At 61.7% G+C, this 57671-nt stretch carries 52 protein-coding genes and 4 pseudogenes (2 of these 56 cut by a window edge); 25 read left to right on the top strand and 31 right to left on the bottom strand.

Going from position 1 to position 57671, the window contains the following annotated elements; translation table 11 throughout:
* The 6 genes from U1707_RS17560 to U1707_RS17535 all read right to left on the bottom strand — a co-directional run.
* Positions 1-1624 carry the 5' portion of a polysaccharide deacetylase family protein gene (locus U1707_RS17560; RefSeq protein WP_332801345.1) on the bottom strand. 146 nt of this gene lie to the left of the window's left edge, so only the first 1624 of its 1770 coding nucleotides appear in the window; it begins with the start codon at positions 1622-1624; its stop codon lies off the left edge, out of view.
* A gap of 40 nt (positions 1625-1664) precedes the next feature.
* Positions 1665-3110: a glycosyltransferase gene (locus tag U1707_RS17555; RefSeq protein ID WP_332801366.1), complete on the bottom strand. Its 1446-nt coding sequence runs from the start codon at positions 3108-3110 to the stop codon at positions 1665-1667.
* Positions 3107-4090 (bottom strand): HEAT repeat domain-containing protein, encoded by a 984-nt coding sequence (locus tag U1707_RS17550; RefSeq protein WP_332801344.1) that lies wholly within the window; start codon positions 4088-4090, stop codon positions 3107-3109. Before U1707_RS17550 ends, U1707_RS17555 begins: the two co-directional genes overlap by 4 nt.
* A 7-nt stretch (positions 4091-4097) precedes the next feature.
* Entirely contained in the window at positions 4098-5264 is a 1167-nt protein-coding gene (locus tag U1707_RS17545; RefSeq protein ID WP_332801343.1) for a YaiO family outer membrane beta-barrel protein, read from the bottom strand.
* A complete protein-coding gene (locus tag U1707_RS17540) occupies positions 5242-5637 on the bottom strand; it encodes a response regulator transcription factor (RefSeq protein WP_332801342.1) in 396 nt (131 codons plus the stop codon). Before U1707_RS17540 ends, U1707_RS17545 begins: the two co-directional genes overlap by 23 nt.
* 95 nt (positions 5638-5732) lie before the next feature.
* Entirely contained in the window at positions 5733-8858 is a 3126-nt protein-coding gene (locus U1707_RS17535) for a PAS domain S-box protein (RefSeq protein WP_332801341.1), read from the bottom strand.
* A 263-nt stretch (positions 8859-9121) separates the two neighbouring features.
* On the opposite strand from U1707_RS17535, the gene U1707_RS19065 reads away from it, so the two are divergent.
* Positions 9122-9325: a tryptophan 7-halogenase gene (locus U1707_RS19065; protein ID WP_443025724.1), complete on the top strand. Its 204-nt coding sequence runs from the start codon at positions 9122-9124 to the stop codon at positions 9323-9325.
* Here the strand turns inward: U1707_RS19065 and U1707_RS17525 are convergent.
* Positions 9322-12218: pseudogene (locus U1707_RS17525) on the bottom strand (Tn3 family transposase). The gene U1707_RS19065 and the pseudogene U1707_RS17525 sit on opposite strands and share 4 nt — an antisense overlap.
* 94 nt (positions 12219-12312) lie before the next feature.
* On the opposite strand from U1707_RS17525, the gene U1707_RS17520 reads away from it, so the two are divergent.
* From U1707_RS17520 to U1707_RS17510, 3 genes are all read left to right on the top strand, one after another.
* The gene (locus U1707_RS17520) at positions 12313-12942 is read left to right on the top strand and encodes a recombinase family protein (RefSeq protein ID WP_332801339.1); all 630 of its coding nucleotides are present in this window, start codon (positions 12313-12315) and stop codon (positions 12940-12942) included.
* A gap of 160 nt (positions 12943-13102) precedes the next feature.
* Positions 13103-13540 carry a hypothetical protein gene (locus U1707_RS17515; RefSeq protein WP_332801338.1) on the top strand — a complete coding sequence of 146 codons (438 nt, stop codon included), beginning with the start codon at positions 13103-13105 and terminating at the stop codon, positions 13538-13540.
* Positions 13516-14061, top strand: a complete 546-nt coding sequence (locus tag U1707_RS17510; protein ID WP_332801337.1) for a hypothetical protein — start codon at positions 13516-13518, stop codon at positions 14059-14061. Before U1707_RS17515 ends, U1707_RS17510 begins: the two co-directional genes overlap by 25 nt.
* A gap of 273 nt (positions 14062-14334) precedes the next feature.
* Here the strand turns inward: U1707_RS17510 and U1707_RS17505 are convergent, their stop codons facing one another.
* Both U1707_RS17505 and U1707_RS17500 read right to left on the bottom strand, forming a co-directional pair.
* Complete coding sequence (locus U1707_RS17505) at positions 14335-14784, bottom strand: hypothetical protein (protein WP_332801336.1); 450 nt, start codon at positions 14782-14784, stop codon at positions 14335-14337.
* An 862-nt stretch (positions 14785-15646) separates the two neighbouring features.
* The gene (locus U1707_RS17500) at positions 15647-15850 is read right to left on the bottom strand and encodes a hypothetical protein (RefSeq protein WP_332801335.1); all 204 of its coding nucleotides are present in this window, start codon (positions 15848-15850) and stop codon (positions 15647-15649) included.
* Between the two features lie 65 nt (positions 15851-15915).
* On the opposite strand from U1707_RS17500, the gene U1707_RS17495 reads away from it, so the two are divergent.
* Together U1707_RS17495 and U1707_RS17490 are read left to right on the top strand one after the other, a co-directional pair.
* The gene (locus U1707_RS17495; RefSeq protein ID WP_332801334.1) at positions 15916-16173 is read left to right on the top strand and encodes a hypothetical protein; all 258 of its coding nucleotides are present in this window, start codon (positions 15916-15918) and stop codon (positions 16171-16173) included.
* A gap of 146 nt (positions 16174-16319) precedes the next feature.
* The gene (locus tag U1707_RS17490; RefSeq protein ID WP_332801333.1) at positions 16320-16526 is read left to right on the top strand and encodes a hypothetical protein; all 207 of its coding nucleotides are present in this window, start codon (positions 16320-16322) and stop codon (positions 16524-16526) included.
* Between the two features lie 187 nt (positions 16527-16713).
* On the opposite strand, the gene U1707_RS17485 is transcribed toward U1707_RS17490, so the two are convergent.
* On the bottom strand, positions 16714-16992 hold the full coding sequence (locus U1707_RS17485; RefSeq protein WP_332801332.1) for a hypothetical protein: 279 nt from the start codon (positions 16990-16992) through the stop codon (positions 16714-16716).
* 1004 nt (positions 16993-17996) lie between these two features.
* On the opposite strand from U1707_RS17485, the gene dinB reads away from it, so the two are divergent.
* Complete coding sequence (dinB, locus tag U1707_RS17480) at positions 17997-19091, top strand: DNA polymerase IV (protein WP_332801365.1); 1095 nt, start codon at positions 17997-17999, stop codon at positions 19089-19091.
* Entirely contained in the window at positions 19088-19687 is a 600-nt protein-coding gene (locus tag U1707_RS17475) for an alpha-ketoglutarate-dependent dioxygenase AlkB (RefSeq protein ID WP_332801331.1), read from the top strand. Before dinB ends, U1707_RS17475 begins: the two co-directional genes overlap by 4 nt.
* A gap of 180 nt (positions 19688-19867) precedes the next feature.
* On the opposite strand, the gene U1707_RS17470 is transcribed toward U1707_RS17475, so the two are convergent.
* The gene (locus tag U1707_RS17470; RefSeq protein ID WP_332801330.1) at positions 19868-20353 is read right to left on the bottom strand and encodes a hypothetical protein; all 486 of its coding nucleotides are present in this window, start codon (positions 20351-20353) and stop codon (positions 19868-19870) included.
* A complete protein-coding gene (locus U1707_RS17465) occupies positions 20262-20531 on the bottom strand; it encodes a type II toxin-antitoxin system Phd/YefM family antitoxin (RefSeq protein WP_332801329.1) in 270 nt (89 codons plus the stop codon). The genes U1707_RS17470 and U1707_RS17465 overlap by 92 nt, the downstream gene beginning before the upstream one ends.
* A 428-nt stretch (positions 20532-20959) precedes the next feature.
* Between U1707_RS17465 and U1707_RS17460 the strand changes: the two genes are divergently transcribed.
* Together U1707_RS17460 and U1707_RS17455 are read left to right on the top strand one after the other, a co-directional pair.
* Positions 20960-22015: a site-specific integrase gene (locus U1707_RS17460; protein WP_332801328.1), complete on the top strand. Its 1056-nt coding sequence runs from the start codon at positions 20960-20962 to the stop codon at positions 22013-22015.
* A 321-nt stretch (positions 22016-22336) separates the two neighbouring features.
* Positions 22337-22513 (top strand): annotated as a pseudogene (locus U1707_RS17455) (transposase); the annotation flags it as partial.
* Between the two features lie 700 nt (positions 22514-23213).
* Here the strand turns inward: U1707_RS17455 and U1707_RS17450 are convergent.
* Genes U1707_RS17450 through U1707_RS17435 form a run of 4 tightly spaced genes read right to left on the bottom strand, consistent with a single transcriptional unit; the run spans position 23214 to position 28552 of the window.
* The gene (locus U1707_RS17450) at positions 23214-24974 is read right to left on the bottom strand and encodes a M14 family metallopeptidase (protein ID WP_332801327.1); all 1761 of its coding nucleotides are present in this window, start codon (positions 24972-24974) and stop codon (positions 23214-23216) included.
* Between the two features lie 55 nt (positions 24975-25029).
* Complete coding sequence (locus tag U1707_RS17445) at positions 25030-26394, bottom strand: ABC transporter permease (RefSeq protein ID WP_332801326.1); 1365 nt, start codon at positions 26392-26394, stop codon at positions 25030-25032.
* Positions 26391-27809: an ABC transporter permease gene (locus U1707_RS17440; protein ID WP_332801325.1), complete on the bottom strand. Its 1419-nt coding sequence runs from the start codon at positions 27807-27809 to the stop codon at positions 26391-26393. The genes U1707_RS17445 and U1707_RS17440 overlap by 4 nt, the downstream gene beginning before the upstream one ends.
* Positions 27806-28552 (bottom strand): ABC transporter ATP-binding protein, encoded by a 747-nt coding sequence (locus U1707_RS17435; RefSeq protein WP_332801324.1) that lies wholly within the window; start codon positions 28550-28552, stop codon positions 27806-27808. Before U1707_RS17435 ends, U1707_RS17440 begins: the two co-directional genes overlap by 4 nt.
* A 77-nt stretch (positions 28553-28629) precedes the next feature.
* On the opposite strand from U1707_RS17435, the gene U1707_RS17430 reads away from it, so the two are divergent.
* Positions 28630-30777, top strand: a complete 2148-nt coding sequence (locus tag U1707_RS17430) for a TonB-dependent siderophore receptor (RefSeq protein WP_332801323.1) — start codon at positions 28630-28632, stop codon at positions 30775-30777.
* A 48-nt stretch (positions 30778-30825) separates the two neighbouring features.
* A complete protein-coding gene (locus U1707_RS17425; protein WP_332801322.1) occupies positions 30826-31521 on the top strand; it encodes a class I SAM-dependent methyltransferase in 696 nt (231 codons plus the stop codon).
* Between the two features lie 40 nt (positions 31522-31561).
* Here the strand turns inward: U1707_RS17425 and U1707_RS17420 are convergent, their stop codons facing one another.
* From U1707_RS17420 to U1707_RS17380, 9 genes are all read right to left on the bottom strand, one after another.
* Entirely contained in the window at positions 31562-32116 is a 555-nt protein-coding gene (locus U1707_RS17420; RefSeq protein WP_332801321.1) for a M23 family metallopeptidase, read from the bottom strand.
* A 286-nt stretch (positions 32117-32402) separates the two neighbouring features.
* Positions 32403-33536 (bottom strand): PepSY-associated transmembrane domain-containing protein, encoded by a 1134-nt coding sequence (locus tag U1707_RS17415; protein ID WP_332801320.1) that lies wholly within the window; start codon positions 33534-33536, stop codon positions 32403-32405.
* Positions 33537-33860: 324 nt separating this feature from the next.
* Entirely contained in the window at positions 33861-34238 is a 378-nt protein-coding gene (locus U1707_RS17410; RefSeq protein ID WP_332801319.1) for a TonB-dependent receptor domain-containing protein, read from the bottom strand.
* The gene (locus U1707_RS17405; RefSeq protein ID WP_332801318.1) at positions 34228-35583 is read right to left on the bottom strand and encodes a TonB-dependent receptor; all 1356 of its coding nucleotides are present in this window, start codon (positions 35581-35583) and stop codon (positions 34228-34230) included. The genes U1707_RS17410 and U1707_RS17405 overlap by 11 nt, the downstream gene beginning before the upstream one ends.
* Positions 35577-35954 (bottom strand): TonB-dependent receptor plug domain-containing protein, encoded by a 378-nt coding sequence (locus U1707_RS17400; RefSeq protein WP_332801317.1) that lies wholly within the window; start codon positions 35952-35954, stop codon positions 35577-35579. Before U1707_RS17400 ends, U1707_RS17405 begins: the two co-directional genes overlap by 7 nt.
* Positions 35955-36176: 222 nt before the next feature.
* Positions 36177-36950 carry a HoxN/HupN/NixA family nickel/cobalt transporter gene (locus U1707_RS17395; protein ID WP_332801316.1) on the bottom strand — a complete coding sequence of 258 codons (774 nt, stop codon included), beginning with the start codon at positions 36948-36950 and terminating at the stop codon, positions 36177-36179.
* Positions 36947-37129 (bottom strand): DUF1289 domain-containing protein, encoded by a 183-nt coding sequence (locus U1707_RS17390; protein ID WP_332801315.1) that lies wholly within the window; start codon positions 37127-37129, stop codon positions 36947-36949. Before U1707_RS17390 ends, U1707_RS17395 begins: the two co-directional genes overlap by 4 nt.
* A gap of 11 nt (positions 37130-37140) precedes the next feature.
* Entirely contained in the window at positions 37141-38172 is a 1032-nt protein-coding gene (locus U1707_RS17385; RefSeq protein WP_332801314.1) for a WD40 repeat domain-containing protein, read from the bottom strand.
* A complete protein-coding gene (locus tag U1707_RS17380) occupies positions 38172-39146 on the bottom strand; it encodes a CobW family GTP-binding protein (RefSeq protein ID WP_332801313.1) in 975 nt (324 codons plus the stop codon). Before U1707_RS17380 ends, U1707_RS17385 begins: the two co-directional genes overlap by 1 nt.
* Before the next feature lie 127 nt (positions 39147-39273).
* Between U1707_RS17380 and U1707_RS17375 the strand changes: the two genes are divergently transcribed.
* Both U1707_RS17375 and U1707_RS17370 read left to right on the top strand, forming a co-directional pair.
* Positions 39274-39741, top strand: a complete 468-nt coding sequence (locus U1707_RS17375; RefSeq protein WP_332801312.1) for a Fur family transcriptional regulator — start codon at positions 39274-39276, stop codon at positions 39739-39741.
* Between the two features lie 240 nt (positions 39742-39981).
* Positions 39982-42186: a TonB-dependent receptor gene (locus U1707_RS17370; protein WP_332801311.1), complete on the top strand. Its 2205-nt coding sequence runs from the start codon at positions 39982-39984 to the stop codon at positions 42184-42186.
* Positions 42187-42685: 499 nt separating this feature from the next.
* Here U1707_RS17370 and U1707_RS17365 read toward each other — a convergent pair whose 3' ends face one another.
* Positions 42686-43057, bottom strand: coding sequence for a MerC domain-containing protein (locus U1707_RS17365; RefSeq protein WP_332801310.1), 372 nt, complete (start codon positions 43055-43057; stop codon positions 42686-42688).
* Positions 43058-43374: 317 nt separating this feature from the next.
* Here U1707_RS17365 and U1707_RS17360 point away from each other — a divergent pair, with 317 nt between their 5' ends.
* The 5 genes and pseudogenes from U1707_RS17360 to U1707_RS17340 all read left to right on the top strand — a co-directional run.
* Positions 43375-44082: a ZIP family metal transporter gene (locus tag U1707_RS17360; protein WP_332801309.1), complete on the top strand. Its 708-nt coding sequence runs from the start codon at positions 43375-43377 to the stop codon at positions 44080-44082.
* A gap of 51 nt (positions 44083-44133) precedes the next feature.
* On the top strand, positions 44134-44859 hold the full coding sequence (locus tag U1707_RS17355) for a cation diffusion facilitator family transporter (protein WP_332801308.1): 726 nt from the start codon (positions 44134-44136) through the stop codon (positions 44857-44859).
* Positions 44860-44939: 80 nt separating this feature from the next.
* A complete protein-coding gene (locus tag U1707_RS17350; RefSeq protein WP_192099774.1) occupies positions 44940-45245 on the top strand; it encodes an ArsR/SmtB family transcription factor in 306 nt (101 codons plus the stop codon).
* A complete protein-coding gene (locus U1707_RS17345) occupies positions 45246-45419 on the top strand; it encodes a metallothionein (protein ID WP_332801307.1) in 174 nt (57 codons plus the stop codon). It abuts the gene before it with no gap.
* A gap of 69 nt (positions 45420-45488) precedes the next feature.
* Positions 45489-45668, top strand: a pseudogene (locus U1707_RS17340) (IS3 family transposase); the annotation flags it as partial.
* Between the two features lie 198 nt (positions 45669-45866).
* On the opposite strand, the gene U1707_RS17335 reads toward U1707_RS17340, so the two are convergent.
* Both U1707_RS17335 and U1707_RS17330 read right to left on the bottom strand, forming a co-directional pair.
* Positions 45867-46616 carry a TorF family putative porin gene (locus U1707_RS17335; RefSeq protein WP_443025721.1) on the bottom strand — a complete coding sequence of 250 codons (750 nt, stop codon included), beginning with the start codon at positions 46614-46616 and terminating at the stop codon, positions 45867-45869.
* Positions 46613-47059: a hypothetical protein gene (locus U1707_RS17330; RefSeq protein ID WP_332801305.1), complete on the bottom strand. Its 447-nt coding sequence runs from the start codon at positions 47057-47059 to the stop codon at positions 46613-46615. Before U1707_RS17330 ends, U1707_RS17335 begins: the two co-directional genes overlap by 4 nt.
* 310 nt (positions 47060-47369) lie before the next feature.
* On the opposite strand from U1707_RS17330, the pseudogene U1707_RS17325 reads away from it, so the two are divergent.
* The 3 genes and pseudogenes from U1707_RS17325 to U1707_RS17315 all read left to right on the top strand — a co-directional run.
* Positions 47370-48348, top strand: a pseudogene (locus U1707_RS17325) (transposase); the annotation flags it as partial.
* A 215-nt stretch (positions 48349-48563) separates the two neighbouring features.
* The gene (locus U1707_RS17320) at positions 48564-49583 is read left to right on the top strand and encodes an IS110 family RNA-guided transposase (protein ID WP_332801364.1); all 1020 of its coding nucleotides are present in this window, start codon (positions 48564-48566) and stop codon (positions 49581-49583) included.
* Positions 49584-49951: 368 nt separating this feature from the next.
* Positions 49952-50944 carry a phosphatase PAP2 family protein gene (locus tag U1707_RS17315; RefSeq protein ID WP_332801304.1) on the top strand — a complete coding sequence of 331 codons (993 nt, stop codon included), beginning with the start codon at positions 49952-49954 and terminating at the stop codon, positions 50942-50944.
* Here U1707_RS17315 and U1707_RS17310 read toward each other — a convergent pair.
* Positions 50862-52217, bottom strand: coding sequence for a glycosyltransferase (locus U1707_RS17310; RefSeq protein WP_332801303.1), 1356 nt, complete (start codon positions 52215-52217; stop codon positions 50862-50864). The two genes, U1707_RS17315 and U1707_RS17310, sit on opposite strands and share 83 nt — an antisense overlap.
* Positions 52218-52474: 257 nt before the next feature.
* Complete coding sequence (locus U1707_RS17305; RefSeq protein ID WP_332801302.1) at positions 52475-54433, bottom strand: alpha/beta fold hydrolase; 1959 nt, start codon at positions 54431-54433, stop codon at positions 52475-52477.
* A gap of 580 nt (positions 54434-55013) precedes the next feature.
* Between U1707_RS17305 and U1707_RS17300 the strand changes: the two genes are divergently transcribed.
* Positions 55014-55631 carry a hypothetical protein gene (locus U1707_RS17300; protein ID WP_332801301.1) on the top strand — a complete coding sequence of 206 codons (618 nt, stop codon included), beginning with the start codon at positions 55014-55016 and terminating at the stop codon, positions 55629-55631.
* A gap of 190 nt (positions 55632-55821) precedes the next feature.
* Here U1707_RS17300 and U1707_RS17295 read toward each other — a convergent pair whose 3' ends face one another.
* On the bottom strand, positions 55822-56595 hold the full coding sequence (locus U1707_RS17295; RefSeq protein WP_332801300.1) for a hypothetical protein: 774 nt from the start codon (positions 56593-56595) through the stop codon (positions 55822-55824).
* 262 nt (positions 56596-56857) lie between these two features.
* On the opposite strand from U1707_RS17295, the gene U1707_RS17290 reads away from it, so the two are divergent.
* Together U1707_RS17290 and U1707_RS17285 are read left to right on the top strand one after the other, a co-directional pair.
* The gene (locus U1707_RS17290; protein ID WP_332801299.1) at positions 56858-57226 is read left to right on the top strand and encodes a hypothetical protein; all 369 of its coding nucleotides are present in this window, start codon (positions 56858-56860) and stop codon (positions 57224-57226) included.
* A 285-nt stretch (positions 57227-57511) separates the two neighbouring features.
* Positions 57512-57671 carry the beginning of a hypothetical protein gene (locus U1707_RS17285; RefSeq protein WP_332801298.1) on the top strand. The gene runs 230 nt beyond the window's last position, so 160 of the gene's 390 nt are visible here — the first part of the coding sequence; its start codon is at positions 57512-57514; the stop codon falls past the right edge of the window.

Below are 57671 nucleotides of genomic sequence, written 5' to 3'. Positions count from 1 at the left end.
CGAGATCGCGCGCGCTCCACCAGTCACCGAACACACCCATCGACCCGATCCACAGGCGACCCCGCAGGCGCGCGATCAGCTGCCGTTCGAACTTCAGCTTGTGCCCGGTGACGTCGGGATGAATCAGGATCACCGCCACGCCGCCATGCTGCGCGATCCGGTTGATCACACCGATCGCTGCCTCGAGCCGGTCGCCCAGCTGCGGGCGCTTCTCGTCCTCGATGGTGACGGGAAACTCCCATACCGGCAGAAGCGCCTTGCCCGATCGGCCTTGACTGAGCTGAAACGGCAGATGCGTCTGCGCGCTGTTGGCGGTGAGCGTGGACGAATAGCGATAGCCGGTTACCGCCAGCGCGTCTGGCAGCGCCTCTGGATAAGCGAGATAGCCCGGCCGGAACGATCGCACGCGGCCGCCAACCAGAGTGTCGAGCAGAAATTTCGATACGCGCAGCTCGCCATAGATGGTGCCACCGCGGGCGGCGGTGCGGCTTTGCACGAACGGCCGGTAATCGGGATAGCGTTCGTCCCCCGAACCGAGCGGGAACGCCTTGAAAACGCGCGCATGCGATACGCTGTGGCTGGCGATCTCCATGCCGTTCGCGATTCGCTTAAGCGTCGGCAGGTTGGCCTTGTCCAGGAACACCTCGTCGTTCCAGTCCTTCACGTATTTGGTCTGAATAAAGAACGTCGCCGATGCGCCCTCCTTGCGGATGGCATCGGCGTAGGTTGCCGCATTGCGGACAGATCGCGTGTAATCCACGTCGTGCGTCAGGATCACACTGCCCTGGTGTCCCGCCGGAGCGGTTGCGATAAGATAAGGATCATCCTCGCCAGCGACGTACAGGTCGCGGATCCAGCGGAACATTACGTCGAGGCCGGGTTGGTAGGTGTTGACGAACGCGGGCGAGAACATCTCCGCGCGGCCGTTCATGGCGCGTTGCGCCATTGATCCGGGGTCAACACCCAGAATACACGCGCGTCCGCCCACCCGCCTGCACACAACTGCGGCGCGTCCGTCCTCGAACCGGCCGACGACTTCGGCGGTGGTCGGAACGGGCGCCAGGCTGCCTATCCGCACCTCGGCGCGAGCGCTGCTAAAGCGGGTCACCCGATCTTCCGGCGCACCGGAACCCGTCCAGCGTATCTCAGTGTTCTGCCTGCCGGGCACCTGGCCGCTGATGCCGAACAATTCCTCCAGCCCGCCACCCGCCAGATCGGTTGTAAGCAGCGTGCCCCCGCCGCGAACGTGCCGGGCGAGCGCCTGAAGATCCCCGCGTTGGAGCAACTTGCCCGAAATGCTGGGATAAGCGATCACGACCTGATGGCGCAGCGCCTTGGTCGGGCTGGCGGTGAACACTGCAGGCACGCCCTGCGCCTTTAGCCCGCGCACCAGTCCCATCCAGTCAGCACCGGGATCGGTTACCAGCACGGCCAGCCGGTTGGGTCCGCCCGTAACCGCGTCGAGCCGCAGCGGCGCGGGAGCCGCGATCATGTCGCGCCCCTCGGGGCCGGTGACGCCATCGAAACGGTAGATTGCCGCCGGCCACACACGATACCCGCCGCTCCACAGGCCAAGACCCACGACCAGGGCCGCCAGGGCAACCACCACCAGCAGCTTCTTCATTGTATCGATCCAAGTGCGCGGCATTGTTGCGCGGCCGACATCACGATGCCTGGAACCCAGCCCGCGGCACCGCGGCCCAGCCGGTGCGGCGGCGCAGATGGCGCCACATGCCCATCAGACGGAATGCGCTGTTCATCTGGCGATAGCCCAGATTTTCGATGATGGCGGTCATCGCCAGGATGGCGAGCCCCTTCGCACTGGGGGTGCGCCGTACCTGCAATTCCTCATGGATCAGCGCGCCAAGGCTGAGGAAGATGCCGAACAGCACGCTGAGCGCCAAGAAGCTCAAGGCAACCTGCGGTGCCAGCAGACCCAGAGCGAACAGCGTCGGGATCAGCGCGTAGCCGAGCACCTCGAGTGGCGGGCAGATCACATCCTCAAGAATCATCATCGGCAACGCCACCAGTCCGATCCGACCGTAACGCGGACTGCCGATCATAGCGCGATGACGGATAATCGTCTCCAGCGCACCCTGCTGCCATCGGGCGCGCTGGTTGCGCAAGCCGCCGATCGTCGCCGGCGCCTCGGTCCAGCACACGATCTCGGGCACGAAGGTGATGCGATAGTCCCGCTTCTGCTCGCGGCAATGGCGGTGGAGGCGAGTGATCACCTCCAAATCCTCGCCGACCGTGTCGTGGCGATAGCCTCCGATTTCGACCAGTGTCGAACGCCGGAAGACCCCGAAAGCGCCGGAGATCAGCGTCAGCGTCGACCAGTTTGAGGATGCGATACGCGAGATCAGGAAGGCGCGCAGATATTCGATCGTCTGGAACCGCGGGATCCAACCACGCGGAACGCCCACGGTCAGTACCTGGCCACTACGCACCTGGCATCCGTTGGCGATACGGATCGCGCCGCCCACCGCAACGAGTGCGCCATCGTCGGTCATAAATGGCTCCGCCGCGCGCAGCAGCCCGTCGGGCTCGATCATCGAATCTGCATCGATGACGCAGACCAGAGGAGTCTGCGCATAGCTCAGCCCGCAGTTGATCGCGTCCGCCTTGCGCCCGTTCTCCTTGTCGATGACGTAGAGCCGGCGATTGGTTTGCGACCGGTACATGGCCACGGTGCGGGTGGTATGCAGGACGACGTCCGTGTCGATGGTCGTCACCTCCAGCGCGAACTCGCGATGGAGTACCGCCATGGTGTCGTCCTTGGAGCCGTCGTTGATGATGAACAGCCGGAAGTCCGGGTAATTCAGCGCGAGCAGCGAGCGGACGCTGTCCGCGATCGTCAGCTCCTCGTTATAGGCCGGAGCCAAGATCGTGACCGGGTAGGAATAGTCCACTTGTCGCGTCCAGAGGTCCAGCGACGTCTTCGTCGCGGCAGGGCGCCGCCACAGCGTGAACGAGCTCGTCACGAGCTGAAGCAAGTAGATTCCGTTCTGTAACCCGACCACGATCGTTATCACGATCGTGAGAAGGAGGACGAAGCTTGATCCCAGGCCGCTGAATTGCGCGAGCGCGCCGACGGTTTCGTCATTCATGCCGCACTCGATCCCGTGCCGGAGGCAACGCGCATAGCGGCCAAGGCTTCGCCCGCGCGATATCGCACCCACCATTGTGCATCCTGCAACATCGCCTCCAGCTGCGGCCGCGCCTGCTCCAGCTTCATCCCCCCGGCGCTCGATGCGGCCTGCACCCGCACGGTCCATTCGGGATCGTTCAGCGCCGCCAGCACCGCCGATGCCATGGATGGATGGCCAAGCTTGCGCGCGGAGCGTAGCCCCTCGCACCGCATCTGCGGATCGGGATCGAGGATCGCCTCGCGCAGCGCGGCGAACGCGCCTGGGGCGAACACATCGCCCAACGCATCCGCGATCGCGAGGCGCGCAGGGCCGTGGCCGTGCGTGCGCCACGCCGCAACCATTTCAGCGGGCCGGTACGATGCCAGCGCGCGAAAGATGATGCGGTGCGCGGGCGCACCATAGGCGCCTTTGTCCAGCGCCTCGATCGCGTCCGCGACCGGGGGCAGGGTGCCCAGCCGCACGAGGGCCAACCCCGCCTCGAGGCGGATGGTGGAGTGGGGATCGGTGCGCAGCCGGGTTTGCAAAGCATCCTCCACCCGAGGCGCGGGAAAACTACCGAGCTTGCGCACGGTGGCAATCCTACGCGCCGGGCTGGAGGAATTCAGTCGTTGCAGCTCGCGGTCAATGTCGAGCAGGTCGAGCGTCTGAACCAGGTCGAGCAATCGTTCGCGCTCGCCTCCACGCAACAGCTGAAGCAGATGCTTGGCAACCTCCAGAGCCCCGGGATCGCCGCGCCACGCCTCCAGCGCCGCCACCGCATCCACGTCCCGGCGACCGATCAACGGCAGCACCGCCTTGCGGAACGCGGCGGCACGCTGCGTTTCGAAGCGCACACGCTTTTCGTGCACGCTTCGGCGCGCCACGACGGCCGTCAGCGCGACGAAGAGAAGTATCGAACCCCCGCCAGTGATCGCCAGAAGAAGTTGGGCCAGTGGCATGCCGTGGCTAGAACCCGACTGACAGACCGGCCGTGGCGCTATCGCGTCTATAAGCGCGCTGGCGGGTTTCGCGTTCGATGCCGATGCGTAGGCCGAGCGTATCGCTGACTTGATAGGCACCGCTGATGAACGCGGATTCGATCCGCCGGGTCACCCCGCCCTCGGTTTCGGGATAGCGGGCATAGCCGGCCTGAAGACGCGCCCGCGTCGAGAGCAATTGCGAGATGTCGGCCGCTAATCCCACCTGATACGATCCCGCCTCGTTGATGAAGTTGACCAGGCTCAGCCGGATGGCCGTATGGCGCTGGGCCGACCAGCCGCGCACAGACGTTGTCACCGAACCGCTGTTCACGCGGCCATAATTCGAGAAGCGTGCGTCGACCAGGATGTCCACGCGCGCGGATACGGGAAGAAAACCGCCCGCGCGAAGTCCCCAAGTTTCCCGGAAGTCTGGGTGCACAGTCGTCAGCGCGGCAGCATAGACCGATCCTTCGCCGATCCGGTGGTCGGCCCGAAACTGGAACCGAACGTCACTCGTGTCGAAACGGCGGGAATGCTCGACCTCAAGCGCAACGCTGGTGGGACCCTTGCGACGTGCGATGGTCGCCTGCGTCTCGTACCAGGCGGGCGAAGCCCGCGACAATCGGCTGACGGAATAATCGAGCGCGGTGATCCAGATCGCCTGGCTGCCCGTCTCGCCCCCAGTGGACGCGCCGGCCAAGCCAGCGCGCAGCGCCGCAAGGTCAGGATGATCGGCCGATACCGCGGCGACGCGACCTATGTCTGCGCGCGCGGCGTCCAGCCGACCCTCGCGCAGGTTAAGGCGAGCGCGCGCTACGAACACATCGGCATAGGCCGGCGCCACGCTGGCGGCATGATCGAGTGAGGTGCGGGCGCGGACCAGGTCACCCTGGCGCGATGCGATCAACCCGGACAGCAGCAGCGCATCGGCATCGTTGGGCCGATCGTTGAGCAGTGCGCTCACACTGTTCCGCGCTGCGGTCAGATCGCCAGCGCGATACGCCGTCGTGGCGCAGACATATCGGTCGAGCGAGCAATCGACGAGGCCGGCCGGCCCGGTCTGGATCAGCTGCGCGTCGGACACGATCGGCCAGGCAGCACCCAGCGCGGTTGCGACCGCCGCCGCGATACTACGCAGGCGGATTTGTCGCACGGAGCTGGGCCAGGGCCAGGGCGGTTTCCACGCGGACGAGCAGCTCTTCGGGGATGAACGGCTTGGTGAGGTAATCCGCCGCTCCGCCACGCAGGGCGGCGACGACATCCTCCTGGTTGCGCCGCGCAGTAAGCATGATAACCGGCAGCATCGTGCTCTCGGGATCTGCCTTCAGGATGGTGAGCACCTCCGAACCGGTCAGGACTGGCATCATAGCATCGAGCACGACCAAATCGGGCCGCTCACTCTTCACCGCGTCCAGCGCGACAGCGCCGTTCTCCGCAATAACGACGCGGTGCCCGGCAGCTTCCAGCTTGAACTGGACCAACGCAGCCAGCAGCTCGTCATCGTCCGCAATCAAAATGGTTGGCATGCGCCGTGGCTCCCGTTGACAGTCTGGGATCATAAAGGAACGCTGGTTAAGACTAGTATAAAGTTGCCTCAATGATATCGCTCGCGATGACGGATTTAGGCAGCGCGGAAGAGGTCCTCGGCAAGGCTGCGAGTGCCATCCGCAAGCGCCGGCGCCGCAGCGTTGCACAGCGCCTCCTCCTCCAACTTGCGAGCCGCATCGCCAAGGCGCGCATCGCCGAACATGCCTGCCGATCCCGACAGCTTGTGGCAAATGCCCGCGATAGCTGCGCGGGACTCCGCATGCATCGCATCGTCGGTATCGCGCAACAGTGCCTCCAGTCGCCGTAACTCGGTCGAGAAGCTCTGCTTGAGCGCTTCGTAGCGGCCCCTCAATGCAGTCACTATCGGATCCTCCAGCGCGTCTTCCGGCGGATCCTCCGGCGGGTCTTCTGCTGAACACGCCACCGGGATCGGCAACCGAACGCGCGGGCGGTCGCTGATCAGGCGCGCGATCGTCGCGATCACCGTTTCGGCGTCCATCGGCTTGGACAGATACGCGTCCATGCCCGCCGCGCGGCAGACCTCCGCATCCGAGGCGAACGCGTTCGCGGTCAGCGCGACGATTGGAACCGTGGCACCTGCGCCGCCAAGCGCGCGGATGTGCCGCGTTGCCTCCAGCCCGTCGACCTCCGGCATCTGCATGTCCATCAGGATAAGGTCGTAAGTAGCGCCCGCGGCGGTGAAGGCGGCGATCGCCTCGGCGCCGTTGGATACGATATGCACCTCGTGCCCATGTCGTTTCAGGAGAGCCTCGATCAGCAGCTGATTGATCTCGACGTCCTCCGCCACCAGGATCCGCGCCCGCACGCTCAGTGCGTAGGGCCGCATCATCGACGCCTTGCGCGGCGGCTCGACCCCCAACTCCGCCTCGCGGAGCGGCAGGCTGACCTGCATCCGCGTTCCGGATTCGTCGGACTTCACCAGGCGGATGTCCCCGCCCATCAGCATCGCAAGACGCTGGCTGATCGCCAGGCCCAGGCCAGTGCCGCCGTACCGCCGCGCGATCGAGGCATCGCCCTGCACGAATTCCTCGAAAATTGACGCCTGCCGGTTTGCCGCGATCCCGCTGCCCGTGTCTTCGACGATGATCTGCAGCATGCCGCTGTCCATAGTCGCTCCGAGCCGGATAACCCCGGAATCGGTAAATTTTACCGCGTTGGACAGCAGATTCAGCAAGATCTGGCGAATACGATGGCTATCGCCCATCGCGCAGCCCGGCAAGCCGCCGTCGATCAGCAGGTCGATCGACAAGCCCTTCGCGGCCGCGCTAGCGGCGATGATGCGCACGCTCCCACTGATCATGTGCGGCAGGTCGAACGGCTCGTTCGCGATCTCTATCTGGTTGGCATCAATCTTCGACAGGTCGAGAATGTCGTTGAGCAGCGTCATCATCGTGCGCCCGGACTCGCCGATCAGGCTGGCGTAGCGCCGCTGCTCGGTGTTCAGGTCGCTGGTCAGCAGCAATTCGGTAAAGCCGATCACGCCGTTCATGGGCGTGCGAATCTCGTGGCTCATGTTGGCGAGGAATGATGCCTTAAGGCGCGCGGCCTCCTCTGCCCGGTCGCGTGCAGCCAGCAAATCTTCCTCCAGATGCTTCCGGGCGCTGAAGTCCCGGACGCTCGCGATGAACTCCAGCGGCTCGCCGGTCGCCTCGTCACGGACCACGCTGTAGTTCGCCTCGACCCAGATATAGTGGCCATCCTTATGCCGTTGCCTATAGATAGAATGCGCGGGACCGTTAGACTCAACGGCTTGTTGGTTTCGTTCCTCCACCGCCGCGCGATCGTCCGGGTGAACGCCGAAAAAGGGGGCCTGGTTGATGATCTCCTCAGGAGCGTAACCCAGCAGGGTCCGGCTGCGCGGCGACACATACCGGCGAACGCGATCCATGCCGGTCCGCACGATCATGTCAGCCGAGTGCGTCGTGACCAAGCGTAGTTCGCGTTCTCGCGCGGCGAGCGCCAGCGCCTGTTCGTGGCGCTCTGTGATATCGCGAAGGCTGCCGACGGTTCCGATCAGGCGCCCTTCGTCGTCGGCCTGGCGTCGGATCGTCGCCTCGACCCAGCGCAGGCTGCCATCGGCATGCCGGAACTTAAGCTGCGTCTGGAGCTCGCCCGACGGGCTGACAAGCAGCGCACTCAGCCGGTCGCCGATCGCGTCAGACTCCTCAAACGAGATCAGGCTGGTCGCGCGAACCCCGATACTGCCTGCGACGCGAAGCCCGGTCAGCTCCTCCCACGCGGGGTTGAGGAACGACCAGCGGCCTCGTCGATCGGTGCGGAACACAACGTCGCGAATATTGTCTGTAATCGATGCACGCAGCATCTCGCTGTCGCGCAGTGCGTCGGCCAGCCGCGCGCGTTGCGCGAGTGCTGCGGCGACCGGAAGTGCGGAGACGAAGCTAGTTGCGACGAACAACTGCAGTATCGTCACCTTTGCGCCAATCCCGTCCACAAGAGCAATCGGACCGGTGTGTAGGAACGTCGCCAGCCCGCTCGCCGTGGCCGCTACGATCACCGCGCAGGTGGCACCGATGGCGCCGAGGCGGAATGTGGCTAGCAGCACGAACGGCGCGACTAGGAACAGCAGCGGGAACCGATCCTGCGTGAACACGCCGATGCAGACGAGCACCACGCTTCCTAGCACCCCGGCCGCTTCCATGACGTGGCGCACCGTTATCTGCGGCCGCGCTTTCGACACCTCGGCTAGGATTAGCAGGATCGGGACAACTACGATCTGACCCAACGCATGGCCCTTGGCATAGGTCAGCCACACTCCCCAGTCGGATGTGCTGCGAGCGAGATCAAGCACCGCTGACGCCAACGTGGCTGTGGCCGCGGGCACTAGCACTCCGGCCAGAAGCATGAACAATAGCAACGGCCTGAGTTCGGTTAGATCGGCCTTGGCAGGAACCAGCCGACGCATGCCGAAGACGATCGTGAACGCTTCCAACATGTTGCAGCTCGCCAGCCCCGCGGCGAGCGGCCAGCTATCGCCCGAAGCCAAGTTGGCGCTGACGTTAGCGGCAAAACATGCCACCAGCTTCGCGCCGCGCTGCTCCTCGCTCCGCAGCAATGCCGCGACCAGCAGCGCGTTCGGCAGCCAAAGCGCGGCGATCCGGCCGGTTTCCCGGGTCAGCGCGATGCCGGAAAACGCGAGAGCGAAGAATAGCAATGCCAAGCCAATGGTCGTTACCCAGGGCAGCGCGTCCGAATTGTCTCTCATAATGTCTGGCTACCCCTGACGCTTGCACGGTTTCTAGGCGGGCAACTTTGTAAAATGGTAAACGGCTTGAGGTTTTCCCCGAAATTGACCTGCTCCGGAGAAATCATGCCATTGGTAAATTAGCTCGTCAGCGCAACGGGATGGCGTTCGTACCAGCTGCGGACCTGCTAGGGGTCCAGCAAGAGTTTGTTCGACCAGTTTGGTAACGGGCGGTCGCGCTGAGAAGTCGAAGGCTGGCGGTTAAGCGTGCCTTCGGCCACAGGTTTTATTGCCAGGTCGATACAAATTGTGGCAAGATGATCGCTGGCGACCTCTTCATCGACTGTTCGGGCTTTCGGTCTCTATTGCTCAGCGACGCGCTGGGCGTACGGTACGAGGATTGGACGGGGTCGGTTCCGGCTGAGGGCGGAATGACACCCTAAGCGACGGTGTCTTTGGGCCAGAGGTATTCGCCGGTGAGGAGGATATGTGCCCATCCGAGCGGTGAGACATGGGCGAGAAGGTGATCAGGCGTATCCAGCCCTTCGCGTCGTCGGGCCTCGACGGCATGGCCGAGGTGCACAGTGTTCCAGTAGACGATGATGGCGGTGAGCAGGTTAAGTCCGGCGATGCGGTAGTGCTGACCCTCGGTGGTGCGGTCGCGGATCTCGCCTTGGCGGCTTATGCGCAGGGCATTCTTCAGTGCATGGTGCGCTTCGCCTTTATTGAGGCCGACCTGCGTTCGGCGCTGCATGCCGGCATCGAGAATCCATTCGATGATGAACAGCGTCCGCTCGATCCTACCAACCTCGCGCAGTGCGGCTGCCAGATCGTTCTGGCGCGGATAGGCGGCCAGCTTGCGCAGGATGCGGCTTGGCGCGACCTGCCCCGCGCTCATCGTGGCCGCGCAACGGAACAGGTCGGGCCAGTTGGAGACGATCAGCGCCTCGCGCGCCTTGCCGCCCACCAGCGGCCGCAGTTCGGTCGGCGTGGCGGCGGGATCGAACACATAGAGCCGTTTGGACGGCAGGTCGCGGATGCGCAGCACGAGGCGATAACCGAGCATCGCGCTGATTCCGAACAGATGGTCGGTGAACCCGCCGGTATCGGCGTACTGTTCTTCGATCCGCCGGCCTGCCTCGTTCATGGTCAGCCCATCGAGCAGATAGGGTGCCTAGCTGACGGTCGAGGGGATGGTGCGCGACGCGAACGGCGCGAAGCGGTCGTTGACGTGGGTGTAGGCTTTTATGCCGGGATCGTTGCCGTAGCGGGCGTTGACCGTGTTCATCGCCTCTCCCTGCCGCGCGGCGGGGTAGAACTGGCCATCGGCGGACGCGGTGGTGCCCATGCCCCAGACCCGCGCCATCGGCAGGTCGCCTTGCGCCGCGACCACGGCCGCCAGCGCCTGGTCGATCGCATCGCTCTCGACATACCAGCGCGCGAGGCGGGAGAGTTGCCAGTAGTCGTGGGTATTGCAGGCCTCGCCATCTTGCGCAGACCCAGGTTCAGTCCCTCGGCGAGCAGGACGTTGAGCAGGCCGATCCGGTCGCCGCACGGTACGCGGGTGCGCAGATGGGTGAAGGCGTCTGTAAACCCGAGTGCGGCGTCCACTTCGAGCAGCAGGTCGGTGATGCGGACGGGCGGCAGGCGACGATACAGGTCGAGCACCACTTCCTCGATCCCGTCCGGTGCATCGGCGGTGAGGCGGTCGGTGCACAGCGTGCCGTCCTCGATGCTACCATGCGGGATCGTGCCGTTGCGCGCGGCGCGACCGAGCCGGGCAAGGCCATCGGCAAGCCGCGCCTTGCGGTCGGCCAGCCAGAGATGCGGGTCGGGTGGGACCGCCAGCTTCATGGTGCGCGCGACCGTCATCGGCACGAGGACATGGCGCAGGTCGCCGTAGCGATGCGAGCGGTCGAGCCAGATGTCGCCCGAGCGCAGCGCATCGCGCAGGTGGAACATCACCGCGACTTCGCGGAGGCGGGCATCGTGCCCACCCTTTACCCGCAGCTGAAGCCGCCATTTGGAATGCGGGCGCAGGAAATCGTCGGTCGCCGGCAGTTCGCCCCTCGCGCCGATGGCCGTTACTGCATCGAGCAGGGGCCGGGCGACCGGCGCGGCTTCGAGGTCGAGGCAGCGCAGCATACGCGGCGCATAGCGGCGGAAGCGGTGATAACCCTGATCAACATGGGCCAGCGGATCATCGCCCAGCGTATCGGTCAGCGTCCTGGCCGTCGCGACGAGGCGGTCGAGCCGGTCCCATCCCGCCGCGCGTGCGACCGCATCCTCCAGCGACGCGCCGTCACCATGCGCGTCGAGTAGCGACTGGCCGAGCGCAGTGAACCCGTCCAGCGTCGCGGTGACGGCCCCTCTGGTTTCCGCGGCGCGGGCATCGTGCACCTGCTTCGCCTCGCGCCAGGTGCGGCCGACGATCCGATCGTGCGTCTCGATCACCGCGTCGGCGGTCGCGGTAGCCCATTCGATGACGCAGACTGCGAGAATGGCGCGACGCCGGTCCGCGTTCAGGTCACGCAGGCCATCGGTGAAATAGCGTTCGCCCTGCCGGCGCAACCGGGCGACGCGGTGCGGCGGGACGCCCGTGAGCAGGCCCGCGCCGAGGTTCATCGCGCGCAGGAACTCCAACCGGTCGAGCAGCCGGTTTGCCGCAGCCGAATTGTTGCCCGGCTCGATCCTGCTCAGCCAGATGAAGCGGCTGATCGCGCCCGGCAGCATTTCGGTCATCAGTTGGTCGAGCCGTGTGCAGGCGACGCGATCAAGGCGCATGGCGATGCGCTTCTCGATACCGCGCTCGGCCGCGACCAGTACGTCTGCGCACAGCCGCTCGATGGTGGTGACTGCCGGCAGGATGGTCATGGTGTCGCGGCAGCGGACGATGAAGCGCCGGGCGAGATCGTCGTTGGAGCGTGCCTGTTCGGCCTCGGCGAGCAGCCAGTCGCGGAACGTCCGTGCCGGTGCGCCCTGACCGGGGAACGTCCTGTACCCGTAAATCCGTCGCAGCACCTCCATATGCTGCTGGCGCGTCTGGCGGCGGACGGCATAGCGGACGAGCGTGTCACCGGTGATGCCAAGCTGGGCACCGAGGAAGGCCGATACCGAGAGCGGGATGACCTCGCCCGGTGCCAGCATCCGGCCGGGATAACGGAGCGCGCATAGTTGCAGCGCGAACCCGATCCGGTTCTCTGGCCGGCGTCGCCGGTCGATCTGGATCAGATCGTCGTCGGCCAGGATGGAGTGCCGCAGCAGCGATGCCTCGTCTGACGGCAGGTCGAGCAGCGCCGACCGCTGCCGGGCGCTCAGGATATGGCGTCTCGGCATAGCCAAGTGTCCCAGTTGAACAGAAGTCTGTTTTGGACAACACTGACCCCACGCAAATCAAGGGTTTTCGAGACCCGATTCCAGGAAGGTTCAATTGGGACAACGTGCCGCCATCTACGCCCGCGTCTCGACCGGCGACCAGTCGTGCGAGCGGCAGTTGCGCGACCTAGCCGGTTTCGCCGAGCGTGGCGGCTACGAGGTAGTCGAGGTGTTCCGGGAAACCGCCTCGGGCATGAAGGCCCACCGCTCGGCGCGGGCCGAGGTGATGAAGCTGGCGCAGGCACGCCATATCGACGCGATCCTCGTCACCGAACTCAGCCGCTGGGGGCGCTCGACGCAGGACCTACGTGATACGCTCAACCGCCTGTCGGGTTGGCGCGTGTCGGTAGTTGCGATGAGCGGCATGACGTTCGAGGTCGACACGCCGCACGGACGGATGATGGCGACGATGCTCGCCGGCATCGCGCAATTCGAGCGCGACATGCTCAGTGAGCGCGTCCGCTCCGGCCTCGCCGCTGCACGGGCACGGGGGCGAACACTTGGTCGACAGACCGGCGACCGCCCCAAGTCCGACCGGCTCGCCCCCAAGGTGCTGGCGCTAGTCGCCGAGGGCCGCAGCTATCGCTGGATCGCGCGCGACATCGGGCTCAGCAAGAACACTGTCGCCGCGATTGTAGGACGGGCCAAGGTGGACACCGTTCGCGACATCGGCGTGGTGGCGTAAGGTCGCCCGACACCTGATCGACGCCGCAAAGGCGGGATGCGCCCACAATCCTCTTGCTGCCGCTCCAGAACACGCTCACTCTTACCGCGTGCAAGCGACAGAACTTCCTCATTCGAGCGTGCACCTTCCGCTTTTTCCCGATGGCTGGCAGCTAGTAACGATGGCAGTGCTACCGGACAGATCGCTTGGCCTGCTGGGCACCAATGTCGATCTCGTAGGTGCCTGGGCCCGGGTGCATCGACAAGAAACCGAGCCCTTGGCCGCTGACTCACCCGACCGGCCGCAATCAATAGCGACGCGTGGCATCGCCCGCGTATGGCGGTTGGACGGCACTGCCTTCCACGACGGCCCGACGGTGCCGCTCGAACGCCCCTCGCTCAGGCTCGCCGGTTTTTCCGATGGCCGATGGCTAATTACCGCCACCAACGCGTGCGACGAAGCCAATGGACGCGTATTCGCCCCCGACGGCACGTTGCTGAGCCGCATCGACCTCGGCGATGCCGTCGAATACCTGGACATTGATGCCAATGACCGTGCCTGGGTGGGTTGGTTCGACGAGGCATTTTCGGCAACATGGAGCGCTTCACCGACTCTATAGAGCGAACGGCGGTCGTTGCGGCCTGCTTCACCTCTGATGGCGCGCTTCTGTCGGTCGGGCCAGTGCCGCAAGCTGCTGGGTTCCTCGCTGACGTTTATGCGATGACGGTGGCTGGTGATGGCGCTTGGGTGTGCCCCTACACCGAGTTTCCCCTGCTTCACCTACGCCCAGGCCAGCCGGTTCGGTGGTGGCGCAACGCGCTGACCGGAGTGAATGCGATCGCCACGGATGGCCGCTATGCGCTGCTTGCTGGCGGCTATGGCGACGACGCCACGAGGCTTGCCTTGGTCGCATTGGATGGCGATGGACAGGTTGAAGATACGAGGATGCTCACCTCCTGGCGGTTGCCGCTCGTCAAACGTGTTCCGCTGGAGCACGAGCATCCTTCGCTCGCCGAGCATTTTATCTGGGAACGCCCGATGCTGCTCGCCGGGAAGGGCGACATGCTGCACCTCGTTAACGGTGACAACTGGTATAGCTGGCGAGTTGCAGATGCTGTCGAGGCTCTTGCCCAAACGTAGCAGCCTGACTGACGGATTCCGCCTTTTTGCGAACCTCTCACGAGCCCCCGGCATTGCCATTTAGATTAGGGTGTCATTTCGCCCTCAGCCTGAACCGACCCCAACTATGCCGGCGCAGCGTCAGACATGCTCCCATCGAGCCATTTCAGCGCCGGTACAGAAGCAAAACCGGATTGCAGCGCCCTCCGATCAGTCTCGACGAGAAAGAACGTCAGGTGCGGCGTGCCCAACGAGTTTTCTCACAGTCTGGATGGTGTTTCGGGAATATCTGGGTCAGCTGAATGCCGAGACAGGCAAGCGTCTACGAAGCCAGTCGGCAATTTTTGCTGCTTCGGGAGCATCGACATGAGGAGCTAGATGGATCGTCTCGGCACCGTAGTCGAAGCGGACGGTGCCCCATTGTTGCTTCGTATAAGGCACATACTGGGCTCCGTCAGCGCCGTCTCCGTCCCAACGGGACATATCTATCCGCAGATTGGTGATCATCCCGGTGCTGTACCGCCACGTGCGGGCAACGGGGCCAGCACGTCTCGTGATGGCCAATTCGCCTTGATGGACCCGGATGATGTTGACGCCGACAAGTTGGCCCAGCAGCAGAAGCGTCGTGCCGCCTAACACGAGCAACCAAAGGACAAACCAGACTGGTGTCATCGGGTCCTGAAGGTGATTAATTGCTGCCTTGCCGCCACCCCAGGCCCAGAGGAGTAGCCAGGTACTCAGCAATGCCGACCCGAGCCACGCCCTTTGCGCTGGGAGCCGAAGATGCTCAACGCCTTCTTTCCACTCGATACGATATCTCGGTCGACCGGCTTCCACAACTCTCGCACCTAACCCATGAACTGAGTTCCGTTATGGGTGCCAGCGGTTAATGCCGAATGAGCGGCCTGACGGCTATTTCCGCTGATGGGCTGGTAGCGCCCTATCCGACATTCTCGATTTGGATCGAAGTTCGGGAAAGACAGGTCGGCGGTTTGCTAATTGATCAGGATTCATTACCCGGCCGTAACCGATGGCTCCCTCCCCTAGAGTTACCGGCTCATTCCCACTTCAGCATATCTGATTGCCGCGATCACTCGCTTTGCATTTAACGTAATCCCGCCTTCGCAATGAACGGCAGGCGGCGACATAATGCTGGCTAAAGCCTTAAAGCTCGTTTGTGCTCTAACCACTGCGTCCCGTTTCTCTCGGGCGAACGCGTTGGTTTAAGTAAGCCGCCAAAAAATATGACGGAGACTGCCACATACGTAGCGCATGCGAGCCATAAACTTTTTTGCATCCGACACCCCCGGTCAATATTTACCACGGTGAACGAATGGCGGCTATCGTGTTGCCTTCATGCCGTCGCAGTGTCCGACTGTGGGCGTTCCTGTCGATCCAGCGCCCCGGTCTCAATCTAAGTGTTTAGTCCACGATTAGCTAACCCGTCGCCGAATGCCAGGGGTCGAGTGGTAGTCCGCGCGACGACGAACGAACGTGCCATAGTAGTGCAGCGGGTCGTCGATCGCGGCTATTTCGTAAGAGGCGTTGGCTGTCAGCAGGTCGATGTTCTCGCCAAACGTAGGGGCATCGCAGATCAACTCAATGGTCAATGCGGCGCGAGCGTACTTTGGAAACTGGATGACCGCCTTTCACCCTCAATCACGTAGGACCCGACGTCGTCCGGTCGATCGTTTGGCGTAATGATGCCATCGGCCAGCATGTAAAAGGACGGGCTGCTGAGGTCGAGCGGCTGTTCTTCCTCAAGGTAGAACCATTCCCCTTGAAGGGCCTCTTCGGTGATCGTTGCCATGCTCGCTCCCTCAGCCGGTCGTTCTATGAACTTGCGGACGGAAACGGAAGGCGTAGGTTGCCGCGATGGCTGGCTTTGATGATTCCGTAGATCCCGAACTCGGTGAGGCATGCAACCGTCTTGCCGCTTGGGTTGAGCCTTTGCCCGAGGGGCAAGTGATTGATCAGGCGTCCGGCCTGACCGAGCGCGACCTGGCGATGATCCTGCGCCGGCTGCACGCGACACGCGAATATTCGCCGATCCCGATCTTGCCCATGGATGATGCCAAGGAGCGTTCCAGCAGGCCATCAGTTCCGGTCACGAAGAAAGGGCCGTGGGCATGATCAAATGGGCCGGCACGCCCAACGAGCAGGTCACGGCGGTGCCTGAAGTCGACGTGCTCGCAGCATATCGGCGGACGCGAGCCTGGGGAAGCTAACGCCGATGCGGTGCTCGTCGAGATCGAAAGAGGCAATCTTAACATATGACAGTGGGTAAGATCGTCCATAAGATCGCCGCGGATCAGACGAAAGACGTCGCCGTATTTGAGCATGACCTCGGGCAAGACGTGATCGTCCAAGTCCGCAACGCACGCGGCCAGGTGCTGAAAATGCGCGTTGATGTACTGGCCGATCGGGTGCTGGTGCACTTCAAGGACGGAACGAGCGAGGAATTGACAGTGGTGATCATTGGCTAGCGATCCGGTCATGACGGAACGCGACGTCTGGTTGAAAGCGGCGCAACTTGTTCAAGCGCATGGCCATGCCGCTCCCAGGGCGGTACTCAATTCCCTCGGCGATATCCTGTCCAGTCCCAAAGGCTGCGATGACTGGCATCGTGTTGCCCTTGCTGTCGATATGATCCTATTCGCTAGCCCGCAGTAGTTAGGCGCTGGTTTCCGAGTAGGCTCCTGATCGCCGCAACTGGCGTACAATCCCGTTGAACGATGCGGTTACGCTCTGGCTGCGGCCGATCTCGTTATCCTGCATCGCGGCTTCCCAGAACATCACGAGCGGCCAGCGTTCGGGGCAGTGAGTCCAAAGACAGTGCAAGGCCAAGCGAACAGCCACGGTATCGACGCGACCGGCGCTGGTCTGTTCGAGAGTCGAGCGCAGGATCTGTACCGCCAGATCTACCGTGATTCGCGTTTGCCGGTGCATCATGCTATGGAACGTAACAAGAACGCACTTGCAAGGATTCGATTTGGCTAACCGGTGCCGCCTCTCACTAGCAACGACGACGATGCCCTAATCGAGCATGTCGCCGCTTACATGTGGGAGAGCCGAATGGAGCGGGCGATGATCGCACGCCATGGGTAGATGCCGGTGCGACATTGAAGACGGCGTTTCGCGAGATGGCGGTTGCCGCCCGCCAAGCACTAAATATAACATGAGACGTTGCTGCGTCATCTCTGCCTAGCGGTTTTCTGCATAGCCTTGGACTAGCATGGACTTGATGCGCGTGAAGCTATGATCGCGCCTTCCCGATTATGATCCTTTTCGAGAAAGCGGGCGGCACCTCGCAACGTTGGCCAATTACCTGGCGACGCCAAGGCTGCGGAACGCTGACCGCCAGACCTAGGCCGTCTCGAAGCACCAGCTCCCCGGGACGGCGGGACGTGCGGTCCTTCAGAGGTATACTCAAAGCGTGCCAGTACAAAACTCGATTGGTGCCAGGCATGACGTCACGAGCATAGGGAGGGTGTTTGGGTCTGAGCGGGGGCTCTATTCCCGACAGTAGACGGCATTAAGCACCAAGTGGTCGTCACGATGGGAAACACCGCGTTATCAGAGGCATACCCTGAGTGAGCATGTGGTTTGGAACACAAATCCCGTCTAAACAGGGTAGGTAACCGCGAGATTGAACACCTCATTCGGGAGGTCTGGACCCTGCTTGGACACATTCGGGATGCGGCTGGCCTACCCGCGTGGATCGCTGGGTCAGCCTCTGCCTTCAGAGGGTAATCACGGGATTCGTAGTCGATGACATGAGCGTCGGGACGCTTTGCATGTTTGGCTCAATGGGAGATGGCTTTGGAGTAGCTGAAGATAGTCCATGTTGCGCAAACATCTCCGGTACAGGCCTTTCTCGAGCCACCTCCGCACCGAGGGATGCGAACTACAGAATTGATGTTCCCCATTCGTTCGGTTTGCAGTATTCCCCGGCCATGGTCGTTGATCCTGTCCGAAAGATCATTCACGTCGATATGGATGCCTTCTTCGCGTCCGTTGAGCAGCGGGACAATCCAGCACTCCGAGGCCAGCCGGTTGCGGTCGGCCATGCTGGGGCGCGTGGCGTCGTCGCGGCCGCCAGCTATGAGGCACGCGAATATGGGGTGAAGTCCGCCTTACCGTCGGTAACAGCACAACGTCGCTGTCCGAACCTGTTATTCGTGCCGCCGCGCTTCGAGGTTTACCAGCAGGTGTCTCGACAAATTAACGCGGTATTCGCGCGCTACACGAACTTGATCCAGCCGCTGTCGCTCGATGAGGCTTATCTCGATGTCACCGACAACAAGGCAGGCCTGCCGACGGCCTGGCTCACCGCGAAAGCCATCCGCGCGGACATATTCCGCGAGACTGGGCTGACGGCATCCGCGGGGATTTCATACAACAAGTTCCTCGCCAAGATCGCGTCCGATCACCGCAAGCCGAACGGTCAGTTTGCGGTCACCCCCGACATGGGGGCGGCCTGGGTCGAAACGCTGTCGGTGGCTCGGTTTCACGGCGTCGGTCCTGTCACCGCTGCCAAGATGAAGCGGCTCGGTATCGAGACGGGAGCCGATCTTCGCGCACAGTCTATGGACTTCCTGCGGCGGCATTTCGGCAGTTCTGCCGAATGGTATTACGGTATCGCTCGTGCGCGGGACACGCGTTCCGTCAATCCTAACCGGGTTCGCAAGTCGTCCGGTTCGGAAACGACGTTCGATCGCGATCTGACGGACGAGAGCGAGATCGAAACCGGGGTGCTGCGAATGGCGGACGATGTCTGGAACTGGTGCGAACGGCGCCGAGCGTTCGGCCGGACCGTAACTGTGAAAATTAAATATGCCGATTTTCAGCAGATTACGCGAAGCCGCAGCCAATCGGCCGTCGTGACGGACCACGATCAGTTGCGTCAGGCGGCGATCGATCTTGTGCGCTCGGTCTTTCCCTCGGCCAAGGGCATCAGGCTCGTCGGCGTAACGGTGTCGAACTTTGCGGAGGCGACCGCGGTAGAGGTGGAGCAATTGCCGATCTTCGCCGAGCCCGCAGCGGCATGATGCTCGACCTTTTCGATATGCCGGTACTACCGGGGCTGCGTGCATGTCCCGACTTCCTCGATCGGGACGAGGAGCGGGCACTGATCGCGCGGATCGACGCGACCAATCCAACCCCGTTCAAGTTCCAAGGCTGGACCGGCAAGCGCCTCACCACGTCATTCGGCTGGAGTTACGATTTCGAGGTGGGACGTCCGGTGGCTGCCGAACCGCTTCCCGACTGGCTGCTTTCGATCAGGGACCGCGCGGCAAGTTTTGCCCAGCTGGACTCGACCCTTCTCGTTCAGGCACTGCTGATCCGGTATGATCCTGGTGCAGGCATTGGCTGGCACCGTGATCGACCGGTCTATGAGGATGTCATCGGCATATCGCTCGGCGAGCCAGCAACGATGCGCTTCAGACGCCGGTGCAAAGGAGGCTTCGAGCGGGCTACTGCCCCGCTAGATCCCCGCGCTGCTTACCATTTGAGCGGAGCTGCTCGCTACGAATGGGAACACAGTATCGTCGAGATGGACCGACCCCGGTGGTCGATCACATTCCGCAGTCTGTCTATGATCGGGCAAAGAATCTTGGCCGGGGAACCCATTTCGCGCTCCTAGAACGTAGCCAGCCGCTCCACAGAGATCTGATTAACAAATGTCGTTTGAGGGCAGCGGAAAGTCAACCGCGAATGTCCACAACGGGGTCTGACGTGATGTCCGCAGCCATCGGACGGTAGTGTCGTCGAAAGCACGAATTCCGAGGGCGATGGACGTTTGATTCGATCACTGCCGGCTGCGTCAGTCGCGATCCACTGGACGGCCGATGCCAGCAGCTACGATCGCATCGCGGACGCGTCGAAAGAAGCTGGCGGGTAAATAGCCATAGCTGATCGCCGGCTCGCGCCCCGCAATCGGCCGGATATCATAGCCGGGCCACGCGAAACGGTTCCACTCGGTGATGATAATCCACGATCGGTCACCGGATAGTCCCAGGTCACGCCGCACGGCCTCAGGCACTTCGATCGCCAACTGATCGCGGGTAGGGGCCTTGGTGGTCAGCGGCACGACGTGCACCTGATCGATCCCATCCTTCGGACGGGTCACCAGAACGACGGCGACGGGCCGGTCCTTTATACCTTCGTCACGACCTTTAAGGTACTCGTATTCCCACAGGTAGCTGTAGTTGAGGACTTCACCCGGTTGCGGCAGCGTTAAGCCTTTTTTCGGCGTCTTCGGCGCCGCGGCCGGGTTCGACGCCGCGGATGGCTTCGAGGGTTTCGTCATCAAGATCCTCCACGCGGCCGGCGATCCGTTCACGACGGCGCAGGCGCTCATATTCATCGACGGGGACCATGACGAAGCGCACGCGGCCGTTCCGACTAACGCCGACCGGGCGGATCATCGCCTCGTCGGAATAGCGGCCGAACTGCTTTTGCAATTCGCCCGAGGGTACGATTTCCATGCTCGTCGCCATGAGCGGGTGTTCCTGTGCTGGATGCCTTGCAGGTTGCTACCTGCGCGGCGGGATCTCGATCGCATGCCGGCTGCTGCCTGTACGCGGGGGGACTCGGTCGCGCGTGCGGGCTCAGCCTGCACGCGCGGATCGTGGTAGAAGCACGACCGGCTTAAAGCCGATATTGATGAAATAGGGAAAACAGGGATAACCGTCAAGATACGTGAAGCTGGGGTAGCCGGTGACAGCAGGAGAACCGGAATGACGGCGAAAGTGCGGAGCATCTGGCATATCATTCTAGCGATAAGACTAATTCTCGCTAGAAACATTCTGGCGTGAAAGTGGCCAATCGCGTATCGGTCCGGGGCCACAAATGTGGCAAGTCAGCTGTTTTGATGATCGAGCGAACCGACGTGTCACACGACGCTGAGATTGACATGAGCCTGGCTGGCGACCTCGTCATAGCCGATCAGGTCAGCACGCTCGCCGCATACCTACCCGATCTGGCACCGGACGATCGCGAACGCGTCGACGGCTATGTTGCACGCGCATCGGCGGAAGCGACGTTGCGTGCCTACCAATCCGACTGGCGGCTCTTTTGCGCTTGGTGTGAGGAGAGCGGCTATTGCTCGTTGCCCGCGACGCCGGCGATCGTCGCCGCATTCCTGACCCTACTGGCCGAGCGCGGGTTCGCACCAATAGCGCCGCATCGGGCGCGGGGAGGGCGCGAGGCGTTGGCCAAGCCGCTCAGACGTTCGACGATCGGTCGACGGCTGTCGGCAATAGTCTTTGCGCACCGTGCAGCGGGGTTCGATCCGCCGACGCAACAGTTAGACGGCGCGCGGTTGGAAAAAGTCATGCGGGCCATCCGACGCGACAAGCGCGACGATCCATCGGGTAAGAAGCGCCCCGCGGATGGCGACGTGTTGCGTGACATGTTGCGGACGATCGATGGCGAGGATCTGCGGTCGTATCGTGACCGGGCATTGTTGGCGATCGGGATGGCGGGTGCGTTTCGCCGCTCCGAACTGGTGGCGATTACCGTCGGGCGGGTGTCGGACGATACGCGCGGATTGCTGGTCCGCGTGCCAACGTCAAAGACCGACCAGGAGGGCAGGGGGCACAGCGTCGCTATTCCCGATGGTCGGCGCCTCGAGCCGGTGCGGCATTATCGCGCCTGGCTCGAGAAAGCGGCGATCGACAGCGGTCCGGTGTTTCGTAAACTGACTCCACAGGGGCGTCTCACCGAGCATCCGATGAGCGCGCAAGGTGTGGCCCTTGTCGTGAAAGCGGCTGCGCGATCCGCCGGCTATCCGGAAGACCTATTCTCCGGGCACTCGCTGCGGGCCGGCTTCCTGACCGAGGCCGGCCGGCAAAATGCCAATCTCTTTAAGATGCGCGAGCATAGCCGTCATGCGTCGATCGATATGGTCGCAGAGTATGTGCGCGATCATGAGCGCTTCCGGGAACATGCCGGGGAAGGCTTTTTATAATGTTCTACAGTAATTAGGTCGCCGTGACGTCGTGGCGACTACGCTGGCCGATGGTTCGGCAGTACTTCGCCAGCGATAGGATGCATGCAGCATCGCCTTCCCGCGGGAGAGCGATGCTGGGAACCCACAGCAGAAAAGTCGCCCTAGCGATTACGCCGGTAGCCGTAGCGCCATCCCTCTTTTCCCAAAATCTGTTCCCGATTGCTCTTTCCCGAAATTGCCAATCAGAGATGGGAAAGCAGGAATGATCGCGCCTAACGAATGGGTGCGCTTGTTGCGCAGATCGCCAAGCTTAGCGTTCGACACTGGGCGCTTTCAGGCCAGCGGAAGAAGGTCGAGATGCTGTTTGCTCACCTCAAACGCATCCTGGAACTGGATCGATTGCGCCTGCGAGGTCCCAACGGCGCCAAAGACGAGTTCCCCCTCGCCGCTACCGCCCAGGACCTCCGCAAGATGGCCAAGCTGATCCCGACGCCGGCGCAGATGGCACCCGCCTGAGGCGCCGCGCCCGCCTAACTCTGTTTTAAACCACGGGCCTGCCCGCGGCCGATCCCGGCTTTTTCAACACAATCGGGCGGAAACGGCCCGGCCGCTTTTGAGCGCCGGCTGCCGCCGCGCACTGTCGGAAAACACATGATTGTCGTCAGACGTCAAGTCCGGCGATCGGGGGCGCCCCAATCTGGGCGTGGCACATGCGACAAACCCTGTCGCTTCGTCAGATTGTGCGGGAACCAAAATCCGGAGGTTTTCCGTCGCCGACCCAAAAGGACGGGAAGTCATGTTCAGCGTCAATCCGGGTATACCCAGAAGGACGTTGTGAAATCGCGCTGTACGATCAGGGTCGATTTCGCAACTGAACAGGTGTCATTTTCCCACCGTGGCAAGACATTCGGAGGGCCAGCCTGCGCCTCGCGAAGCAGGGTAGGGAAAGTGTGTACTCCCTTGTTATCGCGGTCGGCCTCAAGCGGGCCATGATCTGCACGTTCAGCGGTTTACGGGCCATTCCGGCCTGACGATTGCTCATCTTAAGAGCCACGGCGGGTTGCTGTCATCGGTGCCTTCCGCTTCTCCGGACAGAGCAGCTGGACTCAAGCCAAGCACGCTTACGAGGTACTTCCCTACAACCACCGGATGATTGATGCCGCCAGGGCTGAGCGGAACCAGTTCACCTGGCCTGCAATGCCGATCGGACCTGCTCTCACTTGATTTCGCGCGTGATAGGATAGCGAAGAGGGTAGGGGTGCCCTGATCCGGCGTGCGCATAGAACCAGGCAAGCCGTGCATCGGGATTGGCGGCAAAGCCGGGATCAGCGGCTACCTTTGCGTCGAACGCGCTTTTGATCGCCGGATCAGTCTTCAGCATGCGATCACCTAAAGCGGCGAGGATGAACGCGTCCGTGCTGGGCGCCGGGGTCATCATCTCGGGGAAGAATCCCCATGCAAGGAACGAATCCTGACTTTCCGGCTCCAGCAACGCTGCGGCCAAGAGACCAAGCGGTTGGTCAGCTGTCACGCGGACGCTGCCGACGGGCATCACTTGCTCGCGCTGTTGGTGCGAGAAGGTCGCGGTTATCGGCACGCGCCCTTCGCTCGGCGGTGAGAGCTTCGGATCGATCAATCGGACCTGATCGACGACGAGCGTCTGCGGTTCGGCGATGGTCTCAACCGCGATGCCGTGGAGACGTAGCCGATCGAGTACCTCGGTCTGCGCAGCCGGCACCCACCAAGCCTTTGGGAGTCGCACCGTCTCGATCGGCGTCTGGCCGATGATCGGCATGCGGAAAGTAATCGGCTTGCCGAGCCAGCGTTGTTCCATGCGCCCGGATGCCGGTGACAGATAGGTGTCGAACGCGATGCCTGTGAAATGTTCGATCCAGCCGATCGGCTGTTCTGCGGGCTGCCAGCGTGTGAGCAGTTCAGCGGGACGGCTGGCACGATCCTTTGCCTTGGCCGCTGAGATCCGGTTCGCGTCGGTGGCGGCAACCTTCATCGCCGCTTCCAGCAGCACATAGGTGCCAAGGACACGTTGCCGGTAAGGCTTGAGCATGTGGTTCTCGACGAGGACGGTCGGCACGCCAATGAAATCGCCATAGCCTGTCGAATAGCGCGGACCTTCCGGACTGAAGCGAATGCCCTTGCTCGGCTCTCGTGTGTCGATCGGGCTCGGATAGATGGTGGGGGTGTGGCCGGCCTTCGTCAACGCCGTGGTCACGGCGGGTCCGAAGCGCCCCTGCAGCCAGTCCGCCGTAGCGTGATGGCGCGCATATTTGCCCCATCCCGCGTAGGTGAACGTCACGTCGTACTGCATGTCGAAGCCCTCGCTGACGTGGCAATCGACGTAGAGGATGGGGTCGAGCTCGCGCAGCAGCGTGATCATCGCACGGGTCTCAGGTGCGTCTGCCTTGGCGTAGTCGCGGTTGAGATCGATGTTGCGCGCGTTCGCATCGCGACCCTTTTCAGCGGGCCCCCGGATATGGACGAAATTGTAGGCGCTCATCTGCTCGTGACCGTCGATGTTGTAGATCGGCACGAAGACCAGATCGACATGATCGAGCAGATCATCCTTTCCGTGCAAGGCGATGTCGCGCAGCAGCATCAGCCCGGCGTCCTTGCCGTCAATCTCGCCGGAATGAATGCCTGCCTGCACAAGCACCACAGGCTTCTTGACGCCCCCCTTGCTGGCACGAACGTACAGCAGTTCGCGTCCTTCGCCTGTGCGACCGAAGCGCTGCAGGGTGATTAACGGTGAGGCTGCATCCAGCCGCTCAAGCCACGCTCTCACCTCGGCGTAGCGCGGCGTCGTCTTGAAGCCAGACGCTTCGGCCGGCGTCATCCACGGATCGCCGGCTTTTGCGATCAATGCCTCGCTGCTGCCTGACCACGGCAGAGTAGGGGGTAGGGGAGCGGGACCCTGAGCAGCGACTGAGGCTGGGGCCGCCAGCAGGCCGAGGCTTATCATGGTGGCTAGGCGAGGGGGCAAGGATCGACTTTCTGAACGAAGGTGAGGAACTGGCTCAGCGAGAGCCGTCGCGGCCGATCTGGCGCATCTGGGCTGCTCCCGCAGCGAGGACGATAGCTGTGACCGCCAACAGCATGAGCATCGGAACGACCGGCCAGGATGCCGTTCCGCTGCGCGCGGCATAGCTAGGCAGCCAATCGAAATCGGCACGCGTGAATGGCCGATCGAAGAACAGATACGGGTAGAAGAAGCTTCGCAGTTCCTTGTGGAATGCGCCAATGCTGTCCTGATAATCAAGCCGCGCAATCAGGTCGGTGTCGGCGAGGCGATGCAACATGCTTTGCGCAGCGACGTTGGGGAGCAACCAGCCAAGGCGTGTTGTCCAGCGCTCGCGGTCGCGCAGGCTTGCACGATATGCAGCGACTTGCGGCGCTACAGCCTCGTCGCCCACCTGGTGCATGGCAAACAGCCATTTCCAGTGGAACCGACCCTCGAACTTCTCATGGCCGCGCCACTCGGGGTGAGTGGCGAGGAACCGGTCAAACGTGGCGGCCTTGGGGATGTCCCAGCCGTGATGAACGATCTCACGCTGTGCCAAGGTCAAGTCGATGCCTTTACTGACGGGCACCGCCCGCGCGATCGCGGCATTTGCAAGTGTAGGGAGGAGCAGGGTCAATGCAATCCAGCACCCGAGCGAAGCGGCTGCAGCTGTCGCAGAAGCGCGTACCCGGCTGGCAACAAGCAAGCTCAGGCCAAACCAGAAAGCAAGGTACACCGCGCTGACTGCGACGATACCGAGTCCAAGGATCACGGGCGCGGTCGTCGCGACCAGTGCAATGCCTGCGGGCACGAGAAGGGCGAGCGTCACGAGCAGATAGCGCAGGCCGATCCGCCTGCGCCACAAGCCGGTGCCTGGCATCGAAAGCAACAGGCGCAGCCGCCCGCCTTCGCGTTCGCTGGTAACCAGGTCGTGGGTCAGCGCGATCACGACCAGAGGCGCGAGGTAGATGGCGACGAACGCGAAGTCGAACACGCCCGGCAGGGCCTGTTCGGCGTTCAGGGTCTCGGACTCGTAGAGCTGCTGCTGCAGGCTTAGCGCCCGCACCCGCAAGACGGTAGGCTGTACGTCGCGCTGGCCCAGCGCGAGGAAGGCGACAGGGGAGGGCCGGTCGTGTGTCAGGAGGAAGGAGTAATAGGCAGCATAGCCTGCCTCACCGTCCGGCTTGCCGTACTCTTTGGCCACCGCCGCTAGATCACGTGCCTGTTCGGCGGTTACGCGTGCGATCGTTGCGTCTTGCCGGTCGACTGCCGACAAGCCGGACCAGATCGACAGGGCCGAAAGGACAAACAGCAGCGCGAGTGAAGCGGCGGCCAGTCGTGAGCGCAGGATCAGGCGCAGTTCTGCACGGAGCAAGCTCATCGAGCGGCCCTTCCTAAACGTCGTGCGATCGGCACCGACAATAGCAGCAAGCCCGCCAACCAACCGCCGAGCACCAGCAAGTTCGGCCAGATCAACGCGGAAGGAGGCGAATAGGGGCGATAGCGGAAGCGAGGGATCGTCTTCCAATTGTCGGCAGACACGCGAGGATCCTCACCGCCGCCCACGCTCGGGATTTTTTCAGCCTGCATCCAGTTCAGCGCCTGCACGAACCGGTAGCGGAACGCCTCAGACTGGCTGAGGAAATCCTGGTGGGCTGCAAGGCCGGTGCCAGTCAGTGCCGTCGATAACTGCCGGACCGCGATAAGCGGGCTGATTGTGCCAAAGGCGCGAACGAAGCCGTTCTGTTCGGCCTCACGTCCCTCCAATTCTTTTGCGGATTTGGCGTAAAGGCCGGTCGTCAGCCGCTCGCCTTCCATACCGACAAGGCCGGCATATTGGACGGGCATGTCTTCGACGCGGGATACTCCATATTGCGCAAGCGCCCGCGCCTTGAAGTCGGCGAAATAAGGATCTTCGGGATTATGTGCGTCGCCGATCTGTTTGAGGTCGCGGTGGAGGGCAATCTCGGTCTCGATTTTGCTCGGCAGTACAGCAAGGGTCGCCGCTACTTCGGGTAATGCTCGTGGCAGAAGGATGACACTAACCATCCAGATTCCGACAAGCGCCACCAGCGCATCACGCGACCGGGTGACCAGCGCGGAAATTAGCACCGCCATCGTCGCCCAAAGCAGCAGCCAGGCGGCGTAGCCAAGCATGAGCAGACCGACCGCGCTCCACGGCGCGACGCCGATTGCCGCCAGCCAGACAAGGAGCAGGAAGGCCGGTGCGCCGATCGCAAGCGCAATGATGCCATGCCCCAGCAGCTTACCTGCAATCAGCTGTGGGCCGCTGACGCCTTGCGCTAACAGCAGTCGCAACGTGCCCCGCTCGCGTTCTCGCGCGACGCTGGTGAAGGCAAGGAAGATGAGCAGCAGCGGTGCCAGTGTCTGGAGTACGAACGCCGGGGTCAATTGGCCGAAGCGGAGCAACAGCGACGATTGCCGTGCCTCGGAGAAATTGGCGCTGTTCTGCCGATGCCCTTCAAGGAAGATGGTGTTGCCGGTGAAGCTGTCGACACCGAAGTCGACGAATGCCAGTGGGCTGAGCGGGCGGAACACGAACTGCCCATAATGCACCATCCGGTGAGGATGGCGCGCAGGCTGATTGTCGAATCCTTTGTCCACTGATGCCTGATAGCGAGCCCGCTCGGTTTCGATCCCGGCGCGGCGCTCGAAGCTCACCACGGCAGACACGATGATCAGCGCAAGAAGGAGCAGGGTGGCGATGAGGCCGGCGCGATTGCGAGCGAGGCTGCGCCATTCCTCGGCAGCAATCCGGATGATAGGCGAGCTCATGCTACGGCTTTCGCGCCGATGTAGCGGGCATGGAGTGTGTTGAGGTCGAACCGGGCAGCCCCCTCACTAGCGGCAAGCTCCTCTTCGATCTGGCCGTCGGCAAGGAAGCCGATGCGGTCCGCAACGTCGACGGCACTAAGCAGGTCGTGCGTTACCATAAGAATGGTGACCTGGCGGTCACGCGCTGTCTCGATCAGGCGATTGAACTCCATGGTCGCACGCGGATCAAGGCCAGAGGTTGGCTCATCGAGCAGTAACACTGGAACATGACGCGCGAGCGCAAGCGCAATGGCGACCTTCTGGCGCATGCCCTTGGAGAAGCCGCCAACACGTTGGTTCCAGGCGTGATGCGGCAGGCCTACCGCGTCGAGCGCTGGTTTGATGACGTCGTCCGCGGACCGGGGAGCTTTGGCAAGCGCCAGGAAATAGTCGAGGTTCTCGCGCGCGGTCAGGTGATCATACAGAGCGACGCTCTCGGGTACGTACGCAAGCTGCGCCCGCGCTCGCTCCGGATCAGTAGCAGGATCAATACCAGCAACGCTTACGCTACCTGACGTTGGCGCGATGAAGCCGAGTAGCGCCGAGAGGGTGGTCGACTTTCCAGCCCCATTTCCGCCGAGCAGCGCGTAGATCTCGCCAGGGGCAATTGCGAGATTGAGCCCGCGCAACACTTCTCGGTCACCATAGCTGTGGCGGAGCTGGCGCACCTCGATCGGCAGATGAGTGCCCGCATCATTCGTCATAATCGTGTCACCATATTTTCATCTTGCACCGCAACACGTGCCGTTTATGAGACGATGTATCGTGACGCAAGGCGTAGATGCTCGCGTTTTCAGCTGAGATTGGGATGATGATGGTCGGGGCAGTGTCGAACGTAGCGTGGAAATATCAGCAAAGGCGCGCGTCGATATGGGGGAGTGCCTCCCTCGTTGCGCTGTGCGCAATAGCGTTTCCAATCACGCCGGCTTCCGCCCAGGAGATCACAGAAGAGAGTGCCTCGACTGCCGATGACATCGTCGTGCTTGGCACACGCAGCACGGTGGACCGCACCCTGTCATCCGATCGCGTGACGCAACGTATGTCGCAGTCAAGCCGGTCGATCGAGCGGGACATTCTGGACGCAGCAGGGACGTACCGTCTCAGCGACGCGTTGGAGCTGGTCAGCGGATTCAGCCAACAGAACAATCGCGGTGGCGTGATCGACAATTTTGCAGTTCGTGGTTTCCTTGGCACACCAGACGGTGGTGCCGAATATTATCTGAACGGCTTTTTGGCGAACCGGGGCATGGCGCCTCCGCGCGATCCCGCCACGACCGAGCGGATCGAGGTCTTGAAGGGACCGGCGGGCGCATTGTTCGGCGACGTCGACCCCGGCGGGCGGGTGAACATCGTGACCAAGGTCCCGCGCTTTACGCCGCACGCCAACGCCCTGATCAGCTACGGCTCCTTCGACACGCGCCGGGTGGAACTGGACGCCACGGGACCGCTATCGCGTACGCTGGCCGCGCGGATAGTGGTTGCAGGTGAGGACAGTGACGGTTGGCGCGATACTGTCTCGATCCGCCGGCGCGTCGTCTCGCCGTCGCTTACGTGGCAGCCGAGCGACGCGTTGCGGCTCACCTATACCGGGGAGTTCAGCCAGTTCGACACCCCTTTCGACCGAGGAATCCCAGCAATCGACGGCGACGCCAACGCCTTGCCGCGCTCCAACTACTACGGCGAACCGTCGAACGGCATCACCAGGTCGCGCAACAACCAGCACCAGCTCACGGGGCTTGCCGAGCTAGGTAATGGGTGGACGCTGAATGGCGGTCTGGTGTGGCGTAAGGGAACGCTGAAGGGACTGTCGGCTGACCAGTCGCGGATTGTCGGCACGTCGCTGTGGCGTCAGCGCCGGTCGCGCGACTTCAGTGTGGATGACCTGGCAGCACGGCTGGAGCTTTCCGGGCAAATTGGGCGTCATCGGGTGAGCGTTGGCCTGAAAGGTTATCGCTTTCTCTACGGCGAGCGCTGGATGCGCATAAACCCCTCGGAAGCCGCACCTTACGGGATCGATCTATACAATCCCGTTTATGGATCATCAGTGGCAGCTCCACTTCGCCCGTTCACCAACAATGATGAGACGCGACTGGCTGGTACGTTCTACGTTCAGGACATGTGGGAACTGACGGACCGCCTGACGCTTGTCGGGGGCGCACGTATCGATCCCTACCGGCAGAAGATCGTCAACAACAACACCGGCGGCACCGGTCGTAACGTCGATGAGCCTGTGAACTTCCGGGTTGGCGGCCGGTATCGCGTGAGCAACGTAATTGCGGTGCATGCCAATTGGGGCGAGAACTTTTCGCTCAACACCGGCACGGACCGCAATGGCATCGGCTTCGGGCCCGAGACGGGCAAGGGTTACGAAGTGGGTGTTGCCGCCAAACTGCCCGGCATCGACGTGGCGGTGACGTGGTTCGACATCCGCAAACAGAACATCCTCACGACCGATCCGGTCGATGCCAACTACCTTGCGCCGGTCGGCAACCTGGTTAGCCGCGGGATCGAGATCGACACTTCGGCCAAGCTCGGCGAACGCTGGCAGATCGTGGCGAACTATGCCTGGCTGGATGCTCAGGCGGACGACACGGCATTCCCGACACCAGACGTTCTCAACGTGCCGGAGCATTCGGGCACACTGCTGGTCGTGCACCGCGTTCCGACGACGCGCGGCGACTGGCAGTTGAGCGGCGGTGTCGCTTACGTCGGTGACCGCGCCGGATCGCTGACGGCGAAGCCCGTGGTCCTGCCGGAGTATGTCAAGGTGAAGGCGGCGGTCGAAGCACCGATTGCCGAAGGTTTGCGGTTCCGTCTTGAGGCCGATAATCTGCTTGATAAGCGCTACGCCGCGAGCTCTTACAGCGCGTTGTGGATCTATCCTGGCGCCCCGCGGACCGTGCGCGCCTCGCTCCGCTTCGAGCTTTGAGAGACCCTCGTTCAACAATTCACCCGTGCGGTTCCAAAGGTGAGATCCATGCCTGACAGCAACGACCTATTCCTCGACATGTTCTCCGATCGCGAGCGGATCGTACACTATGCTGACGGCCCGCGGCGTTTCACACCCGGTCTCGACGCCGTGCATCGCATGACGGAGCTTCTGCTAGCCGAGCATGCGCCGGCGAATGCCCATGTACTGGTCCTCGGTGCGGGTGGCGGCCTGGAATTGAAGGCACTGGCCCAAGCGCAAGCCGGCTGGCGCTTTACGGGTGTCGATCCAGCCGGGCCGATGCTCGACCTCGCACGCGAAACCATGGGCGGCGATGCGGGCCGCACCGATCTGATCGAAGGGTATATCGATGACGCGCCCGAAGGCCCGTTCGATGCGGCGACCTGCCTCCTCACGCTGCATTTCCTCAATCGCGACGAACGCGTGCGGACATTACGCGAGATGCACCGACGCATGAAGCCGGGCGCACCGCTGGTGGTGGTTCATTCCAGCTTTCCGCAAGCCGAGCCCGCGCGCACGCGATGGCTCGAGCGCTATGCCGCGTTTGCGGTCGCTTCCGGGGTAGATCCGGCTCAAACCGAGCAGGCGCGGAGTGCAGTGGCCTCCAGCTTGGCGCTCCTTACTCCCGAGGAAGACGAGCTTTGTCTATACAATGCCGGCTTCAAGGAAGTGGAATTGTTCTACGCAGCCTTCACGTGGCGGGGTTGGGTGTCCCGCGCATGACGCGCGTCCCTTAGGTTAGCCGATGGTCATCTATCGAGGCTCAGTCGTGAACCTCGGGACCACCAACGGCGAACGAGGATCCCGCGCTCGGGCCGACCGCCTGCTGCAAGGCGAGTTGCTCATCACCACTTGCCATGAAGGGGAGCGGATCGATCGCACGGTCGGCGACGCGCAATTCATAATGAAGATGGCTTCCGGTCGATCGTCCTGTCGAGCCGACCAATGCTATGACGTCGCCGCGGTTGACCCGTTGACCGGATTTCACCAAGATCTGCGATAGGTGACCGTACCGGGTCTGAACGCTGGCACCATGATCGAGCTGCACGAGATTGCCATAGCCCGATGCAACTTCAGCGCGGCTGACGATCCCGTCAGCTGTGGCATGGACTGGAGTTCCCGTTGGGGCTGCCAGGTCAATGCCTGCATGCATTGTAGCGGTCCTGCGAAAAGGATCGCTGCGAATGCCGAAAGACGAGGTGTAACGGAAGCTGTCGACGGGGCGCTGAGACGGTAATGACACATGCGGGGCTGTCGGCCGATCGAACGCTTTCCACTGATCGAGTAGCTTCCGAAAGACGCTACCCTGCTTGTCCAAAGCCTGGACCGATACCGTAGACGCAGCGGCAACGGTACCTGTCGTAGCCGGCACTGGCGCCGCCTGCACCGCACCGCTCAAGCACATAGACATCAAAGTTACTGGTGCCGCGCGTAGCCCGGCGCGACGCGCCATCCGACGAATATGCATGTGATCCCCTCCCGCCACCCACACCGTGGTTGACCAGGTGAAGGTATCATCCGGCAGATGAGAATACGCAACATGTGATGATATCGCATATCGACCGGCTGGTGTGGTGGCACGACGCGCTGCTGTAATTAGAAGTTTACTGCGATCTCAGCGTTTGACGAAGCCGCTTCCAACCGATCACGACACCGGTGATGCTGAACAAGAACCCGGCAATCAAGGGAATCAACGTCAGTACGCGGCGCACTATCGGCCTCGTGGTCAAACCGGGCACGTTGAAGGTGTGCAGCGCGTAGTAAAACCACGCATACGCTGCCCGACTGGTATCCATCACCGTGAGGATCCCGCCATCGGCCGCATCGACATAGATGTCCGGCAACGACGACGAGACAAACGTGATCCGTCGTGCGGTGGATGGCCAGCCTTCCGCCATGGCATAGGTGGAAAGCGGGTCGACCGGCGCGATCCGATTTACGCGATCACCGGGCCACGCACGCTCTGCCGCGACCTTCAGCAGACGGCTCAGTTGGCGATCGTCGATCACCCTGCCACCAACATCGAAGCGCCTGGCGGCACGAGTGCCCTCGTAGGTAGTGAGCATGGCCGTGCCCGCGATGACGGAAAACGCGACTTCCTTGGCAGGGGGCAAGCTGCGCAACGTCATAGGATCCAGAGGAGTGAATGCCTTCTCACGTGTCAGCCCCTGATAGCGCATCGCCTGCGGCAGCGTGACCGTCCCCCGGGAGAAGATTCGCCCATGATCCATGGAGAGCCATCCGCTCATCATCCAGCCGAACACGAAGATGCCGACGAACAGCCCCAGAAGGTGATGCCAGCGGAGCCACCACATTCGGTAGAAGGTGAGCGAGGGCGTACGCATCCGTCGTGCGGCCGCCATTCGGATAAAGCCCAGAGCAATGCCTGCAACGACGACCAGCAGGCAGACCAGTGACACCCACCAGACACCGCGGTCCCATGCCGTAAAGCTGGCGCGGAGCGGAGTGACATAGGCCCAGTGCAGCACAGCGCCCGCCCAGTTCCATGCTCGGTTCGAACGGGTCGTTCGTTGCAGCAGCTCGCCCGTGCGTGCCGAAAGGTAGATCTGCGTACCCATCTTGTCGTGCGCATCGAGGCAAAAATAGGGGCGATATGGGTCAAAGCGATTGTGGACGATCCACTGGTCATAGTCGACCGGACCGACTGCGGTGCCGGCCACCGCGAATAACCGCTTCGCTTCCTCCGAAGCGGAGGAAGGCGACAGGTTTGCCAGCAACGTCCCGGTCCGTGCGTCCACTGCCACGGCGCCGGCCGGAACCACACCACGTAACTGGAGCGTCCCGCGCGGTTTATCAGCCGAAGGCCGCTTGCCTGTCCGCTTACCGTGCGAATTGCCACGGCGGGCGGCACGGTGACCGACCGGACATCGAGCGGAGCTTCCAACGTGAGTTGTGCTGTTCGACTTAGGGAAGGGAAGGGGACGAACAGCAGGACGGCACCGCTAGCGAACCAAGTCGCCACGATCACGCAGGTGGTTACCCCCAGCCAGCGATGAAACCACACCAGCATCGCCACGGCCTTTCGTCGCCACGCTGCTAATCTAGAAGCGGGCGAGAAGGCTGACTTCGGCCCTGCGGGGCTCGCCGAGCATGACCTGTGCCGGGTAGTAGATATCCGCCCATTGGACGAACGTCTTGTTCCAGATGTTGTTGACCCGTCCGGTCAGCGACAGCCTCGGGCTCGTCGCGTACGTCGCATAGACGATACCGGTTGCATAAGGCTTCAGCGTCAGATCATTCGCGGTGTTGCCATAGCGTTTTCCGACGTACTTGATCCCGCCACCTGCCTCTAGAGGCAGGCCTGCCACATGCTGGACACTCGTCCAAACATTACCGACCAAGGCCGGCACGTTCGGGGGGCGGTTCCCGGAAGCCGCAATGCCGTAGTTTGGATCGACGAAGCGGCACCTATGTCGCATCGACATAGGTGCCGCTGCCGGTCACTGCCCAGTTGCGAGCGAGCTTCATCTCGCCCGAGATCTCTATGCCACGCGACTTTTGGCTGCCGACGTTGCTGACCGCGTCGATACCCACCTGAGTCAGAATGTCTCGCCGTTTGATGTCATAGACCGCGATCGTCAGCGAGCCCCGCCCATCCAGCACATCCGCCTTCAGCCCGATTTCCGACTGGCGCGAGCTGGACAGGCCGAAATTCTCGGCCGCATTGACCAGGAAGATGTTCGATCCGACCGGATCCTTGCCCGTGCTGTAAGAGGCATAAGCCGTGACTGCAGGTGCTACGTCGTAAACCAGGCCTGCGCGCCAGTTGAAGGGCTTGTAAGTCCGCCGAAAGCTGCTGTTTGCGTCGACGTTGTAATTCTCTCGTGTGAGATAGAGCCGCTCTGTCCGCAGGCCTGTGACCAGTTTGAGCCGAGGCGTCAGTTTGAGTGTATCTTCGGCAAAAAGCGCCACCTGATCCCAACGAGTGGGGCTGCGCCGCTCTACCAGCGGACCAAAGCTGCCGCGGGCGGGCGCGAGAGGATCGACGCTGTCGCCATCAGGAAACCCGCGCGCGCGAATGAAGTCGAGATGACTGTAATCGACGCCGACTACCCAAGAGTTTTCAAGTCCGAACACTGTGTGGCGCAGCGTGGCGCTCGCCTGGTCTCCTACAAGATCCTGATTGTGGAAAACAAAGAAGCGATCGCGGTCGATGAGCTCTGTCGATGGGTTGAAGACGTAATTCTCGGCGTTGATCCACTGGCGCTCGGCGTGGAAGTAATAGGCCGTGTTGAACAGGGTCAGGGCGTCCGATGGCGACCAACTGACGACGAGGCGGGGCCAGAACTGCGAGCTATGTGCCCGATTGTCTGCGACGTTATAGTTGGTGAAGCGGGTCCGCCGATCGATCACGCTGCCATTGCCGGCAGCAAGAATGCCGCGGATCGGTTCAACCGCGAACGTCGCTGGAACGAGCGGCGTTCCGTAATAGGTCGAAAGGTTGTCGCGCAAATAGTCGACGCTCAATTCTACCGACAACGAGGATGAGGGCCGAAAGAGCAATGCGCCAGATGCATTGAACGAGTTCGACCCTGCATCGTCGACATAGCCAGCCGTACGATGATAGCTGACGTCGGCTCGGCCAGCCAGGGTCTCGCTGAGCACCAAATTTCCTCCTACACCCAGGCTGATCGTGTCGAAGCTTCCGTACGACGCGAGTGTCTGGCCGCTGCTTTTGCGAAGGTCAGGGCTCTTGTTGAGGATGTTGACCGCGCCGCCAATGGCACCTTGCCCATAGAGAACGGATGCGGGTCCTTTCAGCACCTCGATACTGGGATGTTGAAGGTGTTGCCGGGCCGGTTGATCATGTTGGCAGGCCCTAGATATAATCCGTTGTGCAGGATGGTGATCTGCTCGCCAGTGAAGCCACGCATCGAGAAGAGGGAAGGATCCCCCGGTGAACCTCCCGAGATTATACCCGGCAGACTAACGGTTGCCTCCTCGACCGTGCGGAATCCGCGGGTCAGGATCTCGTCGGCGCCGATGCGGTCGAGCGTCGCTGGAACGTCTCGAACGGACAGGCCCAGCCGGCTGCCCGTGATGGCGGGGGCGTCGAGCTGGCGAAGGCGCCAGCCGGTTACAGTGATGTCTTCGCTGTCCGAAGTTGTCGGCACGTGGGCCGTGTCCGTCAACATAGACCCATCGGACGACCCTGGGTTCGGAATAGCCTCGTGAGCGCAAACGGGGGGGCTGATGCTGATGGCAAGTGCCGCGATCGATATACGAAGCGCCGGCTGGACCGACATGATGTTTCCCCCTTGTTATTGTATCAGCGACGCGCACGCGGCCAGTGCCAGCGATACGCCGTTCGCTCGTTCTACGTGTTCAGGTAGCCGGACCCCGACGCCACTTGCCATTCACCGGCAGCGCGCGGCCAGCAACAGGAGAATGATGATCGCGGCTGCCCCGATGCCGATCGCAGAGAAGACGCTGTCAGGTAGACCAACATTCACGCCCGCCGTTTCGGCGAGAGCATAACCCGCCATCCCGTAGCTCAGGGAGACGACAAGCCAGCCGACGCCCCGACGATAGCGTCGTATTGTAGGGGCTGACGGGCCTGAGGCGCGCAGAAGGCGGCTGACGATTTGACTGTCGAGTGTGTCGGCCGCGAGCATCCCCAGGGCAAACGTGGCTGCTATGGTCAGAGCCGCGATTGTACCGCCTTTTGCGGTCGCTGCCGCGCCCCAGGCTGCAGCTTGCGTAGCCGTGTCGAACACAAGCCCGAAGATGATGCCGGTGGCGACCACAGCTGCAGGATGGGTGCTGGTACGCAGGCGCTTTGGCACAAGGCCCGCCCGCCACCCGATCGGGGTATAGTCTCCAGGCCGCATCAACGCGGCGAGGTTCATCGTGCCGACGAGCAACAATAGGACGACCACAGCCACGTCGATAAGCGATGCCGTCCATGGGGGCACGGCAATGGCACCTGCGACGAACGAGACGCCGACAGCGATCGTGGCGACCGAGAGACTATGGCCGAGCGCAAACAACGTTCCCGTCCAGGGTGCAAGGCGCGGCCGTGCATCCACGGTTCGAAACACGATGTTGTCGATCACGGCGACATGATCGGGATCGAGCCCATGGCGTAAGCCAAGGACGAACATCAGCCACAGTGCCGAAAGTTCGATCATGCCTGTTCCTCGGTGACGCGTAGGCCTCGATCGGCGAGCTTGTTCAGTCGCGCGGGAAGCGTCTTGCTGATCGCTATCAGCCGCGGACGCGACACCTTCTTCCACTCGCGGCATTCGCCCAGTGTTCGACCGCAGGCGACGCACCAGCCGGTTTTACCGTCGAAGCGGCAGACACTCACGCAGGGGCTCCTCACGCCCGCGCTTCCATGTCGAGGATCCCAATCCGGCCGTCCTCGTCGCCCCAGCCGAGCCGGGTACCGGCATCGTTCCAGGCAAGCGCGGTGATAAAGGCGCCGCCCTCATCGATGAGCACGGTGTTCTCATCTGCGGGGCGAGCAAGGATCACCGTCCCGTCGCTGTACCCTATCGCAAGGATGTCGTCGCGTGGATGGAAAGCGACACGCGTAACGATCGTGCCCTCTCGCTTAGCGAGCAGCAATGGAGCCCTGCCAATTGGCCCGAGCTTGCCCTCGAAGGGCCAGAGGATCGCCTGCGCATCGCCCGCTGTTGCCAGCCACTTGGCCTTGCGATCCCAGGAGAAGCTGCGGGTCTTGGTGGCGTAGCCAGACATACGCATGTCTCGCAACTCAGGGAGCTGACAGCCATGAAGTCCCGTCTCCTGCAGGCCGGTGACAAGATAGCGACCATCGGGGCTCATCGTACAGGCGATGTGCGAACCGACCCAATTGAGAGCAACGCGGCCGCTGTCCGGATTGGTGCCGTAAACCAGGGTTGCACCATTGTAGTGCGCAATCCCGAGCCGCTTGCCCTTCGCGTCGAGCGCGAGGCCACCGATCGTTGAACCAACGGCGTAGCGATGGGTAGGCTCGGTCGAGCCCTTGATCCACGCCACCGCCTCGCGGCCGACCCCTGCGACAATGAGGCCAGACGCGGGGCTAGCGACAAGATGCTCGACCCATTTACGCTCGAAGCGGCCAATCTCGGTAATGTCGCCGTCGGTTGCGACCCGGCACACGCGGCCGTCATCGCCTCCGGTCAGCACGGACATGCCATCAGGATGCCGGCAGGTGGTCAGGATCGCTCCGGCGTGCACCGAGCGTGTCAGCGGTCCACCTTCGTCGTTTAGCCAGTGTACGCTACCATCGCCAAGCGCGACTGCGGCTAACGTCCCCAGCCACAGGATCGCAGTGGGTTCGGCGTCGAGTTCGACGTGCCGGCCGTGACGATGGACCAACGCAGCTCTTTCGAGAAGCTCAGCCATCAGGCAGCGCTAACCGCGCAGGCCTCGAAGCCTTGCCGTAGAGCAGCGGCATCGAGATTGCGGCCGATGAACACCATGCGGCTGGCACGGACCTCATCCGGCTTCCAGTCACGCTGATGATCGCCATCGAGCAGCATGTGAACGCCTTGTACGACATAGCGCTGCTCCTCATCGGGGAAAGCCAGCACGCCTTTGAGGCGCAGAATATCCTGTCCTTGCTCGGCCGTCAGGTTGCGCAGCCAAGGCATGAATAGTTCTGGCCGGATCGGGCTTTCCGAGCTTAGCGATACCGATGTAATCGCGTCGTCGTGCTCGTGATCGTCCTCGGACAGGAAATTGGGTTCAATTTCCAGAATGCGATCAAGATCAAAGGCGCCACGTTCCAGAACCTCCTCAAGAGGCACAACGCATTTCTGTGTTTCATGCAGCCGTGCCGGGCCGTTGATGGCGCGAATGCGCTGGCGGACCCGCTCCAGCTCCTGTGCGTCCACGAGGTCGGTCTTGTTAAGCAGAATTACGTCGGCAAAGGCGATCTGCTCTTCTGCTTCGTGACTGTCTTCAAGCCGGGCAAGGATGTGGCGCGCGTCGACGACGGTCACGATCGCATCGAGGCTGGCACGCGCACGCACGTCGTCATCGACAAAGAAAGTCTGGGCAACAGGTGCCGGGTCGGCGAGCCCGGTCGTCTCGATGATGATGGCATCGAAGGCACCTTTGCGCTTCATCAGGCCTTCGATGATACGGATCAGGTCGCCGCGAACGGTGCAGCAGATGCACCCGTTGTTCATCTCGAACACTTCCTCATCGGCATCGACGATGAGCTCGTTGTCGATGCCGATCTCGCCAAATTCGTTGACGATCACCGCATATTTGCGGCCGTGATTTTCGCTGAGGATTCGGTTGAGGAGGGTGGTCTTGCCAGCGCCCAGGTAGCCGGTGAGAACCGTGACGGGGATCAATGGAGTGGAATTCATAAAGCCTCTGATATAATATATCACCTCCCTAGCTTTGTGATTTGCCGCGCTCAATGGCAAATGCACGGCCGGGCAGCATTTTATGCCATGCGTTGCCGAAGCTCGGCCTACAACCTAGATCCAGCCAATGGGTCATGCCGCACATTTTCACCAAGAGCCTCAGGGCGCAGCATTAATCGAAGCTGCGCGAGAGGTACTTATTGCCGCTGGAGAGCAATGGACGCCGATGCGTGCAGCGGTCTTCATGACCATAGCGGATTTTGTTAAGCCGGCTTCTGCTTATGATATAGCTGACGGCTTGTCGCGTTCGGAAAACCGCAGGATCGCCGCAAACAGCGTCTATAGAATATTAGATCTCTTTGTAGAGAGTAACATTGTACTGCGGATAGAAAGTAGAAATGCCTATATTGTAAACGCTCATCCTGGTTGTCAGCATGACTGCATCTTCCTTGTTTGCGATGTTTGCAGTAGCATTGATCATATTGATGATGACGCAATCGCAACTAACCTGCGCGCAGCGGTAGGGCTTGCAGGATTTAATGCCAAGCGCCCCGTGATCGAGGTCTGTGGAACCTGCGCTACCTGCAACACCTGATTATCTTCCTGCTGTTTGCTTTGGCTAAATCCGCTCATACGTCCGGTTGGTGAAGTTAGAGAGGACTGCGTATTGATCAATTCCGCGCCTGGGCACTGTTGCGGAGTACCGTCACGGGACGAGCCGATAGTCCGACCTGATCGCAGCGCTGCCTCATGAAAATATATCATTTTAAAACTCATCCCTTGTGACAATATAACGTTAAGGTATGGGCGTGTTGAAGTTCAGGGAAGACACGTAATGAACAAGTATCTTATCGGCGTAAGCCTCTTGTCGATTCTTGCCGGACCGGCATACGCTCAGTCCGCATCAAGCGGGACTGCTCTCGCCAATGAGCGGGATGGCCCTGCCGGAGGAGCCGTTCCAACACCGTCTCGCTCCACTGCCGTTGGCGCAGATATCATTGTCACTGCACCCCTCCAGCAAAGCGAACGCGACGTTTTGCAGGGTACATCGGTGCTGAGCGGAGAGGCGCTAACCCGTAACCTGCGTCCTACCCTTGGCGAAACCCTGGCGCGCTTGCCGGGCGTCTCTGCCACGTCGTTCGGACCTTCTGCATCTCGGCCCATTCTTCGAGGCTTTCAGGGAGAGCGCATCCGCGTCCTGACTGACGGGATCGGCTCGATCGATGTGTCGAACACGAGCGTCGATCATGCCGTTATCATCGATCCACTTCTCGTTGAGCGCATCGAAGTATTACGCGGACCTTCTGCGTTGCTGTTCGGCTCGTCAGCCGTTGGCGGCGTCGTCAACGTCATCGATACGCGCATCCCCCGGACGGTGCCCGAGAACGGCTACCGCGTGAACGGCATCGCCAACTATGGCAGTGCCGCCAACGAGCGCTCCGTTGAAGCCGCAGGCGACGTGGCCGTCGGCAAGCACCTCGTGCTGCATGCTGATGGATCCTATCTGAAGTCTGACGATCTGGAAATCGGCGGTTACGCGCTGTCGCGCCAGGCCCGTGCAGCTGTGCTGAGCCAGGTGGGCCTCCCGCAGGCGGTCGAGCCCGGCGAAGAGCCGATCGACTTTGCCGGGGCGGCGCAGATCAAGGGCCGCCTGCCCAACTCCTTTTCAAAGACGTGGACGGCAGGTGTCGGCGCTTCCATCATTACCGATACCGGTAGCCTGGGCGTTTCCTACAGTCATTATGACAGCTTCTACGGCGTGCCTATTCGATACGCGACCGAAGTCGGGCAAGAACAGGAAGCGCCGCGGCTCGACATCGTGCAGAACCGATACGATCTGCGCGGCGAGATCGAGACGGGCGGTGGCTTCCTTGAGCGAATTCGCGTTCGCCTTGGACATGCCGACTACCGTCACTTCGAGTTGGAGGAGGATGGCTCGGTCGGCACTGCCTTCTACAACAATGGAACCGAAGGTCGTCTCGAACTCGTCCAGGCGAACCGCGGGGGCTGGAGTGGTGCATCCGGCGTCCAGTACTTCAACCGCCTGTTCAACGTAGTGGGCGAGGAGGCTTTCCTCCCGCGAAACGAGACCAACCAGACCGGGATCTTTACTCTCCAGCAATTCAACTCCGGCGCGTTCCGTGCTGAGGGTGGCTTGCGGTATGAATGGAGCGACCTGAACGCCCGCAACGATGAAGAAAGCCGCTTCTTTACAGGGCGGCGTAGCTTCAACGCCTTGTCCGGATCACTTGGCGCGTCGTACGCACTGAGTGACGCGGTCCGCGTGGGCATCAATGGTTCACGCACGGAGCGTGCACCTTCTGGTGAAGAGCTCTTTGCAAATGGCGGACATGCCGGCACCCAAGCCTACGAACTGGGTGACCCGAACTTCCGTTTGGAAAAGTCCTGGGGTCTCGAGGCAACGCTGCATGCCCATACCGATCGCGTGAGCTTCGACGCCTCGGCCTATTACAACTGGTTCTCCAACTATATTTCGGAAAACCAGGTTGGACCGGAAGTTTGCCAGGCTGCGACAACGTTATACGGCCGCGATCCTGCCGATGCTGGCGAAGTGGACCTGCCGTGCTTCCAGTACCAGCAGGCGGACGCGCGCTACTACGGCTTCGAAGCAAACCTGTCGGCAACGCTCTTCCAGGTCGGTGAGACGCGGATCAACGGTGACGTGCTCGGCGACTACGTACATGCCAACGTCGTCGATCAAGGGCCGATCCCGCGTATCCCGCCGGCGCGTGTCCTTGGCGGCATTGAGGCGCAGGGCGGTCAGTTCACGCTACGCGGCGAGGTGGAACATCTGTTTGATCAGAAGCGCATTGCAGCGTTCGAAACGCCAACGAAGGATTATACCATCGTCAACGCAAGTGTTAGCCTTTCGCCGTTCGGTCGTGACGGCAAAACCAAGCTGCTTCTGTCAGCAAATAACATGTTCGACGTGAACGTTCGTCGACATGCAAGCTTTCTCAAGGACTTCGCTCCGCTTGCAGGGCGAGATATCCGCGCTACGATCCGGTTCGGGCTTTAACGTAACGAGATGTGCTGTGGCGGCGGATCGTATTCCGCCGCCACGGCTTCGTTGACTCTTGGCAATCGCTCAAATTGGTTGGCTGGGAGAATCCCCAGATGCTGTGCATCTTGTGCAGTATCCAACGATCTCAGTAACGTAGCGCCGGGGCTGGAATCCTTTCGCCTCCGCGACGTCATCGAGGACAGTCCTGATCGCGCCAGCGTCGGCTGTTGTTGTCACGTCACAGTGACGACAGATCATCGTCAACATTGGGAATGGCCGGTGCAAGACATAACTAGCTAGCGCTTCGATCCTGTCGACGGCCTGGGTTTCGAGTAGCCGACCTACCGCCCGAAAGACCGAACTATGGTGAATGCCAGGTTCGCTTTCGGCGATGCATAGCGCAATTGCGTGAGCGCTGAGCGGCTTTCCAGAAACGTCGAGCACGCGCAGCACTTCATTGTGGAGCCAGCCGTAAGGGCGCCGCACACAGAACGCTTTTGGCTTGCTGAAACGCCTAGCAGGCACGACGCGAACGCCAGTTCAGAATGTGCGCCGTGGCGAGGGATACGCCGCCAAAGACGACCGCGATCGTCTCGACCTGGCCTTCGGGAAACACAAAGGCGCCAAGTAGTAGCAAAGTGAGTCCAACACACCCGAAGGCGACCGGAAAGACGGTGCGGTGGCGCGCTCTACCGCTCGAAAGGGCAATCACCGCCGCGGGCGCAGCGAAGGCAATGACCCAATGATGGAAGCTCTCGGGTATAAAGAAAAAGATGGAAACGGGCGCAGCCGCGAGCAGTAGCGGGAGCGCCAGGCAGTGCACCATGCAGGCTGCGGATCCCACCAGCGGAGCCCGGTCAAGCCAATCGATTGTTCTCGTTTGCAACGTCTGGTCTACTACAACTGGCTCCGGAAGAGACGATACATCATATCTGGTTTAAGGCAAGCGCGCGATCCCGAACGGGGCACCTGAGACTTTTCGACCCTTGGGCGTGTCGGCCGTTCGTACCTCAATCTTCACTAGCGCTCCTGCCCGCATGAGCGGTGCTGACCTTTGACGGGGTGCCGCCCAGCGAAGATACGTATGATACCGGCTCGATATCTTGTATCATGAGGCCGAGTGCGTCAGTGCGTGCAAATGCTCCTAGCTACAAAATTCTGGCGCTTACCCAACGGTCGACAGGTCGATCCAAGGCTCGACCTTTGAGCCTCATACCCATTGCTTTTGGCATAGCCGCCAGCCTAGCAACACTTGCCGGGGGGCTGCTGGCGTTGCGCCTGCAACACAGGATCGTGTTTGTTCTGGGTATTACTGCAGGCGTGGTACTCGGGGTGGCGGTGTTCGACCTTGTTCCTGAGGCACTCGAGCTTGCGCACGGCTATTGGAGTTCGCGAGCATTGGTCGGGTTCGTGGCGGTCGGGCTTGGCTTTTACATGCTGCTCGATCGAGCGCTGAGACAGGCAACATGGCTACCGGCGGGTTGGAGAACGCATCTCGGCCCCGCCACCCTGACGCTACACAGCTTGATGGACGGTATGGGCATCGGCATCGCCTTCCAGATCAGTGCGGACGCCGGGTGGCTCATCGCTCTGGCGGTTCTAACGCACGATATTGCGGACGGCGTAAACACGGTGAGCCTCTGTCTGGCAGCAAGGTCGGAAAGAGCAGCACGCCGCTGGCTCGTGTTGAACGGCTTCGCGCCTTTATTGGGTGTGCTGCTTGGCCTCGGCATAACCGTCCCGCCAGCCATGCTGGCCCCGTTGATGGCCGGGTTCGCTGGCGTCTTTCTGTATATTGGTGCGTGCGAACTGTTGCCGAGAAGCTATGCGCTCGATCCACGATTGCGAACGACCCTGGCCAGTATCGCTGGAATGATGCTGATGTTCGCTGTGACCAGCATCGCACACTAACGCAGCACGAAAATCGGGGGCATGATGCGGTGTCGTCAAACGGATTTAGTCATGACCAGTTTTGCTACAGATCACGATCACCCTGAGCATCCCCATGGTACTAAGGGCGACGCTCACGCCCATGCACAAGGCGAACGCGCAACAACCTTAGTGCTCGGCCTGACCGTGGTATCGATGATCGCCGAAGTGGCAGCGGGGTGGTGGACCGGTTCAATGGCACTGCTCGCAGACGGCTGGCACATGGGGATGCATGCTGCTGCCATGGGAGTGGCGGTGTTCGCTTACCGGTTCATGCGACGTCATGCGACGTCGGGACGCTATTCCGGTGCACACCGTGCGGGCGACCTTGGTGGCTTCGCGAATGCCGTGATGCTCGCGGTAGTCGCCATATTGGTTGCAGGTGAGTCTGTTGCTCGTCTCGTCTCGCCTGGACCGATCGACTTTTCAGCCGCGCTGGTGGTGGCCTTGATCGGTCTTGCAGTGAACCTTCTCAGCGCCTGGCTGCTCCGCGAAGCGCCGCATGCGCATGGTTGTGGCCACGATCACAACCGCGAGGCTGCTTTCGTGCACGTGCTGTCCGACGCGCTCACCTCCGTGCTAGCGATCGCCGCGCTTTGGTGCGGGCGGCGCTACGGCTTGGTATGGCTCGACCCGCTTATGGGGATTGTCGGCGCGGCGGTTATTCTCCGCTGGTCAGCGAGCCTGCTGCGCCGAACGGGCGGAGCGCTGCTCGACGTGACCACTCCGCGGAAAGCCTGCAACCACACACATCACTGATCGCGAACAGATAATGGAAAACCATTTGACGAGCGTACGTACGTGTATATATTAGTACATGTTCATATGTTGGTGTTTGCATGACACACGATGAGGGAGCGCAGCTTGCCGAGCTGTTTCACCTTCTTGGCGAGCCGAACCGGCTAAGGCTGGTAGCGGCGTGCCTGGAGGGGCCACGGTCGGTGGGGGACCTTACCGAAGAGGTCGGAGTCAGCCAGAGCCTCGTTTCGCAGCACCTTCGTTTGTTGAGGGCAGGGCGGCTGTTGAAGCAGACACGTAGCGGACGAAACGTCTTCTATGAGCTGCCCGACTGTCACGTTCGCACCATGCTGACCAACATGATGGACCACGTGCTTGAACCCGAAGACCACATACACGAGGAATAGATGATGAGCGTCAACGTCGAAATGGTAAAGTGTGCTTGCAATGATTGCGTCTGCGTTGTCAGCACGAGCAATGCGGTAGAAGCAGATGGTCGCATCTTCTGCGGCGACAACTGCGCCACTCACCACCAAGCGTCCGCCGGCTGCAACCATGCCGGCTGCCCTTGCACCGGCTGAGGTCGCGAAACCTTGGTACATTGAAAGGGGTCGGCTTGCCGGCCCCTTTTTCGTCGTAGAACGCGTTTCCTCTCGCACTCCGTGAAATACGAGGAGGTCTACCTGCGGACTTATAGCTAGGCCAGCGTCGCGCCCGCCTTGTTTGGCCGGTACTTGGCCTTCTACCTCGGACGACGCCCGCACTCGTCGCTTGACCGCAGGACGCCCTATCACGGCTACTTCAACAGGCAACTTCTCGCAGCGGCATGAAAGCCGCGAACGGTCCACTCAGCAATCGCGCCGAACTGTTTCCCGCAATAGCTGCGCCACCAACCGATGATCATTCCCCTCGTTTCTTTCAGCCCCCGCCTGAACGCTCGCCGCGCGACACGGCCGCATCGGCCGCATAGTATTGCAAGATCTACCGCCACCGGAGACACTGTACCCGAGAGCGCAGCGTGCTAGCGGTTAGAACGCCAGACGCGCTCGTGCCAGCAGCCTGTCGCCCGTGTGCCGGGTATCGGCATAGGGACTGGCGCTATCGTCACGGCTGAGGTCGGTGCCGATATAGTCGACGCCCAGCGTCAGCGGGCCGGTCACATGGTCCACGCCGATCCGCCAGTCGTGATAGCGCCCGTCCGCCCGCAGCCGCGCGGCACGCGCCGCAGTGCCGGCACCGGTCGTCCGGCCGGCGTTCGCCACCAGCGTGAAGGGCGTGCCCGGGATGCCGGCCGTCGCACCCCCGTAGAGATACAGGGTGCTGCCGCCGACCGACGACTGGCTGGGCGCATAGTCCAGCCCGGCGTCGACCATCAGCGGGCCAAGCGCATACGAGCCCCCGCCCCCGATCTCGACATAGTCCAGCCGGTCGGGACCGCCCACAAACAGATGTCCCCGTCCGCGCAGTTCGACCTCGAATGCGCCGAGGCGCCGACGGTTGGCGATGGTCAGGTCGATCACGGCGTCGGCACCGCCATGACGCGGCGATCTGCGCAGCGCGACGACGCGCGACGACGCGCGCCAGTCCGCCATGTCGAGCGAAACATCGGCCGACGCGGAGCCTTTCCCCTCGCTCCAGCTAAGCCCGCGCCGCCGCTCGTCGGTCGTCACCTCGAAACCGCCGGACAAGGGCGATTGCGCGGTCGCGGTGCTTGCGGCGACGGTGAGCGGGATCGAGGCCAGTGCGCCGACTAGGGCCGCACGCCACACACGCCTCATCCTGCGCGCGAATCCCCATGGGCGCGGTCGATATCGCTGCGCAACATCTGGTGATCCTCCCGTGCCACGTCGATCAGGTGACCCCGGAGTTCGTCGCGACGACCGGCGACTTCCCGCGCGATCGCGGCGCGGTGTGTGCTGCACCAGCCGGCGCGGCGGCCTTCGATCGCGCCGGGGCGCTCCATCGCGCGCGTGAACAGCGAGCCGGAAGCATGTCGCGCGTCACGTACTACGGCGATGTTAGCGCGCCAGACGCAGCCGAGCGTAGAGGCACGGCCGCCCGGGCTGACGGTGCCAACCTGCTGGTGGATGATCGTCACGTCGCCCCGATACTGCGCGTCGACCGCGCCCGTGGGATGATCGATCCGGGTCTGATGTTCGATCGATCCGCCTGCCGAAGCAGCGGCAGCAAGCAGCGCACTCGTCAATAGGATATTCGTCATGATGTGCTCCTTGCGGCACCCCGATCCATGTTGATCGGTGGTACATGACAAATCGTTCATGTTTGAATTGGTTGCGCGCAGCGTGCTGTATTTGCCGACACCGTGCCGCTGCCGTGACGAGGCGTCTCCCTCACTGCGGAGGCTGAAGGTATCTGGCAAGACAGAACGCGTCGGGTCGCAGTCGAGGACAGGTTCCAGGCGCCCTGGGCGCAAGTGTCGGGCTTGTGATCCTTTGCAGCCAGCATACATGCCCTAGTCCAGCGCCACAATCTGCGAAATCAAGGGCTTCTTGCGCGTCGACCGGCAGTAATGCATGGCCGAGGGGCTGGTCGGTGGCGAAGGCTTCGCTGTCGATGCCAGCCTCATCCGGGCCGATGCCAATCGTCAGACTGGCGGCCCGGGTAGCGAGGGCCTGCCGCCCGACGCCGACACGCCTGCCGTTCGCGAGTATCTTGCCGTCCTCGACGATGCCGCATTCGGAGCGGCCACGCCGGTGGTGCCGAAGTTTCTGGCGCCGGCGGATCCGGCGTCGCGCTGGACCTGCGCGCATGGCGGGCAAGCCTATTACGCCTACTAACTACCTCATCGATCTCGACCATGCCGTCATCATGGACTTGGAGCCTAGCACTGCGATCCGGCAGGCCGAGGTAACCGCCTGCAAGCGGATGATCGAGCGCGTGCAGGACCGCTTCGGCGTCTGGCCCGAACGGCTGGCGGCGGACACCGGTTATGGCTCAGCCGAGATGCTCGCATGGCTCGTCCACGAGCGCGACATCCACCCGCACATCCCCGTGTTCGACAAGTCTGCCCGCCGCGACGGCACCTTCGCGCGGGCAGACTTCCGCTATGACCTGGGCGACGACCGCTATGTCTGCCCTGCCGGCAACCGCCTGCGTCCGCGCAACCGCAACTTCACGCAGTCCCGCGGCGATGTCGGCCAGGACGGCTTCATCCGCTATCGCGCCCGGCAGCAGGACTGCGCCGCCTGCGACCTGCGGCAACGCTGCACGCCCAACATGCCGGCCCGCAAGGTCACGCGCTCCATCCACGAAGGCGCTCGCGACCTGGCCCGCGATATTGCCACGACGGACGCGTATGTGACGTCCCGTCGGCAGCGGAAGAAGGTCGAGATGCTGTTTGCGCACCTCAAACGCATCCTGAAGCTGGATCGATTGCGCCTGCGAGGTCCCAACGGCGCAAAAGACGAGTTCCTCCTCGTCGCTACCGCCCAGAACCTCCGCAAGATGGCCAAGTTGATTCCGATGCCGTCGCAGATGGCACCCGCCTGAGGCGCCGCGCGCGCCTAGCTCTGTTTCAAACCACGGGCCTGCCCGCAGCCGATCCCGGCTTTTTCAACACAATCGGGCCATTCCAGACATTCAAGCAATTTTACCCGCTTCTCAACGCAGGCCATTATGGGATGGCTCGCCCCTTATCCAGCATCGGATATGATGCGGATCTTTGAAGAGGAAGGAGCGAGTCGATGTCTATCGCGTCTATTGCAATCCTTGGAGTTGATCTGGGCAAAACATCTTGCAGCATGGTCGGTGTCGATGAGCGGGGCACAGTTGTCCTGCGCCGGTCGCTGCGACGCCAGACGCTGATCGAATACGTGGCAAAGCTTCCGGCCTGCGTGATCGGGATGGAAGCCTGCTGCGGAGCGCATCATCTTGGCCGGCTGTTTGCCGCAAGCGGTCACGAGGTACGGCTGATGTCGCCGGAGTATGTCCGTCCGTACGTGAAGGCGCAGAAGAACGATGATCGGGACGCGGAGGGGATTGCTGAAGCGGCCTCTCGACCAACGATGCGCTTCGTCGAGCTGAAGACGCAGGATCAGTTGGACATCCAGACCCTACACCGCGCGCGGTCCCGCCTGGTGGCTGAACGGACCAACTTGATAAATCAACTTCGTGCGGTTCTGTTCGAACGTGGGGTGAGCTTTCCGGTCGGACGGCGCAAGCTTGAGCAGGGCATCGACGACTTGCTCACTGACGGTGACAACACCCTATCGTCGCGGATGAGCCGGTTGATCGCGGAAATGCGGGCGGAATGGAAGCAACTCGATACGAAGATCGAGATGTTAAATGGGGAGTTCGTCGAGATGGCGGGCAGCGACGCTGCGATGCGTCGACTGACGACCATTCCAGGCATTGGCGTACTCAATGCAACCGCGCTGGTAGCCGCGGTCGGCGATGGTAGCAGCTTCAGCAAAGCCCGAGATCTCGGCGCTTGGCTCGGCCTAGTCCCTCGCCAACACACAACGGGCGGCAAGCCGCGCCTCTTGGGTATCTCGAAACGCGGCAACACGTATTTGCGTACGCTGCTCATCCATGGCGCCAGAGCTGCATTGCCGTCCTTGTCCAAAGGCGACACGCCGCTTGGACGATGGTTACAGGGGATGATCGAACGAGGCGTGCATCGCAATGCCATCGTGGTGGCGCTTGCCAACAAATTCGCTCGCGTCGCGTGGGCTGCCCTGCGCAGAGACATGCCATTCGAACGTAACTACCCGGTTGCAATATAAACAGTTCGGCAGCGTGAGGTAACACGCGTAGCTTACGAGGTTTGCAGGAAGGAGTGGAGATGGCCTGATAGTCGATCGGCGTTTGGAAGGCCCGATGAACGAATTGGCACTCGATGCCGTGGACATTATGAGGCTTCAGACGCGCGGATTTCCATCTTGGCCGTGGGCTTGCCTACGAGACCGCATACGTTGGCGCAGACTAATCAGATCATCAAAAATCTTACTTGCAAACGGGGCGTGCCATACGTTCGTTCAGCTGGCGGGATGGAAACTGACGTGGCAACGAGTGGCCAAGCGTCATACCGGATTGGTTTCCGGTCATCCAGCAATGCACATCATTCATGCATCGGTAGCGGATTACAACGTCGATGGCACTGCCGGCGTACGATCTGCGTTCGACGGCAATGACTGCGCCAACATTACCCGCTGACCGTCGAGACATACCGTCATGGGGGTTGATTGCGGCGATGCTGCTGAGCTTCATCGCTGCAGAATATCCACGTGCGTTTTCAATTGATTGGGTCCGGGCGGTGCCTGCTGTCATGGCGTTAGTCGCACTCAGCGTGGCTATCATCATCGGCCGGCGCAACGCGCGACCTCGCTTCGCTGCTGGCGCAACCGCCTTCCTCCAAATGACCCTGTTTACGTTACTGGGCGTCGTTTTAGCCTATGCGCTGGCCGCGAAGTCGGGAGTGCTGTGGGACGACCGTCTGGCAGCGGCAGACCGCATGATCGGGTTCAACTGGCCAGTGGCACTGGCTCTCCTCGACAAATTTCCGACAGCGATCTGGGTGCTAGGATTGGCCTATCACAGTCTAACTTTGCAGATGATTGTCGTGATCGTGGCGCTAAGCAGTCTATCAAAGTTCGACGTGCTCAGGACTACCGTGTGCGCCGCGATCCTTTCCGGGTTCGTCACGATCCTGATCTCAGGTCTGACGCCCGCGATGGGCAACCTGTTTGATCCTGCACACTACCAGCATCTTTGGCCGTCCGTGGCATGGCTCGAGCAAGGATTGATCACTGGCCTTCGCGATGGATCGCACAAGGTACTGGATCTCACGATGCTTATGGGAATAGTCAGCTTCCCGAGCTTCCATGCAACGCTCGCCGCGATCTTCATCTGGTCTTTCCGAGCCATACCACGGCTGACGGTCCCAGGCGCCGCATGGGCGGTACTTACTATCCTTGCGACGCCAGTTTTCGGCGGCCATTATGGGGCGGACGTCATCATGGGCCTGATCTTGGCGCCACCTGCGATCATCTTTGGCCATCGCCTCACGCGGCGTAGGCCGTCTCCTTGTTCGCTGACCTCGGCCTTATCGGTATTAGGTCACCTTGATCGCCAAGGGCGGCATTAACTAACGCCGCTGCTTCGGTCACGCCCCCGCCGGCGGCAATATCCGCGGCAAACTTGCGAGCGACGCGGCGATAAGTCGGGATGGTCAATAGGCGTCGCAACGCGGGTTCGAGGCTGCCCCGACGTGCGTCCGCCGGAGATACAACGCAAGCGGCGCCGATCCGCACAAGACGTGCAGCCGTCGCTGGCTGTTCAAACGCCAGTGGCACGGCCACGATCGGGATCCCGGCAGCCAAAGCGTCCAACACGGTGTTGAAGCCGCCGTGCAGTATCGCGGCCGAGCATTGGCGCAGGATTTGGGTCTGCGGTAGGAACGCCCGGACCAGCGGATCACCGGGAAGGGAGGCGGCTTCGATTTCGTTCAGCCCGCCGCCATGCGCTACCACTGCACGAGCACCAACAGCGGCGCATGCGCTCGTCATTGCTGCAAACAGCGCTCGCCGCGCACCCTGTAAGGATCCAAGCGAACAGAATATCAATGGCCGCTGGTCCACCGGAAGGGTTTCTGCCAGTTCACCAAGCCGCCATGGTGAACCATATCGGAAACTTGCTGGAAGCGCGGCGCGGGGGAAGTCGAGGCTGGCTGGACATTGCGCGATCTGCAAGCGTTCCGACCACTGATATTTTGAGCTTGGATCAAGACCCCAACGACGAGCGTATGTCGAGACGGTCCCGGTGATCGGTCTCATTAGCAGATCGCTTACCGCGTAACCGCCCTTGTTCCGGTTGATACCGACTGCATCTGGACGATACGCCCACCCAAGAAACGGCGGCGGGACCGTTGCCTCCCGGAGGAGGGGCAACCCGGTAACTGCGGTGATAAATGGCAAACGAAGATACCGAGCTACCAGCGCGCCAGCCGGTTCCACGGAGTCCGCAATCACCGCGTCGATGCCAAGCTTGGTCAAAGCTGATGGCAAGGTCTCGAGAAGCAGGCGGGTCATCGCAGCGGTGCTGCGGATCATCCTTTGAAGTCCGATAAATCCTGAAGGGTTTGCCAGCGTGTACATATGTTTCGCGAGCGAACCTTCGTAGTCCGCCGGATGGTCGATCGCGGCGAAGCGCACTGCCGAACTCGTTACAAGCGATGCCGCCGCAGCCATGTGAACCACAGTGATCCGGGAGCCGGTCGATGCAAGGGCGGCACCCAGAGCTACCAAAGGGTTGATATGCCCGGCGGTTGGCGGCGCAATGATCGCGATATGTCGCCGTCCAAAGGTCACGTTCTTATAGCTTTCCACCGCCACCAGGTAATCACCGGCTCCTATCAGCAATCGCGTCCGACGATAGTTCCATCAACTTGCCCGATGATAGCGTGGGTCGTGTCCGACCAGCTGTCCGATTGGCAAGCACCAGCGCGTTAGCAGACGCTCCGCTTTCCTCCCCATCACGGCATTCGCGAGCGAATAGCCGGGCTTCAAAATCGCTCATTCGCAAAGATGCACCAGCGTCGGAAGTTGGGACACAAGGGAAGGGGCGTGAGCGTTCGATTGTGGGTCCAAGCAGACATGGGTATGTCTGCCAAACCCTTCTACGTCAGCCATTCGAAAGCGCGCTTCAATTCTGCCGCACCGTTGCTGTCGAAAATGCGGCCGTGGGCGAATATCACCCGCTCAGGCTCAAGTGCCACGATCGCTCGCACGGCGTTTTTAGCCTTTGGGCCTCCGAGCCGTACTGGCAGGCGCAAGTAGCGTGCCGTCGTGCCGCGCGTCGCAGCGGAAGCCTGCATCACTAGCCGCGCGATCGGCGGCAACTTGTCGGGCTCGAGATTTTCGATCAGGTCGACAAGCACGAGCGTCCGGGTGTGCCGGTGGAAGAACCAGACTTCGTTAAAGCCAGCCCCTCCCGGTACGATTCCCTGGTCAAGCGTGTCAGCCCACTCGGCGGGGGCAATCTCGCTCAGCTCGGCATCGATCCTCACTGTCGATGCACGAACCTGCGCTCGGTCCCGCAGTCCCGGTGCGCCCCAGGTAGTCACCTCAGGGTAGGCGCGTTGCCAGTCGGCGAGGAAAGTCCAGTGTGCGATGTTAGGAGCAACGAGGTGCCGCACCCGCCCAAGCACCTCGACAGCCTTGGCCACCTCGGCCGAAAAGGGGGTCGGCGAATGCAGCAGTAGATCGCCGTCTCTGAGCCGGAAGATCGTCATCCGCAAAGGTAGCTTGAGGCCCATCGCGTTGATCGGCCCGCTGTCGACGATCCAAACGCCTTCGACGACAGCCTTTGGAACGTCCAGCGGCGGGTATGTCGTACGCTCGCGGGCTGCTGCATTGTCCGATCGTTGCTTGCCACGCGCCAGTGCCCAGATGCCGATGGTTGCAATGCCGGCGATGCCGACGGCAAGACGTCGTCCGCCGCGCTTCGGTGATGTCTTGTCTGCAAAGAACCGTCGCATATCGGAAAGGAGTCGCTCGGGTTGCTCGAGCGCCGCGAAATGGCCGCCCGCGTCCATGTCAGTCCACTGGACGATCTTATAGGTCTTGCGGGCTTGCGAGCGCGGGGGTGGCGGGAAGACCGGATCGGGAAACGCCGCAACGGCGGTCGGCACCTTGATGCGGGTGCCGGCCGGGAATTGGCCCGACCTCTCCAACACGCGGCCTCGATACATCCAGGTGGATGTGATGAAAGACCCCTCGACCAAGTACAGCATGATGTTCGTGAGAAGCAGGTCCTCATCGAACGCCTGCCATAGATCGGGCCGTCCCTGCGCGTCGCGTGGCACGTCGGCCCACGCGCCGAACTTTTCCAAGATCCAAGCTGCAACGCCAACAGGGCTATCCGCCATGGCGATGCCGAGCGTCTGCGGACGTGTGCCTTGCTCCTGCGAGTAGCCGGTCTCCTCCTTAGCCAGCTTTGCGCGCTGCGCGGCCCAAGCGAGTTCATCAGGCGTCTTCGGCACTGCGTCTGCAGCCTGGATCAGGACCATGTTAAGGTGCAGCGCCGCGACGGATTCAGGGTGATCGTGCGCCATCCAGCTCCCGATCGCCGCTCCCCAGTCGCCGCCTTGCACCAGATATGGGGCATCGCCGAACAGCTCGGCCATTAGGCCATGCATGACCTCAGCCGTCCGGCGCGGGCCGATCGGAGAGGCGGGGCGCCCAGAGAAGGCGTAACCGGGAAGTGAAGGCACAACGACGTCGTGGCCGTCGGCGACCAATGGAGCGATCAGTGCTTGGAATTCTATAAACGAGCCCGGCCAGCCATGCAGCAGTAGCAGCGGAGGACGCGAACCATCACCGCGCGCGTGAATGAAATGGAGCTTCTGGCCGAGCAGTTCCGTGGTGAACTGAGGCAAGGCATTGAGCCGGCGTTCCTGCGAACGCCAGTCGAACCGCGTGCGCCAATAGTCTACGAGGCGCTTGAGATCCGCAAGGCCGACACCCGACTGCCAACTTCCGGCGTCCGGCAGTGCGCCCCAGTCGAACGATGCGACCTTGGCGCTGATGGCGGCCAGCCTCTCGTCCGGCACTGCAATCGTGAAGGGCTTTGGCATTCCATATCCTCGCATTTCGAGGAGGGATGCCCTTCTCGACGCACACCAACGCACTGGCGAAGATCGCGTTCAGAATTTCGGCCCACAGGCCGTAAAACACTCACTCACTCACTCACTCACTCGCTCACGCTCGCTTGCGCGCTAGAGGGCGGCCTGCCGGGCAGGTGCACCTTGCGCAACTCTGGTGGCCACGCGCTCGATGAACAAGCGTCCGGATTAGGGAGTCAGCTATGCTTCGCGAACGTCGGTTTGTGGGTCTTTGCCCCTGTCTGGGTTGCGGCACCTACCGACCAGTTCAATTCATTTCACAGTGTACGCTGGAATGCCCGCTAACTCCCAAAGCGGAAAACCCGGTTAATCGTACACTACCCGTGCCGGCCGTAGGGCCACTCTAATTGCCGGTGAGACGCCAAGGTGACGGGGCATATGCCGACAATGCCCGACAGCAGCTTGTTTTTGTAGTCGGAATTGGAATTTCGCCGGAGGCATGAGTTCGTTTACGATCGATAATTTGGTTGCCAGCGGGCTAGCCATAATGGACTAAGCAACCAGCTTTCCACAGGTGCCGGAGCCCTATTTCATGCAAACACTCAAGCGTATGCATGAGGCCTACACGGAATGGGTCCAACAGACAAAGTGGGTGCATCGACCGCTGTTTCTAACGGTCAACGCTTTCATGATCGCGATGGGTTTCATGCTAATAGTCTTTATACCAGCGGTGATTCTGCTGGCTGTCATGCACTCTTCAGGAATCAAGAATCAGAACGGAACTGAGTTCCTATCGATATCCGTTACGCTAAAGGTTACGTTATCAATCTGCATATTATTCGTAGCCGTAGTTTCTGGCGCGCTTGCAGGCTTAATGCGATCTTTATTTCGTGGCGGAATGTTCGATATCTGGTGGGTCATGCTTTCCTTCTTTGCAGCATCTGCATCGCTGTTTATTTATGTCAGCTTCGTCGTAAGGCAAACTACAACAGCCCTTACCTCTGTCGGCGGCGACACGCCGACGGTAGTGGCGTTCTTGACGGGATGGCTATTGCTTCTCGGCTACACCGCGAAAGTTCCATGGGATGAGTTCAGGGACCGCTGCGCTGCACTGTTCGATGGCAAATGGGAACTTCGTCGTTATTGGGACCAAAGTCTGCAGAATGCGACCTCTCCGACATCCTCCTCGCGAGGGCGAAGCGGCAGTTAAAGGTAGCCATGTGTCCGCACAACAGCCTTAAGCCATGGTTAACGCAACTGCGGCGCCAAACTTTCGAATATCAGCTTAAATGAATTAAGTTTAATATATCATGACTGATACTGCATAAGTGCTGCCTGGTAAGCCGAATAGTTCCTTTAATATCAGCATAACACCGGGGACCTCATGTACCGTGCATCTACTACGGGACAACGTTACTCTTCTTCAGCATCGCGTCCTTGAGCGTATTGCCAGCGACTCCCCCGGCAGCGACTGCAACAACGACATTCCCTACGAAAAACTCGACGATACCAACGACGCTGCCAAACGCGATCAGCGCCGACGTCGTAACCGGCAGCGCGGCCGTCGCCTTACCGATCGCAACCTTGGCCTCCTGACGAACGAACCGTAGCCGCTCAAACACGGGCTCAAGCGGCCTGGCGTGGTCAACAGCCGCGATCAGATCGCCGAGGGCGCCATGCAGTGCCTTCAGTTGCTGCAACGCTACTGCACGATCGGCGTCGACCGGCCCACCATTGTCGCGGGCGAGTTCTTCATCGTCGATCAGTCGCTGAACAGCGTCCAAAGCAACAGGCGCTAACGCCTGAATGACAGCGGCATGTTCGCGCAGAGAAGGGCGCCCGGTCCACGTCGCCGAACTGACGGCATCCGGTCCTCGAACTTCGTCCCAGAGCGCCTTAAACTGCTCACGGACCATCTCACGCCGCAGGGTGCGATCCTTCGTCTCCCGGGCATGACGTACGAATGCCTCAAGGCTGGGCTGGGCCGCGACAAAGGCTGGCGCCAACGCCCGCAGGTCGGTCCGGCCAAGCAGCGCCCGCCGCAGCGCCTTGTAGCGCGTGTCGTCCGCCAGATCCTGAATGCCATCGCAGGCGCCCAGACATAGCGTCTGCAGACGCTGCAGCGCCTCTTCGTCGTTCAGCCCTTCCGGCCAGTGTGTTCCTGGACAGCCCATCGCACTCGATCCGTTTCGACTTAGCTGCTTTCGAGTGAACGAACTCGCGAGTGTAGGACATAGCAAGAACAGCAAAGCGTCAGAACGTCGCTGGACATACCGCCAGCGATGATGTTGGTGGACGGTACCGATGCCGATACGCCCCGAACATGTCTTCCTGTACCCAATCGATTGGCCCCAGCTATCGCACCTGGTCCGCTTCGTCCGGGCAGGGGGACGCTGCGAACATTGCGGGCGTCCGCATGGACAACGGGTCTTCCACATGGGCGACGGGCGCTGGTGGGACAAAGGCCGGTCGTATTGGCGTAACGGCGACGGCCGACGTGTTCGTCGGCCGACCGAGAACATCCTCCATGTCGGGAAATGGACACCGGTGGTTCTGGCCTGCGCGCATCTCAATCATAATCCCAGCGACAGCGCGCTTCACCAGCTGGCGGCGCTGTGCCAGCGCTGCCACATGATTTACGACGGTCCTGAGCATCGCCGTCGACGTTGGATGAATGCGCATTACAAACGTGCGCTCGGCGATCTGTTCTACGGCCCATATCCGATGCGAGGGGCGGACTGGATCACGCCGACGCCGATCAGCATGCTTGACGACAGCCGATCGCTATACGCGCACGTTCGGTAGTTCAGAGCACCGGATACGCTGTGCCGGCTGCGTTCAGACAAAAAAATGGGCCGCCAATAGCGACCCTGGAAGTTTTTAAGAGAGGATGCCTGAAAGGCGTCATCTTGGTATCCCGCAGGTCTGGCGATGGCGAATGCAAATCTGTCTAATACGGATTGCATTTCATGCACTTGCGCGGATGTCGGTGCCCAGGTCGTCCCTCGGCCAGCTTAAAGAGGTGTCTGAACCGTGAGTATGAGATTACCGCGAGCAGCCGTCGCCCGCGTTCCCGAAGGCACGCGGATCGTGAGCGTCGAGCGCATGTCGCGGGCGTTCACCAAATATCATCTGGATGACGGACGCGCGCTGCACCGGTTCAAGATGGAAGAGCCGCACGCCACGCCGCATGATCACCCATGGAGTTTCGACACCGAAATCCTTGATGGCGGCTATGTCGAAGAGGTGT

This window comes from Sphingomonas sandaracina (genome assembly GCF_036663695.1).
Lineage (GTDB): Bacteria > Pseudomonadota > Alphaproteobacteria > Sphingomonadales > Sphingomonadaceae > Sphingomonas.
Note: the sequence above shows the minus strand (reverse complement) of the source record. Positions and strands in the feature narration are given on the sequence as shown.

Coding starts and splice junctions, on each gene's coding strand:
- U1707_RS17555 (WP_332801366.1), bottom strand. CDS start 3,110: ATGAATGACGAAACCGTCGGCGCGCTCGCGCAATTCAGCGGCCTGGGA.
- U1707_RS17550 (WP_332801344.1), bottom strand. CDS start 4,090: ATGCCACTGGCCCAACTTCTTCTGGCGATCACTGGCGGGGGTTCGATA.
- U1707_RS17540 (WP_332801342.1), bottom strand. CDS start 5,637: ATGCCAACCATTTTGATTGCGGACGATGACGAGCTGCTGGCTGCGTTG.
- U1707_RS17515 (WP_332801338.1), top strand. CDS start 13,103: ATGGCAGTGCTACCGGACAGATCGCTTGGCCTGCTGGGCACCAATGTC.
- U1707_RS17510 (WP_332801337.1), top strand. CDS start 13,516: ATGGAGCGCTTCACCGACTCTATAGAGCGAACGGCGGTCGTTGCGGCC.
- U1707_RS17500 (WP_332801335.1), bottom strand. CDS start 15,850: ATGGCAACGATCACCGAAGAGGCCCTTCAAGGGGAATGGTTCTACCTT.
- U1707_RS17495 (WP_332801334.1), top strand. CDS start 15,916: ATGGCTGGCTTTGATGATTCCGTAGATCCCGAACTCGGTGAGGCATGC.
- U1707_RS17485 (WP_332801332.1), bottom strand. CDS start 16,992: ATGATGCACCGGCAAACGCGAATCACGGTAGATCTGGCGGTACAGATC.
- dinB (WP_332801365.1), top strand. CDS start 17,997: ATGGTCGTTGATCCTGTCCGAAAGATCATTCACGTCGATATGGATGCC.
- U1707_RS17475 (WP_332801331.1), top strand. CDS start 19,088: ATGATGCTCGACCTTTTCGATATGCCGGTACTACCGGGGCTGCGTGCA.
- U1707_RS17470 (WP_332801330.1), bottom strand. CDS start 20,353: ATGACGAAACCCTCGAAGCCATCCGCGGCGTCGAACCCGGCCGCGGCG.
- U1707_RS17465 (WP_332801329.1), bottom strand. CDS start 20,531: ATGGAAATCGTACCCTCGGGCGAATTGCAAAAGCAGTTCGGCCGCTAT.
- U1707_RS17460 (WP_332801328.1), top strand. CDS start 20,960: ATGAGCCTGGCTGGCGACCTCGTCATAGCCGATCAGGTCAGCACGCTC.
- U1707_RS17450 (WP_332801327.1), bottom strand. CDS start 24,974: ATGATAAGCCTCGGCCTGCTGGCGGCCCCAGCCTCAGTCGCTGCTCAG.
- U1707_RS17445 (WP_332801326.1), bottom strand. CDS start 26,394: ATGAGCTTGCTCCGTGCAGAACTGCGCCTGATCCTGCGCTCACGACTG.
- U1707_RS17440 (WP_332801325.1), bottom strand. CDS start 27,809: ATGAGCTCGCCTATCATCCGGATTGCTGCCGAGGAATGGCGCAGCCTC.
- U1707_RS17435 (WP_332801324.1), bottom strand. CDS start 28,552: ATGACGAATGATGCGGGCACTCATCTGCCGATCGAGGTGCGCCAGCTC.
- U1707_RS17430 (WP_332801323.1), top strand. CDS start 28,630: ATGCTCGCGTTTTCAGCTGAGATTGGGATGATGATGGTCGGGGCAGTG.
- U1707_RS17425 (WP_332801322.1), top strand. CDS start 30,826: ATGCCTGACAGCAACGACCTATTCCTCGACATGTTCTCCGATCGCGAG.
- U1707_RS17410 (WP_332801319.1), bottom strand. CDS start 34,238: ATGCGACATAGGTGCCGCTTCGTCGATCCAAACTACGGCATTGCGGCT.
- U1707_RS17400 (WP_332801317.1), bottom strand. CDS start 35,954: ATGTTGACGGACACGGCCCACGTGCCGACAACTTCGGACAGCGAAGAC.
- U1707_RS17395 (WP_332801316.1), bottom strand. CDS start 36,950: ATGATCGAACTTTCGGCACTGTGGCTGATGTTCGTCCTTGGCTTACGC.
- U1707_RS17385 (WP_332801314.1), bottom strand. CDS start 38,172: ATGGCTGAGCTTCTCGAAAGAGCTGCGTTGGTCCATCGTCACGGCCGG.
- U1707_RS17380 (WP_332801313.1), bottom strand. CDS start 39,146: ATGAATTCCACTCCATTGATCCCCGTCACGGTTCTCACCGGCTACCTG.
- U1707_RS17375 (WP_332801312.1), top strand. CDS start 39,274: ATGGGTCATGCCGCACATTTTCACCAAGAGCCTCAGGGCGCAGCATTA.
- U1707_RS17370 (WP_332801311.1), top strand. CDS start 39,982: ATGAACAAGTATCTTATCGGCGTAAGCCTCTTGTCGATTCTTGCCGGA.
- U1707_RS17355 (WP_332801308.1), top strand. CDS start 44,134: ATGACCAGTTTTGCTACAGATCACGATCACCCTGAGCATCCCCATGGT.
- U1707_RS17350 (WP_192099774.1), top strand. CDS start 44,940: ATGACACACGATGAGGGAGCGCAGCTTGCCGAGCTGTTTCACCTTCTT.
- U1707_RS17345 (WP_332801307.1), top strand. CDS start 45,246: ATGATGAGCGTCAACGTCGAAATGGTAAAGTGTGCTTGCAATGATTGC.
- U1707_RS17335 (WP_443025721.1), bottom strand. CDS start 46,616: ATGAGGCGTGTGTGGCGTGCGGCCCTAGTCGGCGCACTGGCCTCGATC.
- U1707_RS17330 (WP_332801305.1), bottom strand. CDS start 47,059: ATGACGAATATCCTATTGACGAGTGCGCTGCTTGCTGCCGCTGCTTCG.
- U1707_RS17315 (WP_332801304.1), top strand. CDS start 49,952: ATGGCACTGCCGGCGTACGATCTGCGTTCGACGGCAATGACTGCGCCA.
- U1707_RS17305 (WP_332801302.1), bottom strand. CDS start 54,433: ATGCCAAAGCCCTTCACGATTGCAGTGCCGGACGAGAGGCTGGCCGCC.
- U1707_RS17300 (WP_332801301.1), top strand. CDS start 55,014: ATGCAAACACTCAAGCGTATGCATGAGGCCTACACGGAATGGGTCCAA.
- U1707_RS17295 (WP_332801300.1), bottom strand. CDS start 56,595: ATGGGCTGTCCAGGAACACACTGGCCGGAAGGGCTGAACGACGAAGAG.
- U1707_RS17290 (WP_332801299.1), top strand. CDS start 56,858: ATGGGCGACGGGCGCTGGTGGGACAAAGGCCGGTCGTATTGGCGTAAC.